The organism is Nocardioides sp. cx-169 (assembly GCF_021083605.1).
GTDB lineage: Bacteria > Actinomycetota > Actinomycetes > Propionibacteriales > Nocardioidaceae > Nocardioides.
Genome location: NZ_JAJNRO010000013.1, coordinates 112773 through 168769, shown reverse-complemented (window position 1 = coordinate 168769; position 55997 = coordinate 112773). Strand labels below are relative to the sequence as shown.

Genomic DNA, 55997 nt, shown 5'->3' with positions numbered 1-55997 from the left:
GGCGCTCGGCGGGCGCAGCACGATCCGCTGCGCCTCGACGACCTCGCGTTCGGCACGCGCCGCCATCACGATCTCGGCCATCGCGAAGGTCAGCTCGCGCATCCCCTCGCCGCTGGCGGCCGAGACCGGGAACACGCGCAGCCCGCGGGCCCGCAGGTCCTCGATGGTGATGTCGGCGATGTCGCGCCCGTCGGGCACGTCGATCTTGTTGAGCGCGACCAGTCGCGGCCGGTCCTCCAGGCCGCCGTAGCGCGCGAGCTCGTTCTCCATGACATCGAGGTCCTCGACGGGGTTGCGGCCCGGCTCCATGGTGGCGGTGTCGATCACGTGCACCAACGCCGCGCAGCGCTCGATGTGGCGCAGGAAGTCGTGGCCGAGGCCGCGGCCCTCGCTGGCGCCCTCGATCAGGCCGGGTACGTCGGCGACGGTGAACGTCGTGTCCCCGGCGGTGACCACGCCGAGGTTGGGCACCAGGGTGGTGAAGGGGTAGTCGGCGATCTTCGGCCGGGCCCGCGAGATCGAGGCGATCAGGCTCGACTTGCCGGCGCTGGGGAAGCCCACCAGGCCGATGTCGGCGACGACCTTGAGCTCCAGTGCGATGTCCAGCTCGTCGCCCGGCTCGCCGAGCAGCGCGAAGCCGGGCGCCTTGCGCTTGGAGCTCGCGAGGGCCGCGTTGCCGAGGCCGCCGCGCCCGCCCTGGGCGATGACCAGCTCGGTGCCGGGGCCGACGAGGTCCGCCAGGACGTTGCCGTCGGCGTCGGTCACGACGGTGCCCTCGGGCACGGGGAGGACGACGTCGGCGCCGTGCGAGCCGTTGCGGTGTCCGCCGGCGCCGTGGCCGCCGTTCTCACCGCGCCGGTGCGGGCTGTGGTGGTAGTCGATCAGCGTCGTCACGTCCGGGTCGACCCGCAGGATGACCGAGCCGCCGGGGCCGCCGTTGCCGCCGTCGGGGCCGCCGAGCGGCTTGAACTTCTCGCGATGGACCGAGGCGACGCCGTCGCCCCCACGCCCGGCACTCACGTGGAGCGTGACCCGGTCGACGAAGGTGGGGACTGCCATGGTGGCCTCTCAGGCGCTCTCAGGGGGTGGTGGTGCTGCGTAAATGGCGATAGGGCGGCCCCGAGACCAGGGACGCCCTATGCGCGCAAGTGGTGCGGGAAAGCGTCAGGTCACTCGCCCGGGACGATGTTGACGACCTTGCGGCCACGCTTGCGGCCGAACTCCACCGCACCCGCGACGAGCGCGAAGAGGGTGTCGTCGCCGCCGCGGCCGACGCCGCTGCCCGGGTGGAAGTGGGTGCCACGCTGGCGGACGATGATCTCGCCGGCGTTGACTTCCTGGCCACCGAACCGCTTGACGCCGAGGCGCTGGGAGTTGGAATCGCGGCCGTTCTTGGTGGACGCGGCGCCCTTCTTGTGAGCCATTTCGTAGTCCTTCGGGTGTGTCTCGAGCGGAGCTCAGAGAGAGATGTCGGTGACCTTGACCTGGGTGTACTTCTGGCGGTGACCCTGGCGCTTCTTGTAGCCGGTCTTGTTCTTGTACTTCTGGATGATGATCTTGGGGCCCTTGGTCGCGCCGAGGACCTCGACCGTCACCGACGCCTTGTCAAGACCGCTCGAGGTGACGGTCTCGCCGTCGACCACCAGCACCACCGGAAGGGTCACCGACTCGCCGACGCCGGTCGTCACCTTGTCGATCTCGATGACGTCGCCGACGGCGACCTTCTGCTGGGTGGCGCCTGCGCGCACGATCGCGTACACCGCGGTCTCCTTCGTAGGTCTCACTGAACAAGCGGGGGCTGCGGCACGCCACGACCACCGGGCTGGTGGAGGGGTTGCCCGCAGGATGGGGCAGTTGGAGCTGAGTGGGCACGCCTAGCGCACCGGGAGTCAATAGTACGGACGCGCCGCCCCCACCGCAAAACGCGGGCTCGGGGCGGCGCCCCCGTCTGCTGCTCAACGCTTGCGGGTGCGCTTCTTGACCGGGACGTGCTCGACCGCGGGACCGCTGTCGGCGTCCTCGCCCTCGTCCACGTCGGACACCACGTCCGTGGGCGCCTCGTCGGCCGGCGTGGCCGCCCGGCTGCGCCCGCGGGAGCGGGTCACGACCTTCGGCGGCTCCGGGGCCGACACGGCCTCGACTGCGGCGGTCTCGGCAGCGGGCACCACGACCGGCATCTCGGCCGGCGTGGTGCTGATCGTCGCCGTCGAGCGCGTGGTCCGGCGGGTCCGGGTGACCACCCGCGGGGCCTCCGGCTGGGCCGGCTCGGGCGCCGGCTCGGGCTCGGGCTCGGGCTCGGGCTGCTGCTCGGGCTCGGGCTCGGGCTCGGGCTGCTGCTCGGGCTCGGCGGACGCGGCCGGGTCGGCCGTCTCCTCGGCCTGCGGCGTCGTCTCGGTCTCGACCCCGGCCTCGACCACGGCCTCGACCTCGACCGCGGTGACGACCTCGGCCACCTCGACCTCGACCGGCGGGGTCTCGGGCTCGTCGGCCGGCGCGTCGACGTCGACGCGCGCGGCGTTCTCCGGCTTGGCCATCGCCGCGATGTCCTTCGGCGAGGGCGCGGCCTTGGGCGCCGGGGTGACCTGCTCGTCGCGGTCGCGGCCGCGGCCGCCGCGAGTACGCCGGCCACCACCACCACCGTTGCCGCCGCCACCGCGCGGGCCGTCGTCCTGACGGCGCGGCTCGACCGGCTGGTCGTGGAGGATCAGCCCGCGGCCCTGGCAGTGCTCGCAGGTCTCGCCGAAGGCCTCGAGCAGCCCGGTGCCGATCCGCTTGCGTGTCATCTGCACCAGGCCCAGCGAGGTGACCTCGGCGACCTGGTGTCGGGTGCGGTCTCGGCCCAGGCACTCGACCATGCGGCGCAGGACCAGGTCCCGGTTGGACTCGAGCACCATGTCGATGAAGTCGACCACGATGATTCCGCCGATGTCGCGCAGGCGGAGCTGGCGCACGATCTCCTCGGCCGCCTCGAGGTTGTTCTTGGTGACGGTCTCCTCCAGGTTGCCCCCGGAGCCGGTGAACTTCCCGGTGTTGACGTCGACGACGGTCATCGCCTCGGTGCGGTCGATGACCAGCGAGCCGCCCGAGGGCAGCCACACCTTGCGGTCCAGCCCCTTGGCGATCTGCTCGTCGACCCGGTAGGCCGCGAACACGTCCGGACGGTCTGCGTCCCCGTCGGCGTCGTAGCGCTCGACGCGGTCGGTCAGGTCGGGGGCGATGTGGGACACGTAGCTCTGGACGCTGCTCCAGGCGTCCTCGCCCTGGATCACCAGCTTGCTGAAGTCCTCGGTGAAGAGGTCGCGGACGACCTTGAGGGTCAGGTCGGGCTCGCCGTAGAGCAGCTGCGGGGCCTGGCCCTTGGACTTGCCCTCGATGTCCTCCCAGCGGGCCTTGAGCCGCTCGACGTCGCGGGTGAGCTCCTCCTCGCTGGCGCCCTCGGCGGCCGTGCGCACGATCACCCCGGCGGTGTCGGGGACGATCTCCTTGAGGAGGGTCTTGAGGCGGTTGCGCTCGGTGTCGGGCAGCTTGCGGGAGATGCCGGAGGTGGTGCCGTCCGGGACGTAGACCAGGAACCGGCCGGCCAGGCTCACCTGGCTCGTGAGCCGGGCGCCCTTGTGACCGATCGGGTCCTTGGTGACCTGCACCAGGATCGACTGGCCGGAGGTGAGCACCGACTCGATCTTGCGGGGCTGGCCGTCCTTGTGGCCCAGTGCGGACCAGTTGACCTCGCCGGCGTACAGGACCGCGTTGCGGCCCTTGCCGATGTCGATGAACGCCGCCTCCATGGAGGGCAGGACGTTCTGGACCCGGCCGAGGTAGACATTGCCGATCAGCGACGTCTGCGACTCGCGGGCGACATAGTGCTCGACGAGGACCTTGTCCTCGAGGACCGCGATCTGGGTCAGCTCCTCGCGCTGGCGGATCACCATCACGCGGTCGACCGCCTCGCGGCGGGCGAGGAACTCCGCCTCGCTGACGATGGGGGCGCGGCGGCGCCCGGCCTCGCGGCCCTCGCGCCGGCGCTGCTTCTTGGCCTCGAGCCTGGTCGATCCGGCGATCGCGGTGATCTCGTCCTCGGCCGAGCGCGCCTTGCGGACGCGGGTGACGGTGTTGCTCGGGTCGTCTCCGCCGTTGCCACCGTCGTCGCCCTCGCGCCGGCGGCGGCGCCGGCGGCGGGTGCCGCCCTCGCCGGCGTCGTCGTCGGACTCCGGGGCGGAGCCGCGACCCGCGCCCTTGCCCTGCTTCGCACCGGCGTCGTCACCGCCGTCCTGGGCGTCTGCGGAGTCTGCGGAGTCGTCACCGTCACCGGCCTTGCGGCGACGGCGCCCGCCGCGGCGGCGGCGGCGGCGGGGACCGCCACCCTCGCCGTCGTCGGCGTCCTCGGCGCTCTCGGGGTCCTCGGCTCCCTCGGCTCCCTCGGGGTCCTCGCTCGGGGTAGCGGCCGCGTCGGCCTCCTCCGCGTCGGGGGTCTCGGGTGCCGCGGGCACCTCGATGACCTCGTCGTCCTGTGGTGCGGCGGCGGCCTTCTTGGCCGCGCGCTTGCGGGGGGTGCGCTTGCGGGCCGGCTCTCCCGCCTCGGCCGGCACCTCGAGCGGCTGCGCCTCCTCAGTGGACTCGGCCTCGGCCGCAGGCGGTGCCTCGACGGTCTTGGCGGCCGCACGGCGGCCGCGGGTGCGGGTGGTGACCTTGGTCGCCGGCGTCTGGAACAGCACCATCGGCGCGGCGGCGGCGTCCGACGACGGCGCCTCGGCGGCGGGCTGCTCGGCGGGCGCCTCGACGCTCTCGACCTCGACCGACGCCGCACTGGTCTTCTTGGCCGCGGCCCGCTTGGCGGGGGCCTTCTTCGCCGTCCGCTTGGCCGCGGTCTTCTTCGCCGGGGCCGCCTGCGTCCCGTCCCCCTCGGGAGCGTCGGTCGGGACGTCGGGCGTCTCGGCGGGCGTCGCGGCGGGCGTCGCGGACGCCACCTTCTTGGTGGTCCGCTTCGCGGCAGCCCGCTTGGCGGGCGCCTTCTTGGCGGCCTTCTTCGCCGGCGCAGCGGCGTCGGGCGCGACCGCGCCCTCCGCGCTGTCGGGGGCGTCGGGAGTGGTGGTTTCGTCAGCCATGGTGTTGCTCTCCTCGACCCGGCGGGAGTGCCCGTCCGGGGGGTGTTGGACGCCGTGGACCCGGCAAACAGGATCGACGGCGCAAAGCCTTCGGGTGGCGGCGACACCCTCCGCAAGGTGCGTCACTGGACGTCGGTTCGCCACCTACCGCGGTCGCAGGGCCACAGGCGGGGGTCGCTGTCACCGACTCCCACTGGCCGCGTCGCGGTCCGGCGACGACCTTCCTCCACTGTGCCGACCCACAGGTGCGGAGCCGGCGAGAACGTCGTCGGGTCGAATCAGGCGGCGGCACCTTTCACGAACCACACGCACGGTCATCGACCACGGCGAGTATCGCACAGGGCGGCGCGGCGGCCTATCTCTTCGGGTGAAGCGGGTCGCCGATTTCGCCGGTCTCGGGGTCCAGGGGGCCCTGAGCGAGCCGCGTGAGCAGCGGCGAGGCCACCGGTGGACGGCCCGAGGTGCGCGCGAGGCCGGCCAGCACGTCGTCGGGCCGGACCGCGGGCGCGCCGTGCCGCAGGACCAGGTCGAGGCGCGAGCCGCGCTCCCCCACCTCGGCGCTCAGGGAGAGCACCGCCGCGCGGCAGTCGAAGGCGCGCAGGCCCTTCTTGGTCATCCGCTCGACGATGACCTCCTCGGCCGCCAGGAACGCCGCGACCGCCGTGGCCGCCTCCGCCGGCGGCAGGTCCAGGTCGATCTGCCAGCGGCTCGCCTCCAGCAGGTCGGCGAGCCCGCCCCCGGGCGACTCGACCACCTCGACGACGTCCAGCCCGTCGGGCAGGGCCTCGGCGAGGGAGGCGTGGACCGCCGCCGGGTCGACGACCTCGGCGAGGCCGATCTCCAGGAACTCCGCCTCGCTGGCCGAGCCGGTCGGCGCGGCGCCGGCGTAGGAGATCCGGGGGTGCGGGTTGAAGCCGGACGAGTAGGCCATGGGGACGCGCGCGCGGAAGATGGCGCGCTCGAAGGCGCGGCTGAAGTCGCGGTGGCTGGTGAAGCGCAGCCGCCCCCGCTTGGCGTAGCGGATCCGCAGCTTCTGCACGGGGGGCGCCTGCTGCTCGGGCTGGTCACGCATGGTCGAACTCCTTGGTCACTGCTAGCACTGGCCGTCTCCGCAGACGTCGAAGACGAAGAGCCCCAGGCCACCCAGGATGAGCAGGCCGACGAGCGCCAGGACCCCGATGACGGTGGCGACGGCACCCAGGGCGAACCCGATCCTGGCCAGGTCCGCGCCTGCCGTCTCCCCCTGGGAGGCGGCGATCTCGCGGCGCGCGATGCGGCTGAGCACGATCGCCGGGATGCCGGTCACGAACGAGCAGCCCATGAGCGAGGTGACGCCCAGGACGAGCGAGGCGATGGCGTGGCCGTTGGTCGGCGGGGGTGGGCGCAGAGCAGGGACCGAGGGCGAGCCCGGCGGGGGCTGCTCGCTCATCGTGGCTCCTTCATGGCCGGGGAGGGGTAGACGGTACTGATCCGTCGCCCCTGCAGCCATTCGGTGAGCCGCTGCGCCTCGACCTCCAGCAGGGCGCGTGCCTGGGCGGGCACCTCCTGGAGGAGCCGCACCTCCACGACACCGTCGGGGTCCTGCACCCAGCAGCCCACGACCCGCCCGTCCCACCATGCGGTGGTCCCCGCGTTGCCGTTGCGGTCGAAGAGCGCCGGTCCATGCCCGGCGAGGTAGAAGCCGCGCGACTTCCACCCCATGACCGTGGGGTCGAGCACCGGCAGCAGCGCCGCCCAGGGCTCGGGGGCCGTCACCTCGTCGACGTCATCGGGAAGCACCCAGCCGGTGGCGCCGCCGTCCAGGGTCACCTCGACCGCGCGAACCTCGGCGAGCGCGCTGCGCAGCGCCCCCTTGGTGCTGCCCAGCCACCACTGCAGGTCCTCGACCGTGCCGGGCCCGAACGTCGCCAGCCAGCGGCCGACCAGGGCGGCGTAGCCCGCGCCCTCGGGCAGGGGCGCCGGCAGGTCGCCCAGCCAGGACCGCATCAGCGTCCACCGCGGGCGCGAGGTCCACCAGCTGCCGGCGTTGCGCCCGCGCACGAGGTGGCCCTCCACGGCGAGCTGGCCCAGGATCCGCGGCGCGAGCGGGAAGCTGCCGCCGTAGGGCTTGCCGAGCGCGGTGTCGAGCCGGCCCGCCAAGGCCGGCACCTGCTCGCGCAGCTCCGCGGCGGTGAGCGCACCGGCGGCGGCGAGGTGGGCGAGCGTTGCGGTCCTGGCCCGCGCGAGCCACGCGGCACCGTCGTCGGTCAGGCCGGCCTGCACCGCCTCCTTGGCCAGCCGGGCCGACAGGGCCGTGGCGACCCGCGCGGAGGCGCTGCCCCAGGCCGCGGGAAGCAGGTCGCGCGGGAAGACGAAGAGGGTGCGGCGCATGGCGAGCTGCTTGACCAGGGTGCGGTCGTCGTACAGCACCCGGTCGACGTCCTCGACCCGCAGCCCGTCGACCCGGGCGTGCAGCGAGAGATAGACCGTCGCCGGCTCCGTGGCGTGCAGCACCGTCATCGCGCGGGTCGCGGCCTCGGGGTCCGACAGGCGCAGGGCCGGGGCGAGCCCGTGCCGCCGGCCGAGTCGGGCCCGCCGCTCGGTGTCAGGGATGTGCCGCATGGCGCCTATCCTGCCCGGGACCAGCCGACAGCCGACGCTCAGGACGGGGGGCCATGAACCGCTGGGTGCACGCCGGGTTCGCCCTGGTCGCGCTGTCGGTGATCCTCGCGCTCCTCTACCTCGCCCCCGAGCCCGATCCGGAGGGGAGACCGCAGCCCGGGGCGACCGGGCCGACCGGGCCGACCGGGGCCCCCACGAGCGCGCCGACCCTCGCCCCGAGCACCCCGGTCCCGCCGACGGTGACGGTGTCCCCGCCCGGCGCACCCACGCCGAGCTGCCCGGGGGAGACGGTGCGGCTGCGCGTCGCGACGTTCAACATCCACGGCGGGATCCGGGGCGACGACCGCTACGACCTCGGGGGCATCGCCGAGGAGATCCGCTCCTGGGACGCCGACGTGGTCCTGCTCCAGGAGGTGCACCGCTTCCGCGCCAGGTCAGGCATGGACGACCAGCCGGCCGTGCTCGGGCGGATGCTGGGCATGCACGCGGTGTTCGGCCGCAACGTCACGTACGGCGCACAGGCGCGGGGGGCACCCCGCCGGGAGTACGGGACGGCGATCCTCAGCAGTCGCCCGATCGTGGACTGGTCGAACCGGCTGCTGCCCAACCGCCCCGGCATGCAGCAGCGCGGCCTGCTGCGCGCGACGATCCGCCTGAGCGGCCATGACGTGGACCTCTACAACACCCACCTCCAGCACGACAGCGCCCCGATGCGCCTGGAGCAGACGGTCGCGATCCGGCAGGTGCTGGCCGAGGCCGGCTCCCCCTTCGTGATCGGCGGCGACTTCAATGCCGTGCCGTGGTCGCCGGCGATGCGGGTCCTGCGCGACGTCGCCCTGGACGCCTGGCCGCTGGCCGGCGCCGACCCGGGGCTGACGGCACCTCAGCGGGTGCCGCGGATCCGGATCGACTACCTGCTGCACGGCGCCGGCGGCTGGATCCCGGAGCAGGCCCAGGTGGTGCGCTCGGGGGTCTCCGACCATCGCGCGGTCCTCGTCGACTACGCCCTGCTGCTGCTCTCCTGCTGACCGACAGGGCGGGCCGCGCCGCGCGGAAGGCGACGGAGCCCTAGGGTGTGCGCGTGAGCACACCGACCGGCGGCCCCGGAGATCAGCCCAACCCCTACGGCCAGCCCAGCCCCTACGGCCAGCCCTCGGGCCAGCCCTCGGGGCAGCCCTCGGGGCAGCCGTCAGGGCCCTACGGCGCCCCGCCGACCCAGACCGGCGGCGGCTACGGCGGCGGCTACGGCGCGTCGTACCCCGGCGGCACGTCCGGCGAGCAGCCGCAGAGCAAAGGCATGGCGATCGCGGCGCTCGTGCTCGCCTTCATCCCCTGCGGCCTGACCAACCTGGTCTCGCTCGTGCTCGCGATCGTCGTGCTCGTCAAGAAGAAGGGCGGCAAGGGCCTCGCCATCGCCGCGATCATCGTCGACATCATCGTGATGGGCGTCGTGGCCGCGCTGGTCGCCGGCGGCTTCTGGCTGTTCGGCAATGTCGTCACCGTCGACAACGCGGAGGTCGGACAGTGCGTCAGCACCGACACCAGCGACTCCGACGAGGTGGCCCTCCTCAAGCAGGACTGCAGCGAGCCGCACGATGCGGAGGTCGTGGTCACCGGGAAGCTCACCGCCGCCGAGATCACCGTCTACTCCACCGACCCGGGCAAGATCTGCAGCGACCGCTACGCCGAGGCGGGCAAGGACGTCAACGACGTGGCCGGTGACACCGTCCAACTCCTGACCATGGACCTCTCCCCCGAGGCCGGCGACGCGTTCCTCTGCCTGGTCGAGAACGCCGATGGCAGCAAGCTGGATGCCAAGTAGCCTCATCCGGCACTGACTGGGTGTGCCCCTATTGCACGGCTCGTGACTTGGCTGGGCATGGCGTCACCGACCGGCTCGAACTGGTTCTGGTGGACCGGGGCGTCACCGCAGCCGCCGCTCGCGCTCTCTGCCGAGACCACGGGTTCGAGGTCCGCCGAGTCGGGTGGGACGACAAGCACCCGGTCTTCCGTCCCATCCGACGCCTGGCGCGTCGAGGCCTGTCGCGTGCGCAGGCACGCCAGCGCGCGCCTCAGCTCGCCTTGTGAGCGGGCTGGGAGACGCCGGGCTATCCCCGCGTCGGAACCGCTGTCGACTCCGACCCGTCATAGTGAGAACCAACAGATCGGAGGCGGTTCCGTGTCAGCGATAGCGCAACATGGAGCAGTGACCTGGCGGCGCATCCTTGCCGCTGTCTCCGTGATCGGAGTCGTCAGCGCGGCTGCGTGGTACTTCTTCGGGCAGTCCCATCCGACGCCTTGGAACAAGCCTGCAAAGGTAGGCGGTGCAGTCGTGCAGTTGACCTACACCGGCAGCGAGTGCAGGGACGGCGCACGTGCGGATGTGGAGGAAGACTCGGAACGAGTCACCATCACCGTCAGGGAGACCGTCCGTGCGATGTCTTGCAGCGACGTGGGAGTCTCCTACGACATCCAGGTACGACTGGACGCGCCCCTGGGCGACAGGGAGCTGGTTGACGGCGCGTGCCAGATGCCGGAGTACGCGCACTACCTCGACTGCGGGCAGAACAAGAGGACCGTCGAGTTCACCTCTCACTGAGCGACTGACCCACGAACGCACCTCGCAACGGCAACCACGCCGCATCAATAGGGACACACCCTGTGAGACTCGACGACGCCCCACCACCGAGACTGCTCTCGAGCTGGATCCGGTCGCCGCCGAGGTCGACACTCAAGCCGCACACGCTGCCGACCGATCGGCTGCTACGAAGCCTCGGTTTCGCGGGCCGCCCTTTACTGCGCCCGCAGGTCAGACCACGGCAAGGGGCAGCAAGCTACGGCCGGTGGGTCCGATCTGGATCTCGGTGTTCATCTCCGGGCACACGCCGCAGTCGTAGCAGGGCGTCCAGCGGCAGTCCTCGACCTCGGTCTCGGACGTGGGGTCGATCGCGTCCTCCCAGTCGGCCCACAGCCAGTCCTTGTCGAGACCGGAGTCGAGGTGGTCCCACGGGAGGACCTCGTCGTAGTCGCGCTCGCGGGTGGTGTACCAGTCCAGGTCGACGCCGGTGCCGGCCAGCGCAGTGGCGCAGGACTCCGCCCAGCGGTCGTAGGAGAAGTGCTCGCTCCAGCCGTCGAAGCGGCCGCCGTCGCGCCAGACCTGCTCGATGACCGCGGCGACGCGGCGGTCGCCGCGGCTGAGCAGTCCCTCGATGGTGCCGGGCTTGCCGTCGTGGTAGCGGAACCCGATGGCGCGCCCGTACCTCTTGTCGTCGCGCACGGCGTCGCGCAGCTTCTTCAGGCGGGCGTCGGTGGTCTCGTGGTCGAGCTGGGCGGCCCACTGGAACGGCGTGTGCGGCTTGGGCACGAACCCGCCGATGGAGACCGTGCACCGGATGTCGTTGCGCCCGGACACCTCGCGGCCCTTGGCGATCACCTTCTTCGCCAGGTCGGCGATCTGGAGCACGTCCGCGTCGGTCTCGGTGGGCAGGCCGCACATGAAGTAGAGCTTCACCTGCCGCCAGCCGTGGGAGTACGCCGCCGCGACGGTGCGGATCAGGTCCTCCTCGGTGACCATCTTGTTGATCACCTTGCGCAGGCGCTCGCTGCCACCCTCCGGGGCGAAGGTGAGCCCGGAGCGCCGGCCGTTGCGGGAGAACTCGTTGGCCAGGTTGATGTTGAAGGCGTCGACGCGGGTGCTCGGCAGCGACAGGGACACGTTGCTGCCCTCGTAGCGGTCAGCGAGGCCCTTGGCCACCTCCGCGATCTCGGTGTGGTCGGCGCTGGAGAGCGAGAGCAGCCCGACCTCCTCGAAGCCGCTCTTGCGGATGCCGTTCTCGACCATCGCCCCGATCGTCTCGATGGAGCGCTCACGGACCGGGCGGGTGATCATCCCGGCCTGGCAGAAGCGGCAGCCGCGGGTGCAGCCGCGGAAGATCTCCACCGAGAACCGCTCGTGCACGGTCTCTGCCAGGGGCACCAGCGGCTTGGCGGGGTAGGGCCAGGCGTCGAGGTCCATCAGGGTGTGCTTGGTGACCCGGTACGGGATGCCCGGGCGGTTGGGCACGACCGCCTCGATGGTGCCGTCGGCGGCGTAGGCGACGTCGTAGAACTTCGGCACGTAGACGTTGCCGGTCACGGCGAGGCGGCGCAGCAGCTCGTCCCTGGTCACGGCGGAGCCGCCCGGCCGCTGGCGCTCCTGCTTCCACTCGCGCACGACCTCGGAGATCGCCAGGACGACCTCCTCGCCGTCGCCGAGCACGGCGGCGTCGAGGAAGGTCGCGATCGGCTCGGGGTTGAACGCCGCGTGGCCGCCGGCCAGCACGATCGGGTCGTCGTCGCCGCGGTCGACCGCGTGCAGCGCGATGCCCGCGAGGTCGAGGGCGTTGAGCATGTTGGTGTAGCCCAGCTCGGTGGAGAAGCTGATCCCGAAGACGTCGAAGTCACGCACCGGGCGGTGGCCGTCGACGGTGAACTGAGGGATGCCGTCCTCGCGCATCACCGCCTCCATGTCCTGCCAGACCGAGTAGGTGCGCTCGGCGAGGATCCAGTCGCGCTCGTTGAGCACCTCGTAGAGGATCTGGACGCCCTGGTTGGGCAGCCCGACCTCGTAGGCGTCGGGGTACATCAGCGCCCAGCGGACGGTCGGCCCCTCGGGCGCGCAGTCCCACTCCTTGACGGTGGAGTTGAGCTCGCCGCCGACGTACTGGATCGGCTTCTGCACCGATGACAGACGGGGCTCGAGACGGGGGAAGACCGAGCCGGAGCTCTCGCGGTCGGGCTCGGGGCGAACGCCGCTCACGGACACAGAGAAACCTCAGAAGCTCAGGGGGAAGGGACCCTCAAGAGTACGTCCGGGTCCCCCCGCGGCGCGAACCGTGCACGCCCGACCCGTCGGCTTCGAGATCCCTCGCGGGGGCACGATGCCTGGAACCGTCACCGACGATCGGTAGCCCGATGACGGCCCAGGCCATCTCCACCATCCTCCTCCTGGGGGCCGGTGCGGGCGGCCTGCGCGTCGTGGAGCACAACGACGCTCGTTCGGTGGCATCTGGTCGGCGCGCCTGGCCGTCCAGGTCGACGCCGACGCCCCGGCCACCCTCGAGGTGAGCCGGGACTACGACGTGATGCTCGACACCGGCAGCGGACCCGCGGACGTCCCGCGCACCGCGACCGTCACCTACACCGCCACCGTCGACCTCCCGCCCGCCGCCGCCTGACCGGCGGTGGCTGCGGGCTCGGCGCGTCGCCTCCGTAGGGTGGAGCCATGACAGCGACGACGATCCGTGGCCGCTTCCAATGGACCGTCGTCGTGCCGATCGTGGCCGTGCTGCTGCTGGCGGCGACCTGGCAGAGCCACGAGGCCTGGCCGGTGCTGGTGCTGATCGGCCTGGCCCTGGTGGCGTCGGTGATCTCCGCGGTCCACCACGCCGAGGTCGTGGCGCACAAGGTCGGAGAGCCGTTCGGGTCGCTGATCCTGGCGGTGGCGGTCACGGTGATCGAGGTCGGCCTGATCGTGATGCTGATGACCAGCGGCGGCGAGGGCGCCAGCACCTACGCGCGCGACACCGTCTTCGCGGCCGTCATGATCACCGTCAACGGCATCCTCGGGATCTCGCTGCTGGTGGGCGCCGCCAAGCACCACCTCGTCAGCTTCAACGCCGCCGGCACCGGCTCGATGCTCTCGACGGTCATCGCGGTCGCCGCGGTCTGCCTGGTGCTGCCGAGCTTCACGACCTCGGGTGCGGGCCGCGAGTACTCGCCCTCCCAGCTGGCGTTCGCGGCGGTCGCGTCGCTCGCGCTCTACGGTGCCTTCGTCTTCACCCAGACGGTGCGCCACCGTGACTTCTTCCTGCCGGTCACCAGCGACAAGTACGGCCGGGCCACCGGCCTGGTCGACGAGGACGAGGACGGTCACGCCGACCCGCCCAGCAGCCGCGAGGCCTGGATCAGCGCGGTCCTCATGGTGCTCTCGCTGGTGGCCGTCGTCGGGCTGGCCAAGCTGCTCTCCCCCACCATCGAGGACGGGGTGAAGGGCCTGGGCTTCCCCTACGCCGTCGTGGGCGTCGTCATCGCGCTGCTGGTGCTGGCCCCCGAGTCGACCGCGGCGATCCGCAACGCCGCGCGGGATCGGGTGCAGATCAGCCTCAACCTCGCGCTCGGGTCGGCGATGGCATCCATCGGCCTGACCATCCCGACGATCGCCGTGGCCATGATCTGGCTCGACGGCCCGCTCGTCCTCGGCCTGGAGCCGACCCAGATGGTGCTGCTCGCGATCACCGTCGCGGTCGCCACCCTGACCGTGGTGCCCGGACGCGCCAAGGCGCTGGCGGGGTTCGTCCACCTGGTGCTGCTCGCGACGTTCCTGTTCTTGTCGATGCAGCCATGAGGGCACGCCGCCTCGGGGCCCTGGTGCTCGCCACGGCCGTCCTCGCCGGGTGCAGCGAGGAGCCGCCTGCCGACGACTCCGACCGGGTCGTGCTCAGCCCCGCCGACGCGGGCGCCGGCCACACCCACTCCGGCCCCGGCGCCGAGACGCCGCCGGTCGGCACCGGCACCGCGCCGGAGGCGGGCGGCTACCGCCTGGAGCTGGTGGGCGCACTGCCCGAGCCCGGCCAGCCCGGCGACGTCTCGTTCCGGATCCTCGACCGCTCCGGCCGCGCCGTCACGACGTACGTCCCCGAGCAGACCAAGGACCTGCACATGTACGTCGTGCGGTCCGACCTGGCGCAGTTTCGCCACCTGCACCCGACGATGGCGCCCGACGGCACCTGGACCGGCCGGGTCGCGCTGCCCACGCCGGGCTCCTACCGGGTGATCGTGGAGTTCCTGCCTGCCGAAGACCCCGATGCCGGCCATGTCGTCCTGGGCGACACCGCCCTGGTGCCCGGCACCTGGACGCCCGAGGAGGTGGCCGACGCCGCCAGCGCCGACGACGGCGTGGTGGCCGTCGAAGCTCCGGAGACCCTGGCGCCCGGGAGCGACGAGCGGATGACGCTCACCGTCTCGGGGGCCGACGGGGACCGCGTGGCGCTGGGCAGCTACCTCGGCACGTTCGCGCACCTCACCGGCTTCCACGTGGGCAGCGGGCGGTTCGTGCACGTCCACCCGTACGGCGCCGCGGAGCCGGCCGGGGAGGGCGACGAGCTGACGTTCCACACCGAGTTCACCGAGCCGGGGCGCTACCGCTTCTTCCTGCAGGTCCGCGTGGACGGCTTCCTGCACCAGGTGCCGTTCACCGCCACCGTCAGCTGACCTCCATCCTCAGCGTCGTGACGGGGTTGATGAACTCGTCCTCGCGCAGGCTCACCTGGATCTGCCACGTGCCGGGGGCCGGGAGCACCAGGTCCGCGGCGTAGGTGCCCGACGCAGTCGGCACGACCGGGACCAGCCCGAGATCCACGCGGTCGGAGCTCACCGAGACCTCCGGGGCGGCGAAGCCCTCGAGCGGCTCCCCGGTGGCGTCCTGGAGCTGGATCGTCAAGGTGTTCTGGCCGCGCGTGCCGGGGTCGAGGGTCGCCAGGACCTTCCTCTCGCCGAGCAAGCCGGTGACGACCCGGCTCGGCGCGGGCGCCGCCGCCTCGGCCTCCTCGCGGGGCGACTGGTTGACGAGGAATCCGGTGACCAGCAGCAGCGTCGCGAGCAGGCCGGCCTCCGCCAGTGTGGTGGTGCGGACCTCGCGGGCCAGGGCGAGGCGGTGCTGGTGGCCGGCCGAGGATCGCACCTGGGGCAGCAGCCGGAACCGGTTGTAGGCGGCGAGGAGGACAACGAGTGCGGCGATGGCGATCTTGACCAGGAGCAGCTGCCCGTAGCGGGTGTCGACCAGCCCGCTCCACGAGCCGAGGATCCGCCAGGCCAGCAGCGTCCCCGTGGCGACGAGCAGCACGAGGACGGCGGCGCCCAGCGTGGAGAAGGCGGCGACGAGCTCGGCCACCCGGCGCGGGCGTGCGGCCACCGCCGGGAGCGCGATCGCCAGGCCGGCGAGGCCGCCGAGCCAGATCGCCCCCGCGGTGAGGTGCACCAGGTCGGTGACGATCAGGAGCGGGACCGGCTCGAAGGCGCGCGTGTGGCCCACCAGGGCCGGCGACCACACCGCCAGCGCCGCACCGGCCGTCGCCGCGACCCGCTCCCGCCGTCCGGGCCGGCTCGCCAGGAGCAGGGCGATCCCCAGGCCGATCGCCTGGAGCAGCAGGACCCCGACGTCGTCGAGCACCAGGTCGAGGTCCACGGCCTGGCCGCTGAGCGTCTCCTCGAACGGCAGCCCCTGCTGGTAGGCGCCCGCCAGTGGCACACACAGGGCGGACGAGACCAGCGCCAGGGCGGCGGCCGTCCGCAGCAGGATGCCGGCGGCGCGCTGCGCGCGGTCCGGGAGCCCCGGGCCGGCCAGCCAGCAGAGGAAGACCACGAGCCCCCCGGCCAGCAGCAGACCGACGTACTGCAGCGCCTGGGCGATGCCGAGGTCGCTCTTGCCGCCGGCCTGGGACTCGGCCACCCGCGGCGGCACGACGGTCTCGCTCGGCGAGCCGACGGAGAAGCTCAGCGAGCCGGTGATCGGGTGGCCGTCGGAGGAGACGACCCGCCAGGTGACGACGTAGGTGCCGTCGGCGAGCTCGCCGGGAAGGTCCGTGGTCACGACCTCGTCGCGGGCGCTCGACTCCGAGTCGACGTCCTCCCCCTCGGCGTCGAAGACCTGGACGCCGTCGGCGGTCAGCGAGACCGGCTCGTCGAAGGTGAAGGTGACCACGGCGGGCGCGGTGGCGAGCACCTCGCCCTCGGCGGGGTCGCTGCCGACCAGCGTCGCGTGCGCGGAGGCCGGCGCCGCCCCCGCCAGGAGCGCGAGCGCGACCAGGAGCGCCACGAGGAGCCCGGCGGCCCCCCGACGGGCCCCCGGGCGCACCCGGTGCGTCACGAGCTGCGGCGCCCGCGGGCCAGCGCGATCCCGCCGAGCACGATGCCCAGCAGAGCGGCGGCGAAGGCGGCGTAGCCCACCACGTCGCGGTCCACGTCATCGTCCTCCGCGCCGGCCTCCTCGACGGAGGTCTCCTCGGCCGCCGCTTCGGAGCCGTCCGCGTCGTCGGCCTCGGTGAGCGTCACCGTGGGCGCGGGCCGCTCGAGCTCGTCGGGGTCCTGACCCTCGGCCGGCACCTCTACCCAGGCGCTCTCGCCTTCCTCGCAGGTCTGGATCACCGGGAAGGCCAGGGTCACCCCCGGCGTGTCCGGCAGCTGCACGGAGAGCTCGAAGGTGTCGCGGTAGCCGTCGGGCAGCGGGGTCTTGGCGGTGTAGACGACCGTGGCGACCCGCTCGGTGATCTCGTTGCCGTGCGCGTCGGTGACCGGCTCGGGCAGCTTCTCCATCGTCTTGGTCACGTCGTAGAGCGGGTTGCGGGTGGGGGTGACCGCGTTGATCTGCTCGGGCATCTGGATGGTGACCCCGGTGGTGGGCGAGCCCTCGCAGCCGTGGCCGTTGCTGACGGTGAGCACGGTGGACGCACCGGCCTCCGTCTCGCTCGGGGTGATGGTGACGTGGGCGGAGGCGGGTGCCGCGAGCCCCAGGGTGAGCAGGGCGGCGGCGCCGAGCGGCGCACCGAGGCGCGCGGCGGTTCGGGTGTTCATGGGATGTCCTTCGGTTCGTGTCGGTGGTCGGGGGGGTGCGTGCGCCCCGACCTCCGGTACGGCGGTCAGGCGGGCGCGGGCAGCGCCGGCGGACCGCGCCGAGGGGCCGCGAGGAGAAGACCGTGGACGAGGGGGGTGAGGGCGGGGCCGGTGGCGGCGGTGGCGCGTCGGGCGGGAATCGGCAGCGGCGCGAGGTCGGACCAGGCCAGCAGCACCTCGAGCGCCCGGCCGCGTCCGTGCCAGACCCCGGCGGTGAGCAGGGCGGCGGCCACGTGGGCGGCCAGCATCGGCGCGCTGAGCTCGAGCGGCGGACCCACGGCCGCGGCGTGCGGTCCCGCGGCGACGTGCCCGGCCATGTCATGGGCCGGGCTGAGCGCGACCAGCCAGCAGTGCACCAGCAGCTGGGCAGCCGCGAGCGCCGGGACCGCGATCCCGAGCGGCACCGTGCCGCGCAGCACGAGGAGGCTGCCGCCGAGCACCAGCGCGGCGGCCAGGCCGATCCACGCCGCTGACGGCAGTGAGCCCCCGGCCGCGGTGTGGGCGGCCACGGTGCCGAGCATGACCTCAAGCGTGGCCAGTGCCGCGCGCAGCACGAGTCCCCGGCGGGGCACCACGCGCGCGGTCGGCATGGGGCCCATCATCCGCGCTCAGGACCGGACGAGCACGCGCGGGGTAGGCGCGAGCCGCGCGGCCGGCGACGACAGGGTGCGCAGATGGACGTTCTGCAGCAGGCCGATCGCGAGCATCCCGGCGAACATCGAGCTGCCGCCGTAGGAGACGAACGGCAGTGGGACCCCGGTCACCGGCATGATGCCCAGGCACATGCCGATGTTCTGGAAGGCCTGGAAGCCGAACCAGCACGCGATGCCGGCCGCGGCCATCCGGCCGAACACGTCGTCGGTGCGGGTGGCGATGCGCAGCGCCCGCCACAGGACGATGCCCAGCAGCGCGATCACGAGCCCGGCACCCACGAGCCCGAGCTCCTCGCCGGCGACGGTGAAGACGAAGTCGGTGTGCTGCTCGGGCACGAAGCCGGCGCGGGTCTGCGAGCCGTCGAAGAGTCCCTGGCCGAACAGGCCCCCGTTGCCGACGGCGATCCGCGCCTGCTCGACGTTGTAGCCGGCCCCGCGCGGATCGAGGTCGGGGTTGGTGAACGCCATGAAGCGGTCGACCTGGTAGTCCTTGAGGAACCCGCCCGCGACCGCGGCCGCACCGGCCACGACGCCGCCGCCTGCGAGCAGGGCCAGCCAACGACGGCGGGCGCCGGAGGCGGCCAGCACGCCGAAGACCGTGGCGGAGAGCACGAGCATCGTGCCGAGGTCGGGCTGCAGCATGATCAGCGTCGCGGGGAGGGCGGCCACGGCCAGCATGGCGAGCACGTCGGTGGTCCCGACCCGAGCGCGCCAGCGGCCCTCGGAGCGCTCGGCGACCACGAGCGCCATCCCGACGACCACGGCGAGCTTGGCGAACTCCGACGGCTGGATCGACAGTCCCCCCACCATCAGCCAGGAGCGCGAGCCGTTGACGGTCGTGCCCATCGTGAGCACCAGCACCAGCCCGGCGACCGAGGCGACGTAGACGAGGGGCGCCAGGATCCGCACCCAGCGGTGGTCGGTGGCCGTCACCACCACCATCAGCACCAGGCCGATCGCGATGTTGACGACCTGCTTGGCGAGGTACGCCGAGGAGTCGCCGCCGGTGAGGTCCTCGCGGTTGCTCGTGGCCGACCAGACCAGCAGCGTGCCGAGCACGGTGAGGGCCAGCACGGCCGTCAGCAGCAGCCAGTCGACGCCCGGGATGCGGGTGGAGCGGCCCGCCTGGGGGGCGCGGGTGGCGCGTGGCGTGGTGGTCACTGGTCCTCCCGGGCCGGGGGCAGGATCGATCCGTCGCGGCGGAAGTTGGGCAGGCGGCTCGGCGGCGTGGTGCCGGGGACGGCGGCGTCGGCGGGCCGGACCTCGGTGCCGCTCACGCCGTACAGCGACTCCCAGATCGCGCGGATGCCCTCCCCGGACGCACCGGAGCCGGTGCCGCCCTGGCTGATCATCATCACGACCACGTAGTCGTCGGAGTAGGACGCCACCCAGGACGTGGTCTGCTTGCCGTAGACCTCCGCGGAGCCGGTCTTGGAGCGGATCGGGACCTCGTCGAGCGGGAACCCCACCATGCGCCAGCTCATCGTGCCCTGACGGGTGACGCCCTTGAGGGCCTCGTCGATGTAGCCGTAGGTGCCCCGCGGAAGCTCGACCGAGCCCACCTTCTTCGGCTTGATCCGGCGGATCACGTGGCCGTCGGAGCCCACGATCGCCTTGCCGATGCGCGGCGCGTAGAGGGTGCCGCCATTGGCGATGGCGGCGTAGCCGCGGGCGAGCTGCAGCGGCGTCACGATGGTGTCGCCCTGGCCGATGGAGAAGTTGACGGCGTCACCGGCGCGGTAGGCGTACCCCTCCGCGCAGAACTCCCGGGCGAAGAGGTAGACGAAGTCGCTGGTCTCGGCGTCCTGCGGCTTGCCGGCGATCTTGCAGTAGTAGTCCTTCTGCGACTCGAAGTAGGCGCGCTTCCACTTGCGGTCGGCGATCCGGCCGGAGGCCTCCCCCGGCAGGTCGACCCCGGTCTCACGACCGAAGCCGAAGCGCTTGGCGGCCACGACGAGCGGGTCGCGGGCGTCGATGTCGGCGACGTCGGAGCCGTAGCGCTGCCAGAAGTCCAGGCCGATCCGGTAGAAGAAGGTGTTGCAGGAGACCTCGAGGGCCTTGGCGAAGCTGATGTAGCCGTGGGCGCCGGACTCGTAGTTCTTGAAGTCGCGGTTGCCGACCCGCAGCGACGAGGAGCAGTTGAGCGAGGTGTCGGTGCCGTAGCCGGCGTCGAGCGCGCCGGCCGTCATGAAGGGCTTCCACGTCGACCCGGGCGCGAACTGGCCCTGGGTGGCGCGGCCCAGCAGCGGGGTGCCGGCCTCCTCGGAGTACAGCCTGGCCAGCTGCTTCTTGGTGATCCCGCCGACCCAGAGGCCGGGGTCGTACGTCGGCTGGCTGGCCATCGCGACGACCCGGCCGGTGTCGGCCTCGAGCACCACGGCGGCGCCGGAGTCGGCCTCGTACGTGCGGCCGGTCACCGGGTCCATCTCCCCGCGCGCGCGCTCCATCGAGTCGAGGAGCTGCTGCTCCACGACGCCCTGGACCTTGGCGTCGATCGACGTGACCAGCGTGTCTCCGGGTTGGCTCTCGACCTCGCCGTCGTCGCCCAGCACGCGGCCCATCGAGTCGACGGCCACGCTGCGGTAGCCCGGCATCCCCCGGAGCCACCGGTCGTACTGCTTCTCGACCCCGGCACGACCGACGGCCGAGGCACCGTTGACCGAGCGGTCACCACCCTCCTGGGCGTCGTCGTACTCGTCCTTGGTGATCGGGCTGAGGTAGCCGAGCACGTGGGCGGCGTTGACGCCGAAGGGCTGCGGGTAGGAGCGCACGGTCTCCTGGTCGACGAGCACCGCCGGGAAGTCCTCCGGCTGCTCGAGGATCCGCAGCGCGACGCTCTGCTTCACGTCACGGGCCACGGGCACCGGCTGGAACGGCGAGCCGTTCCAGCAGACGCCGACCTCGCTGTCCTCGTCGCCGCAGGCGACCAGCCGGCGCTCGATGCGCTGCGACCGCTCACCGACGGTGCGGCCGAGCCGCTCGATCAGCTTGGTGCGGACCTGCTCGGTCATCTTGTCGAGCACCGAGCGGTCCAGCGAGACCACCCACGACGTGCGGTTCGTGACGAGGGGACGGCCCTGGGCATCGACGATCAGGCCGCGCTCGGGCTGCACCACGATCTCGCGCACCGACTGGGCCGCGGCCTGGGCGTGGTACTCGTCGCCGCTGACGACCTGAAGGTAGTAGAGCCGGACCAGCAGGGTCGCGAACAGCGAGAGCACCAGGGCCTGCAGCACGATCATCCGCAGGCGGCTCTTCTGGGCCGGCGGCTGCGCCGGCTGAGTGGGTCGTGCGGCCACTACGTCGCCCGCTCCGGCTCGATGCGATGGAACATCGCCATCACCAGCGGCAGCACGAACGGCGTGAGGACCAGGTCCCAGGCGACCGAGAGCACGACGACCTGCAGCAGGTCGGGGACCGCCAAGGCGGGGTCGCGCAGCACCAGGCCGCTGAGCGCGAACAGCGAGGTGCCGAGGAACGACGACGCCGCGACCGTGCCGAGCACCGTCGTCGGCGTCGGCTTCAGGTCCGCCGCGACCCTCCCGGCGACGTACCCGACGACGACGAAGGCGAGCGCCCAGCGGCCCGCGACGTGGTCGGCCGGTGGCGCGAGGTCGAGCAGGACGCCGGCCGCGAAGCCGAGGACCATCGCGAACTGCGCTCCGCGGACCAGGGCCGCGCCCACGACGACGAGCAGCACCAGGTTGGGCACGACGCCCTGCCAGGCGACGTACGGGAAGACCGAGACCTGCAGCGCGAGCGCCACGGAGACCGCCACGAAGGCGAGGACGACGCGAGCCGTGCTCACTGGATCCTCCCGTCCGCCTCGATCACCGCGCGGTCGCTGGAGGTGCCCGACGGCACCACCACCCCGACCAGGTCCAGGGCGCCGAAGTCGACGAACGGCTCGATCACCGCGCGCTGGGAGCCGTCACGGACGTTGGCGAAGACCTTCGAGATGCTGCCGACCGGCACGCCGGCGACGTACGGCGCACCGCTCTGGCTGCCCCACGTCACAACCGTGTCTCCCTTGGCCGGGACCTCGGACTGGTCGATCAGCTCGAGGTCGAGCCGCCCCCCGTCGCCGAGGACGCCGCGTCCGTGGAGCATCCCGATCTCCATGCTCGAGCCGACGCGGCCGCCCACCACGGAGTCGGCGTCGATGACCAGCAGCACGGTGGCGGTGGTGCGGCTGACTCGCAGGACCCGGCCGACGAGGCCGTCGTTGTTGACCACGGTCATGTCGGGGCTCAGGCCCGACGAGGAGCCGGCGTCGATGGTCACGGTGCTGGAGAAGGACTGCGACGGGCCCATGCCGACGACCCGCGCGGGCACCAGCGCGTAGCCGAGATTCTCGGCCGAGGCGGTGAGACCGTCGTACTCCGCGAGCTTGTTGCGGTCGTAGCCGGAGGTGTTGACCTCGCTGCGCAGCGCGGCGTTCTCGGCCTCGAGCTCGTCGATCTCCTCGCGCATGTCGGCGTGCGTGCGGAACCAGTCGGGGACGGCGAAGAAGGGCCGGACCGCGACGGCGGTGCTCACCTCGACCGGGCCGTAGACCTCGCCCATCGCGCGGCGTGCGGCATCGACCGGCGAGTCGTCTCCGCTCTGGTGGTCCAGGGTCATCAGCGTCGCGCAGGAGAGGACGAGGGCGACGACCAGCGACCGCGGGGGCTGGCCCTTGCCGCCGCCGCCGACGGGGCGCCAGCGGCGCTCGCGTCCGAGGTCCATCAGAACCGCCTCTTGTCCGAGACGAGGACCTGGCGCAGCGCCTCGAACTCCTCCACGCAGCGCCCGGCGCCCAGCGCCACCGACGACAGCGGGTCGTCGGCGACGTGGACCGGCATGCCGGTCTCGTGCCGCAGCCGCTCGTCCAGGCCGCGGAGCAGGGCGCCACCGCCGGTGAGCACGATGCCGCGGTCCATGATGTCGCCGGCGAGCTCGGGCGGGGTCTGGTCGAGCGTGGCGCGGACGGCGTCGACGATGGCGTGCAGCGGCTCCTCCATGGCCTGGCGGATCTCGGAGGCCGGCACCGTCACGGTGCGGGGCAGCCCGGAGACCAGATCGCGCCCGCGGATCTCGGCCTCGGGCTCCGTGGCGGACGGGAACGCCGAACCGAGGGTCATCTTGACCTCCTCGGCCGTGCGCTCCCCCAACATCAGGGAGTGCTCCTTCTTCATCCAGGTCACGATCGCCTGGTCGAGCTCGTCGCCGGCGGTGCGGATGCTCAGCGAGGTGACGATGCCGCCCAGCGAGATGACCGCGACCTCGGTGGTGCCGCCGCCGACGTCGACGACCATGTTGCCGGTGGGCTGGTGCACGGGCAGGCCGGCGCCGATGGCGGCGGCCATGGGCTCCTCCACGATGTAGACCCGGCGCGCGCCGGCCTGGTAGCCGGCCTCCTTGACCGCGCGCTGCTCCACCGCGGTGATCCCGCTCGGGACGCAGATGACCATCCGGGGCTTGGCGAAGTAGCGGCGGCGGTGGACGCGCTGGATGAAGTAGCGCAGCATCTGCTCGGTCGCCTCGAAGTCGGCGATCACGCCGTCCTTGAGGGGGCGGATGGCGGTGATGTCGTCGGGGGTCCGCCCGATCATGCGCTTGGCCTCGTGGCCGACGGCCAGGATCTCGCCCGTGGTCTCGTTGATGGCCACGACGCTGGGCTCGTCGAGCAGCACGCCCTTGCGGCGCACGTACACGAGCGTGTTCGCCGTGCCGAGGTCGACCGCCATGTCTCGGCCGATGAAGCTGTTCGCCATGCCCAACGCCTCGCAGCTCGAAGTTGCGTGCGCCCGGGGAAGAGGGTGCAGCGCGCGCACGCCTCGCCGTACCCTCCTCGAGCGTAGGTTTGGACCGGCGTCGATCCGCGCAGGCACGCCGAGGCTGGTGTGTCGGGTGTGGCGGGTGTGACCCGGGCCGCTCAGCCGCCGGTCAGACGAACGGGCTGGGGTCGCGGTAGTTCAGCCACTTGTCGCGGTCGTCCTTGGGCACCTCGACGCACGGGCCCCGCAGGTTGACCAGGACGTAGTCCCCGTGCTCCGGGAGCTCGGAGAACGCGGCGACGATGTCGCCCTTCTCGGCCACCAGGCTGTGCCCGCCGGAGCGCTCGCGCAGGACGGGCTCCTCGAAGCCGGCGGCGGTGAGCACCGGACCCAGGGCGTCGAGGAAGGGTCGGGCCGCTCCCGGCCCCACGTCGACGCGGCCGGCGGCGTTGTACCGGTAGGAGCCGAACTCGTCCGGGAACGCCGACTCGCAGCCGTCGAAGCCACCGGTGGTGTTGGACGGGGTGCCGCCCAGGGCCTCGACCGCGCCCTTCACCAGGTCCGCCGCGGCCTGCCGCACGTCCTCGCGCTGGGTCTCGAGCTCACGCGTCGACTCGTCACCGCTCACGTCGTCTCCTCCACTCCCGCAGCCGGTGAGGACGGCCGCCACCAGGACCAACCCTGCCAGCCGCCTCATGGCGTCATGCCCGTGGTCGTCGGGCTGGTCGGGTCGCGGTCGTACTCGGGGTCCTGCGGGCCGTCGTGCCAGGGGTCGTGGACGTGGCCGGCGTGCTGGACGGCGTCGTAGTTGCCGTTGACGATCTGACTGATGTTGTGCAGCGACTCGGTGTCGTGGTCGAAGTACTTGGAGTGGTCGTCGAAGGAGAACGCACCGCCGCGCGTCGTCGACTCCGCCTGGAAGCGGTGGGCCCCGAAGTCGTCCTCGGCGGGGTCGTCGCCCAGCCCGGCGCCCCCCACGGTCTCGCCGTGCACCCAGCCGTGGTTGCCCAGGTCGGCGACCGGGTCGCGGCTGTTGGCGCCGGCCCAGACGTGCTCGGGGTCGATGCCGAGGTCACGGGCGTGGTCGGTGTCGCCGCCGAGGCCGGGACTGCCGACCACGACGATGTCGTCGACGGCGAGGCCGTGGTCGTGGGCCGCGTGGCCGGTGGTGGTCGAGCCGTAGCTGTGCCCCACCGCGGTCATGTGGGCGGGCTCGCCGTCGCGGCCGGCCCGGAGCCCGTCGACGGTGTCAGCCAGGCGCTCCCCGCCGTTCGTGGCCATCGACTCCCCGGCGACGCCGGCCCAGTCGAAGCCCTCGTCCCACGGCAGGTTGTCGGGCGCGTCGTAGCCGATCCAGAACATCGAGGCGTTGCTCGCGCCGGCGTCCAGGTGGCGGGCCGCCTCGTACATCGTCGCGGCCCGGTCGGCCTGGTAGCCCGCGCTCTCGCCGTCGGTGCCCAGCCCGGGGACGACCACGGCGACGTTGTCGGCCGTGTCGAGGTCGCCGGCAGAGATCGCGATGGCGCCGTCCCCGCCGAACGCCGCCGGGTCGTAGATGTAGACCTGAGCCCGGATGGGCTCGCCGGTGACCGGGTCGGTGCGGTCCTCGATGTTGTGCCGGGCCTCGTCGGCGGCGCGGACGTTCTCCAGCCAGACACGCTCGTCGGGGGTGATGACCCCCTCGTCCTCGGCGTGCGTCCAGTCCGCGAGGTCGCGGGTCATCGCCACCGTGTTGGCGGCGTCGCGCGCCCCGGCGGGGATGCCGTCGAGGTTGCCGATGGCGCCCGGCGCCGCGGCGATGATCGCCTGCTGCTGCTCACGCGTGAGCGAGTCCCACCAGTCGTTGACCTCCTGGGGGCTCGCCCCGCCGCCGGGCTTGGCAGCGAGGGCGCCGTCGGCGGGGTCGGCCACGCCGCCGTAGATGCGCTCCACGTCGTCGGCGCCGAGCACCCGCTGGAAGGCCTGCACCATCTCCGCCTCCTCCGCGGAGAGGTCGCCCGCCCAGGTGGTGACGTCGGTCTCGTAGGTCTGGACCTGCGTCGCCACGCGGTCGCAGTCGGCCTGCAGGGCCGCCACGTCGGCCTCGGTGGCGCTCGCCGCCTCGGCGCGCAGGTGGGCGACCTGCTGGGCGAGGTGCGTCTTGCGCTCCACCAGGTCGGTCCGGCGCTCCAGCAACGACTGCATCTCCTCGGCGTGCGCCTGCACCCGCTGGGCGACCCCGCGCAGGGCCAGCGACATGGCATCGGCGCGGTGGCCCAGCGGGGTCACGCCCTGGTGGTAGGCCGTGGAGCCGAGCCCCACCCAGTCGCCGATCCGGGCGCCGGAGGCGGCGAAGGTCCCGAGGTCGTCGACCTGGGCCGAGGCGGAGAGCAGGTCGCCGCCGCAGGAGCGGATCGCGGCGGGGTCGCAGGTGAGCGGCGGGACCTCGGAGGGCAGCGGTGGGAGCTGGATGACGGTCATCGCGTCTCCCCCAGGTAGCTCATCAGCAGCGTCACGTCGGCGCCGACCGCCTCGTCGCTGCCGACGTAGTCGCTGATCGTGACGCGCAGCCCGTCTGCCTGGGCCTCCGCGGCGTCCCCCAGGGAGCCCGCGTGGCGCTCCCACGAGGTGAGGAAGCGCGAGGCCGCGCCAGACACCGCAGAGGTGAAGCCGGAGGTGTCGGCGTCAGAGACGAGGGTGGCGGCGGAGGCGAGGTCGAGGCTCTGCTCGTCCCAGGCCTGGGACGCCGCGCCGACCGAGAGGGGCACGACCTCCATCACCGACCACCTCCCCGGACCAGACGCCGCGCCGCGTCCGGTCCGACCTCGAGCGACTCCGAGGAGACCTCACACAGCAGCGCCCCGGCCTCCTCGGCGTACGACGCCGTGACCGTCAGGTCGTCGAGGTGGGCCACGAGCCGCTCCACCGCGCCCGGTGGCCGGGTGAGCGCCCCACCCTCGGACTCGAGCGCGTGACGCAGGGCGACGAGCACGTGGAAGCCGTCGCCGCGCCGGGTGGCGACCCCGGCGACCGCGCGCACCGCACCGGGGCCCGCGCCGTAGCGGTAGCGCGACCGCGGCGACTCCTCACTGTCGCCGGCCGCGCCGGACCACAGCCGCCCGGCGAGGTCCTGGACCCTCGCCAGCACGGCGTTCGCGGCCGCCTCGTCGACAGTCGCGCCCGGGGGCGCCGGGGGTGACTCGGGAGGCAGCAGGACGACGTCGACGTCGGGGTGCCGACGCCGGAGCGCGTCGAAGAACGGGTCGCCGGTGGGTTCCGAGATCTGGTGCAGCTCCATGACGTGAGGTTGCCCACGTCAGGAGGCCGGAAACCGGAGGACTCCCGGCCTGTGGATAGCTCCGGTCAGAGCCCCGGGAACCAGATCGCGATCTCGCGCGCCGCGGACTCGTCGGAGTCGGAGCCGTGGACGAGGTTCTCGCGGTTGGACAGCGACAGGTCGCCGCGGATCGTGCCGGGGGCGGCCGCCCGCCCGTCGGTGGCGCCGTTGAGCACGCGGACCACCTCGACCGCGGAGTCGCCCTCGAGCACCAGGGCCACCAGTGGGCCGCTCGTGATGAACTCGCGCAGGTCCGGGTAGAACGCCCTCTCGACGTGCTCGGCGTAGTGCTCGTCGGCCGTGGAGGCGTCGATGTGACGGTGCTCCATCGCCACGATCCGCAGCCCCTTGGCCTCGAACCGCGAGAGCACCTGACCCACGAGGCCTCGACGGACGGTGTCGGGCTTGAGCAGCACGAGGGTGCGAGTGGTCTCGGTCATACCTACGACCTTAGCCACCTACCCGAGCCGCCCGGCACGCCGGACCACGTCGTTGGGCAGCGGCACCGTCGCGCACTCGGGGGCGGGCACCGGAGCACCGATCGCCTGACGCACCGGGATCACGCCTCCCCAGACACCCGCCTCGACGTCCTCCGGGTCGTCCACCGGGCCGCCGGCGCGCACCTTCATCGACGCCTCGTGCAGGGGCACCGCGAGCACCGCGGTCGCCGCGAGCTCCTTGCGGGTGTGGGGGCGCAGGGTCGCCGCCCGTCCCGGGACCATGTGGTCGACCGTGAGGCTCAGCGCGTGCGCCTTCTCCTCGGGGTCCTGCACCACGCGGGCGACCCCGATGACGACCGCCGAGCGGTAGTTCATCGAGTGGTGGAAGGCCGAGCGCGCCGCCACGAGCCCGTCGAGCTCGGTCACTGTCACGCACACCGTCGCCCCCTCCGACCGGGTCAGCCACCGGGCCGCGACCGAGCCGTGGATGTAGAGGGTGCCGTCCTCGTCCGGGCCGTGCGGGTCCACCGCGAAGGCCACCGGCAGCACCACGGGGTGGTCACCCACGTCGATCCCGACGTGCGCGACGAGCGCGTCCTCGAGCAGGGCGAGCAGCGCGGCGCGGTCCGTCACCGCGCGGTCCCGGCCGCGCGCGACCGTCGTACGTGGGGTGGGCGAGAGGATCGTCATGGTCCTAGTGTGGGCCGCAAATGGCCCGCTGTCAGGAGCCACTTCCCCACGATCTCGACAGGACACTATGGACGCCCTCGCCGTCGACCTGGACCGCTCCAGCGGCGTGCCCTTGGGCTCCCAGCTGAGCGCACACCTGCGCGCGCTGGTCACCGGCGGCCGGCTGCCGCCCGGCGCGCGGCTGCCGAGCAGCCGCGCGCTCGCGCTCGACCTGGGGGTGGCCCGGTCGGTCACCGAGCACGCCTACGCCCAGCTCGTCGCCGAGGGCTGGCTCGAGGGCCGACCCGGCTCCGGCACCTACGTCGCGGCCGTCGGCCCCGCCGCCGGTCCCCCGCGACCGCACCGGCCGGCGGTGCCGGCGGCCCGCCCGCTGGTGCGGCTCGGCACGGGCACACCCTGGATCGACCCGCGCCAGCGCCCGGCGTGGCGACGCGCGTGGCGCGAGGTGGGCGCGGCCACGATGCCGCGCGGGTACGACGACCCGCGCGGCCTGCCGGAGCTGCGCGCGGCCCTCGCGGCCCGGCTCGGCCGCCTGCGCGGCCTCGACGTGGACCCCGACGACGTGCTCGTCACCGCCGGCACCGCTGACGGCCTGCGACACCTGCTCGCGGCGCTGCCGCCAGGCGACGTCGCGGTCGAGGACCCCGGCTACCGCGCCGCGGTGGCGACCGTGCGGGCCGCGGGCCGCGACGTCGTCGACCTCCCGGCCCTGGCACCCGTCACCGACCTGAGCTCGGTGGTCGCCGCCTACGTCACCCCGGCGCACCAGCACCCGCTCGGGCCGCCCATGTCCGGGCGCGACCGGCTCACCCTCCTCGGCGCGGCCTGGGACGCCGGAGCGATCGTGGTCGAGGACGACTACGACTCCGAGTTCCGCTACGACGTGGCGCCCATCCCCGCCCTCGCCAGCCTCGACCGGGACCGCGTCGCCTACCTCGGCACCGCCAGCAAGTCGGTCGCCCCCAGCCTGCGGCTGGGCTGGCTGGTGGCGCCGCCCGCACTCCGCGAGCAGGTCGAGCGCCACCGCGACCTCACCCACGACGCCGTCTCCTGGCCGGTGCAGCGGGCGTTCCTGGCCCTGCTGCGCGACGGCTACGTCGACCGGGTCGTCCGCTCCGCGCGACGCACCTACGCGGCACGAGCCGAGCGCGTCGCCGCCGCCCTGGCGCCGTACGTCGAGGGGTCGGTGGCCGGCATGTACGCCACCGTGGTCCTGCCCCAGGACCTCGCCGAGCGCGCCCACGCCGCGGCCCGCCGCGCCGGCTTCGACGTCCCGCTGCTGAGCGACTACTGCCGCTCGGCCTCCCTGCACGGGCTCATCGTCGGCTTCGGCGGCTGCACCGACGCCGAGCTCGACGCCGCCCTCGCCGTGATCGCCCCCCTCCTCTCCGGCTCCTCGACCCGTGTAGTGGGCGACGGATGAGTCAGGCGTCGTCCTCGCCCTCGGCGGCGATCTGGGCGTCGAGCGCGGCGTACGCCGCCGCCCGCTCGCGCTCGATCTTGCGCCCGAGGAGGTACGCCGTGCCCCACAGCAGCGCGAAGATCCCCCCGAGGACGAACATCATCGGGACCACGAAGCCGAGGCCGACCGCGGCGACCTGGATCGCCCAGCCCAGGCCGTAGGCCCACTCCCCGCGGAGCATGCCGGCCACCAGCAGGCAGGCCAGCATCAGGCCGAGGCCGACGGCCAGGGCGGTGGCGACGTCGACGTCGGCGATCGTGATCATCACCGGCGTGGTGAGGCCGAGGGTGATCGCCTCGAGGCTCAGCACCGCCGCGCACATGCCGCGGCGCGGCGACCGGCCGCGCTCGCTCACGAGCGCCGCCTCACCAGGGACCGGGCCTCGCCGACCGTCACGACGGAGCCGGTGACGAGGACCGCGCCGGAGCCGATGGAGTCACCCGCGGACTCGCCGTTCTCCGCGAGGCCCGCAGCGAGGTCGATCGCGTCGGCCAGCCGCGGCTCCACCGAGACCCGGTCCTCGCCGAAGATCTCGATCGCGACCTGCGCCAGCTTGTCGGCCGGCAGGGAACGGGAGGCGGAGTTCTGGGTGCAGACGATGTGGGCGAAGTGCGGCTCGAAGGCCGACAACAGCCCGGTGTGGTCCTTGTCCGCCATGACTCCCACGACGCCGATCAGGGGCGAGAACGCGAACGAGTCGTCCAGCGCGTCGGCCACGGCCTCGGCGCCGGCCGGGTTGTGCGCAGCGTCCAGCACGATCGTCGGGCTGCGGCGCACGATCTCGAGCCGTCCCGGCGAGGTCACCTCGGCGAAGGCCGCGGCCACGAGCTCGGCGTCGAGCGGCTGGTCGCCCGCGAACGCCTCGACGGCGGCCAGGGCGACCGCGGCGTTCTGCGCCTGGTGCGCGCCGTACAACGGCAGGAACACCTCGTCGTAGCGACCGCGCAGGCCCTGGAAGGACACCACCTGGCCGCCGACCGCGGGCACCCGCGAGATCACCCCGAACTCCATCCCCTCGCGGACGACGGTCGCGCCGACCTCGACCGCGCGGGCGAGCAGCACCTGGGCGACCTCGGGGGTCTGCTGGGCGAGCACGGCGAGCGAGCCCGGCTTGATGATCCCGGCTTTCTCGCCGGCGATGGCGACCGGCGAGTCCCCGAGGTACTGCGCGTGGTCGACCGCGATCGGCAGCACCACCGCGACCGTCGCGTCCGCGACGTTCGTCGCGTCCCACGAGCCGCCCATGCCGACCTCGACCACGGCCACGTCGACCGGGGCATCGGCGAACGCCGCGAAGGCCATGCCGACCACGGTCTCGAAGAAGGACAGCGGGTGCGCCTCGGACTCGTCGACCAGGTGGGTGAACGGCGCGACGTCGTTGAACGCGCGCACGAACGCCTCGTCGTCGAGAGGCTCGCCGTCGACGCTGATCCGCTCGCTCATCCGCTCGACGTGCGGGGAGGTGAAGCGCCCGGTGCGCAGGTCGAGGGCGCGCAGCAGGGTGTCGATCATCCGCGCGGTGCTGGTCTTGCCGTTGGTGCCGGTCAGGTGGATGACCGGGTACGACGCCTGGGGGTCGCCGAGCAGCTCGGCGAAGGCGCGGATCCGGTCCAGCGACGGCTCCAGCCGGGTCTCGGGCCAGCGCGACAGCAGCGCGTCCTCCACCTCGGCGAACGTCTCGGCCAGGCGCGGTGAGTCGGGGGTCTCGTGCGGGGTGTCAGTCATCTCGTGTCGAGTCTAGGGATCGCGCTTCCTCGACCCCGGACTGGAACAGGTTCTAGTGTGTTCGCCATGAGAACCACGGTCGCCGTCGTCCACGCGCCAGGGCAGGACTTCGCCTTCGAGGAGGTCGACCTCGACGGCCCGCGCGCCGACGAGGTGCTGGTGCGCATCGTGGCCACCGGCCTGTGCCACACCGACATCACGATGCGCACGATGCTGCCGGCCGAGATGTTCCCCAACGTGTTCGGCCACGAGGGCGCCGGCGTCGTCGAGGAGGTCGGCGCGGACGTCGACGGCGTCGAGGTCGGCGACCACGTGGTGCTGAGCCTGCGCTCGTGCCGCGCCTGTCCGCGCTGCGAGGCCGGGATGGTCGGCTACTGCGACTCCACCCTCTTCCTGAACTACCTGGGCATGCGCATGGACGGCTCGACGACGATGTCGCGCGACGGCTCGCCGGTCTTCGGCTCGTTCTTCGGCCAGTCCAGCTTCGCCCAGCACGCGCTGGCGTACGCCGACAACTGCGTGGTCGTCGACAAGAGCCTCAACCTGACCAGGATCGCCCCCTACGGCTGCGGCTTCCAGACCGGCGCCGGGGCGGTGCTCAACGTCCTCAAGCCCGGGCCCGAGGACAGCCTGGTCGTCTACGGCGTCGGTGCGGTCGGCCTGGCGGCGATCGCGGCGGCGAAGGCCGAGGGCGTCGCCACGATCGTCGCGGTCGACCTGATGCCCAGCCGGCTCGAGGTCGCAGCCCGCTACGGCGCCGTCGGGGTCGACCCCTCCGAGCTCGAGCCGAACGACTTCGGCACGCAGGTGGTCGACCGGGTCAAGGAGCTCACCGGCGGCGGGGCCACCGGGGCGGTCGACACGACCGCCGTACCCGAGGTGCTCAGGCAGGCCGCCCAGTCGCTCGCCGCGCGTGGGCAGCTGGTGGTGCTCGGGCTCGGGGCGCCGGAGTTCCCCGTCGACGCGATCGACCTCATGCAGAACGGCAAGGTGATCCGCGGCAGCGTCGAGGGCGACTCCGACCCGCTCGAGATGGTGCCCCGGCTGATCGAGCTCAACCGCACCGGGCGCTTCGACGTGGACGACCTCGTGGTGAGCTACCCGTTCGCCGAGATCGGCGCCGCCATCGAGGACGTGACCGCCGGGAGGGTCGTCAAGCCCGTCCTGGTCTGGTGACGACCCACGGCGCGACTAGTCGATGCGCAGGTTGACCATGTCGACGACCGGCCGGTAGCCGACCGCCTCGTAGATCTTGTTCGACGTCGAGTTGTCCAGGTCGGTGAACAGGCAGGCCTGCGCGCCCGTGTCGAGCAGCCGCTGCGTGACGGCGGCGACCGCGGCGCTGGCGTAACCGTGACCCCGTGCGTCACGGGGCGTGTAGACCGGGCCGACACGCGCGACGCCGTAGGTCGGGGGGTTGTGGGCGGTGAGGTGGACGACCCGACCGGACTCGTCCTCCCAGAGCCAGACCAGGCCCTCCTCGACCCGGCGGGCCATCTCGCGCGCCTCGAGGTACTCCCCCGTCGCCGACTCGGCGGATCGCCCGGCCTGCTCCGCGGCGTCCGTGGCGAACGCGTTCCACCAGCGGGTCGCCAGGTCCGTGTCCTCGGCGCGGGCCGCGCGGAGCCGGCCCGCCGGCTGCGGGGGCGTGACCACCTCGGTCGCCTCCCACAGCCGCATCCGCTCGTGGACCTGTGCCGTGCCGCCGACCAGCCTGGCCGTCTCCTCGGCGACCTGCTGGGCAGCGGGCAGCGCGCCGTTGACGGCGAGCACCTGCTCGCCGCGGGCATGCAGCACCCGGGCGAGCTCGCGGGCCGCCTCCTGCGGCATCGGCAGCACGTACAGCGGATACGGCTCGAAGGGCGCCGTGCGCATGGCGACGCCCACGACGTCTCCGCACTCGCGGACGGCCAGCCACCAGTGCGGGTAGTCGCCGCGCGGCTCCCCGCGACGGTCCGCGTCGGCGATCCGGTGGCTCACGGTCGACGCCACGGTCGCCACCACCGGGTCGGCCGCGAGCAGCGCGCCGGCATCCCGGAGGAACGCGGCGGGGTCGACGTAGAGCTCCAGGTCGGGCACGCCTCAACCCTTGCATCCCCCTGGCCCGCCGACCACCGGAGGGCCGAGTGACGACCGGCACTAGGATTTGCACCATGACCGAGATCATCGACACCCAGGCCCCGGACACGACGCGCAGCGACAGCGGCGCGGTCGTCGTACCGGAGAAGCCGGCGCTCGAGGGTCTCGAGGAGAGGTGGGCCGCACGCTGGAAGGCCGACCAGACCTACGCCTTCGACCGCACCCAGGCCCGCGACAACGTCTTCTCGATCGACACCCCGCCGCCCACGGTGAGCGGGAGCCTGCACGTCGGCCACGTCTTCTCCTACACCCACACCGACCTCATCGCCCGCTACCAGCGGATGCGCGGCAAGTCGGTCTTCTACCCGATGGGCTGGGACGACAACGGCCTGCCCACCGAGCGCCGCGTTCAGAACTACTTCGGTGTGCGCTGCGACCCCTCCCTGCCCTACGACGCCGACTTCACGCCGCCGGAGAAGCCGGACCCCAAGCGCCAGGTCGCGATCAGCCGACCCAACTTCGTCGAGCTGTGCGAGCAGCTGGTCGAGAAGGACGAGCAGGTCTTCGAGTCGCTGTGGCGCACGCTCGGCCTCTCCGTCGACTGGAGCCAGACCTACACGACCATCGGCCCGCGCGCCCAGAAGGTCAGCCAGACCGCGTTCCTGCGCAACTTCGCGCGCGGCGAGGCCTACCTGCAGGAGGCGCCGACCCTCTGGGACGTCACCTTCCAGACCGCCGTGGCCCAGGCCGAGCTGGAGGCCCGCGACTACGCCGGCGCCTACCACCGCGTGACCTACCACCGGCCCGACGGCGAGACGGTCGCGATCGAGACCACCCGCCCCGAGCTGATCCCCAGCGTCGTGGCCCTCATCGCCCACCCCGACGACGAGCGCTACCAGTCGCTGTTCGGCACGACGGTCACCTCGCCGGTCTTCGGCGTGGAGGTCCCCGTCGTCGCCCACCCGGCCGCCGAGATGGACAAGGGCGCCGGCATCGCGATGTGCTGCACCTTCGGTGACCTGACCGACGTCACCTGGTGGCGCGAGCTCAACCTGCCGGTCCGCACCGTCATCGGTCGTGACGGCCGCCTCCTGCGTGAGACGCCCGAGTGGCTCGCGCACGAGCCGGCCATGACCGCCTACGCCGAGCTGGCCGGCAAGACCGTGTTCTCCGCGCGGGAGGCGATGGTCGGGCTGCTGCGCGAGAGCGGCGACCTGGTCGGCGACCCGGTGCCCACCCAGCGCATGGCCAACTTCTACGAGCGAGGCGACAAGCCGCTCGAGATCGTGGCCACCCGCCAGTGGTACATCCGCAACGGCGGCCGCGACGCCGCCCTGCGCGCCGAGATGATCGAGCGGGGCGCGGAGATCCAGTGGCTGCCTCCCCACATGCGCCACCGCTACGACAACTGGGTGAACGGGCTCAACGGCGACTGGCTGATCTCCCGACAGCGGTTCTTCGGGATCCCCTTCCCGGTCTGGTACCCCCTCTCCGACGACGGCGAGCCCGACTACGCCCACCCGCTGATGCCGAGCGAGGCCGAGCTCCCGGTCGACCCCTCGACGCAGGCGCCCCGCGGCTACACCGAGGAGCAGCGCGGCAAGCCGGGCGGCTTCGTCGGCGACCCGGACGTGATGGACACCTGGGCGACGTCCTCACTCACTCCGCACATCGCCGGCGGCTGGGGGTCCGACGACGACCTGTGGCAGCGCGTCTTCCCGATGGACCTGGCCACCCAGGCCCACGACATCATCCGCACCTGGCTGTTCGCGCGCGTCGTCCGCGCCCACTTCGAGAACGGCGTCGCGCCGTGGAGCCACGCGCTGATCTCGGGCTTCATCGTCGACCCGGACCGCAAGAAGATGTCGAAGTCCAAGGGCAACGTCGTCGTTCCCGACCAGATCCTCGACAAGTACGGCGCGGACGCCGTCCGCTGGCGCGCCGCCATCGCGCGCCCCGGCCTGGACTCGCCGTTCGACGAGACGCAGATGAAGGTCGGCCGACGGCTGGCCATGAAGCTGCTCAACGTCTCGAAGTTCGTGCTGTCCAGCATCGGTGCGAGCTCGGTCAACCCGGTCGAGGTCACCGAGCCGATCGACTGCGCGCTGCTCGCCCGGCTCGCCACGGTGGTCACCAAGGCGACCGACGCCTTCGACGCGTTCGACTACACGACCGCGCTCGAGGTGAGCGAGAAGTTCTTCTGGGAGTTCTGCGACGACTACGTCGAGCTGGTCAAGGAGCGCGCCTACCGCGAGGAGGGCGGCGCCCCCACTGAGTCGGCCCGCGCCACCCTTGCGCTGGCCCTCCAGGTCCAGCTGCGCCTGCTCGCGCCGTTCCTGCCTTACGTCACCGAGGAGGTCTGGTCCTGGTGGCAGCCCGGCTCGGTGCACCGCAGCACCTGGCCGGCCGTCTCCGAGCTCGGCTCGGCCGCCGCCTTCGATCCGGCCGCCGTCGACGCCGTCGCCTCGGCGCTGATCGGCATCCGCGGCGCCAAGTCGCAGGCCAAGGTCTCGATGCGCGCCGAGCTCTCCCGCGTGATGATTTCGGGTCCCGAGGCCCTGGTGCGCGCCGCCGAGCTCGCCGCTCCCGACCTGCGCGCGGCCGGCAAGATCACCGGCGACCTGGTCTTCAGCACCACCGAGGGCACCGAGCTCAAGGTCGACGCCGAGCTGGCTCCGACGCAGTAGGCCCCGGGGGCGGAGCCTGTGGCGGCGGGTCTCGAGGCTCGTCGCCGGCGCTCCTCGCACCTCGACCACCGAGCTCAGCCACCTCGGTGGTCGACCCGCCGAGCGCAGCTACCTCGGTGTGGTCGAGAGCCGACGAGCGCAGCTACCTCGGTGGTCGAGCCGGCGAGCGCCAGCGAGCCGTGTCGAGACCCCTGGGCCTCTTCGCCCACCTCACCATGTCCCGACATCGCCGTCGCGACCTCGTTCCTCGGTCGCGGGCGCTGCTCGACCTCCCCCTTCGACCCGCGGCGGCGCAGCCGCCACGGGTCAGGCGGACTTCTTCTTCTTCTCGGGCTCGCGGGGGACCAGGGTCGGCGCGACGTCGTCGTTGACGACCTCGGCGGTGACGATCACCTTGGCGATGTCACCGCGGGACGGGACGTCGTACATGACGTGGAGGAGGACCTCCTCGATGATCGCGCGCAGGCCGCGGGCGCCGGTGCCGCGCTCCATGGCGTGGTCGGCGATGGCGGCGACGGCGTCCTCGGTGAACTCCAGGTCGACGCCGTCGAGCTCGAAGAGCTTCTGGTACTGCTTGATCAGCGCGTTGCGCGGCTCGGTGAGGATCTGCACCAGCGCCGCCTGGTCGAGCTTGGTCACGCTGGCGATCAGGGGCAGCCGCCCGATGAACTCGGGGATCAGCCCGAACTTCGTGAGGTCCTCGGGGCGCACCATCGAGAGGAGATCCTCGGCGTCGCGCTCGGCGGCGGTGCGGACCTCGGCGGTGAAGCCGAGGTTCTTCTTGCCGACGCGCTGCTCGATGATGTGCTCCAGCCCGGCGAAGGCACCGCCGACCACGAACAGGATGTTGGTGGTGTCGATCTGGATGAACTCCTGGTGCGGGTGCTTGCGCCCGCCCTGCGGCGGCACCGAGGCGGTGGTGCCCTCGATGATCTTCAGCAGTGCCTGCTGCACGCCCTCACCGGAGACGTCGCGGGTGATCGAGGGGTTCTCCGCCTTGCGGGCCACCTTGTCGATCTCGTCGATGTAGATGATGCCCGTCTCGGCCTTCTTGACGTCGTAGTCGGCCGCCTGGATCAGCTTGAGCAGGATGTTCTCGACGTCCTCACCGACGTAGCCGGCCTCGGTGAGGGCGGTGGCGTCGGCGATCGCGAACGGCACGTTGAGCATCCGGGCCAGGGTCTGGGCGAGGTAGGTCTTGCCGCAGCCGGTGGGCCCGATCACCAGGATGTTGCTCTTGGCGACCTCGACGATCTCGTCCTTGCTGTGCTTGCCCGCGACCGGCTGGAGGCCCGCCCCGACCCGCTTGTAGTGGTTGTAGACCGCCACCGCGAGCGACTTCTTCGCCTGCTCCTGCCCGATGACGTAGGAGTTGAGGAAGTCGAAGATCTCCTTCGGCTTGGGCAGCTCGTCGAGGCTGACCTCGGTGCCCTCACTCAGCTCCTCCTCGATGATCTCGTTGCACAGGTCGATGCACTCGTCGCAGATGTAGACCCCGGGGCCTGCGATCAGCTTCTTGACCTGCTTCTGGCTCTTTCCACAGAAAGAGCACTTCAGCAGGTCGCCTCCGTCACCGATGCGAGCCACGGGGTCATCTCCTTCGACGCGGGTTGTGCAGTGCCACGATGCAAACCATCAGAAGGTACCTCGTGCCGCCCCCCGTGGGGGGGCCGGACACGAGATGCCTCACGACGAGTTGGACCGCCGGTCAGGTCGGGTGATCGGTTCAGGGGTCAGGTCAGGGCAAGGGTCGAGGCCTTGCGCGAGTCGAGCACGGTGTCGATCAAGCCGTACTCGATGGCCTGCTCGGCGGTGAGGATCTTGTCGCGCTCGATGTCGCGACTGACCTCCTCGATCGAGCGGCCGGAGTGCTCGCTGATCATCTTCTCCAGCAGCTCGCGCATCCGCAGGATCTCGTTGGCCTGGATCTCGATGTCGGAGGTCTGGCCGAACGTGCCCTCGGTATAGGGCTGGTGGATCAGGATCCGGCTGTTGGGCAGCGCCATGCGCTTGCCGGGGGCGCCGGCCGCGAGCAGGATCGCGGCGGCCGAGGCCGCCTGCCCCAGGCACACCGTCTGCACGTCGGGGGTGATGAAGCGCATCGTGTCGTAGATGGCCGTCAGCGCGGTGAAGGAGCCACCGGGGCTGTTGATGTAGATCTGGATGTCCTGGTCGGGGTTCATCGACTCCAGGCACATCAGCTGGGCCATGACGGCGTTGGCGATGTCGTCGGAGATCGGCGTGCCGAGGAAGATGATCCGCTCCTCGAACAGCTTGGCATAGGGGTCGATCCGCCGGAAGCCGTAGGACGTGCGCTCTTCCCACTGGGGGATGTAGTAGTTCATGGGTCAGTCCTTCTGCCGCGCCGGGCGGCCGTCGTCGGCGGCTTCACGGGCGCTCTTGATGACCTGGTCGACCAGGCCGTACTCGAGCGCCTGCTCGGCGGTGAACCAGCGGTCGCGGTCGGCGTCGTTCTCGATCTGCTCGACCGTCTGGCCGGTGTGCTCGGCGATGAGCTCGAGCAGCACCTTCTTGATGTGCAGCGACTGCTGCGCCTGGATCTTGATGTCGGAGGCGGAGCCGCCCATGCCCGAGGAGGGCTGGTGCATCATGATCCGCGCGTGCGGGAGCGCGTAACGCTTGCCCTTGGCGCCGGCGCACAGCAGGAACTGCCCCATCGAGGCGGCCAGGCCCATGCCCACCGTCGCCACGTCGTTGGGGATGTAGTTCATCGTGTCGTAGATCGCCATGCCGGCGTCGACCGAGCCGCCGGGGCTGTTGATGTGGAGGAAGATGTCCGTCTCCGGGTCCTCCGCCGAGAGCAGCAGCAGCTGGGCGCAGATCGCGTTGGCGTTCTGGTCGCGCACCTCGGAGCCGAGGAACACGATGCGCTCGCGCAGCAGCCGTTGGTAGATGTGGTCGTCGAGGACGTTGAGCCCCCCGCCGCCGCCCATCAAGGGGCCGGACGGCTCGGAGGCGAGACTGGGGTTCTGGTTCACGTCGCCGACACTAGCCCGAAGCACGGACAGTTCCACGGGCATTGGCCCCCTGTTCGCCGACAGCGGATTCTCGGGTTCGCTCAGGAGGACTCGGCCGCCGCCTTGAGCCACGCCACCGTTCGGCCATCGCCTGCTGGAGCTCGTCGGCATGCCCGGGCTCACGCCAGCCAGCGCTCGAGCGCCGCGTGCACCTCGGGGTGGTTGAGCAGCCCGAAGTGGTCGGTGCGGCCCAGGTGCAGGACCTCGGCGCCGGGGAACAGCTCGCCGCCACGCTTGTCGCGCCCGTAGGCCGAGCGCGGCCGCACCAGCAGGTCCCCCACGACGTGGCCCACCGGGTGGCGCTGCGACTCGGTGAGGGTCGCGGCGACCAGCCGGTAGCGCGCGTGCGGCAGCGGCGGCACGTCCTCGGCGAGGCCGGCGACGAGGTCGTGGACGCCCACGGAGCGCCAGTCCAGGATCCGCCCGAAGGCCGCGGTCTCGGGTAGGCGGGACAGCCCCCGGCTGCCGTGACCGATGCCCCAGGCGATCGGCGCGCCCAAGTGGGGCGTGCCGAGCGTGACCACGTCGCTGATCCGCTGCGTCCACGGCTCCCCCGACCCCGGCGCCTCGGCCGCGACCGCACCCGACGCGCGGATCACCAGGCCGCCGAGAGAGTGCCCGACCAGGGCCACCCGGGTGACGGGCACCGGCCACGCGTCGACGAGCCGCTGCATCAGGGCCGAGAGCGCCACGCCGTTCTCGCGCAGCGACAGCCCGGTGTTGGCCCGCAGCAGCACCGGGCTCCAGCCGAGCGCCGCCACCGACTCCGGGTACGTCGTGCCGGTGCGCTCGCGGTGGAGGTCCCAGTAGGACTCGTTCTCGCACAGGCCGTGCAGGAAGACGACCAGGCGGCCGGAGGGCTCCGGGTAGGCCGTGCCCAAACCCTCCGGGGTCGCCTCGACGTCCCGACCGCCCGCACGCACCGCCATGGAGATCGCCAGGTGCGGGCGCTCCCGGACGAGTCGGTCGCCGATCAGGCCGTTGACCGAGGAGCTGACGAACCGCCCACGCGGCCCGTCCTCGAGTCGGGGGCCGGCACCGGTGGCGCCCAGTCGGTCCAGGCCGAGCGACGTCGCCCGCAGGCCCGCCGCCAGAGCGCCGTACACGGCTCCGGCGATGCCGCGGTGCACGAGGTCGGGCACGGTGGAGGCCCCACCGGTGCCCCGGTGGGCGACCCGACCGACCCGGTCCGCCATGGCGAAGTGGGTGTCGCGCGCGCTCTTGACGACCAGCTCCTCGGCCACCTCGGAGAGCAGCGAGAGCGCGTCGAGCACCCCGGGACCCGGGGGCGCGCCGGGGCGGGACAGGTCCGTCATGGCCCGATCATAGGCGTCTGGTGAACAGTTGTGCACTCACGTGGCAGGGTGTCGCAAGCAGACACGCACCCTGTCCGCCGGCGGACCGGACGGAGCAGGGTGCGTGCTGCTGCGGATCGGCATCGCGCGCGGGCAGCCGCCCGGCGCGCACCGCTCACTCCTCGGTCTCGGCCTCGGAGGGGGCCTCGGTCGCAGCCTCGGGCTCGCCGATGGTCCCGTCGGGACGCAGGTTCTTCAGCTCGACCACGTTGCCGGAGGCGTCCTTGACCACCGCGGTCTCGACGATGGCCGCGAGGGCCTTGCCGCGCAGGATCTCCTGGACGAGCTCGGGGATGTGGTTGTGCTCGAACATGTGGTTCGCGAACTCCTGCGGGTCCTGGCCCGACTGCTGGGCCCGGCGCACCAGGTGGCTGGAGAGCTCCTGCTGCTCGATGCTGAGCTCCTCCTTCTTCGCCACCTCGTCGAGCAGGAACTGCGCGGCGACGGCGTCGCGGACCCGGCGCTCGAGGTCGGCCTCGAACTCCTCGATGGTCTGCCCCTCGTCCTCGAGGTACTTCTCCATCGTGATGCCGGCGTAGCCGAGCTGCTGCTCGATGTTCTGGCGGCGAGCATTGAGCTCGTCGGTCACCATGCTCTCGGGCAGCGGCACGTCGACGCGGTCCAGGAGGACCTCGAGGACGGCGTCGCGCGCGGCGGCGGCCTGCTCGAGGCGCTTGCCTCGGCCGAGGCGCTCGCGCACGTCGGCGGTGAGCTCGTCGATGGTGTCGAACTCGGAGGCCAGCTGGGCGAAGTCGTCGTCCAGCTCGGGCAGCTCCTGCTCCTGAACCTGGCTGATGCTGACCTGGACCTCGACGGGCTCGCCGACGAGGTCGCCGCCCACGAGCTCGGAGGAGAAGGTCTTCTCGTCTCCGGCCGACATGCCGACCAGGGCCTCGTCGAGGCCCTCGATCATGCCGCCACGGCCGACCTGGTAGGACATCGCGGACACCTCGGCGCCGTCGAGCACCTCGCCGTCCTTGAGCGCCTTGAGGTCGAGCACGACGAAGTCGCCCTCGGCGGCGGGCCGCTCGACGTCGCTCAGGGTGGCGAACCGCTCACGCAGGGCCTGCACCTGCTCCTCGACGTCGCTGTCGGCGACGACCAGGTCCTCGACCTCGGCCTCGAGCCCCTCGTACGACGGCAGCGCGATCTCGGGGCGCACGTCGACCTCGGCGGTGAACTCCAGGGTCTCGTTGTCCTCGAACTTCGTCACCTCGATCTCCGGCTGGGCCAGGGGCTGGAGGTCGTTGGCCTCGAGCGCCTCGATGTACTTGGCCGGCAGCACCTCGTTGATCGCCTCGTCGAGCACGGCGCCACGGCCGACCTGACGGTCGATGACCATGGGGGGCACCTTGCCGCGGCGGAAGCCGGGGACGTTGATCTGCTGGGCGATCTTCTTGTAGGCCGCGTCGAGGCTCGGCTTGAGCTCCTCGAAGGGCACCTCGACGGTCAGCTTGGCCCTGGTCGGGCTCAAGGTCTCGACGGCGCTCTTCACAGGTGTTCTCCTCAGTCTGGGTGAAAGGTGTTTCGTCGGGGCGACAGGACTCGAACCTGCGGTCTCCTGCTCCCAAAGCAGGCGCGCTAGCCACTACGCTACGCCCCGTCAAAGCATGGTCTTGTCCGGGTCAAGACGCCCCCAGCCGTGCTGGTGAGGGCTCCTTGGAGCGGATGACGGGAATCGAACCCGCGTAGTCAGTTTGGAAGACTGAAGCTCTACCATTGAGCTACATCCGCGTGCAGGTCTCGCGCCGCTCGGCAGCGCGAAATATGCCTCGCCATGGTGCCACACCGAGGGTCCCGGGCCCCAAACGGCCCCGCTGGGCGGACAGCACTCACGTGCGGTGGACGATGACCAGTGCGCGATCGTCGTCGGGCGACCCGAGGGCCTCGGTGAGCCGGGCCGCGGCCCTGTCGTAGCTGCCGCGCATCAGCGACTCGGCCTGGCCGAGCATCTGGTCGATGCCGAGGTCGATGTCGCGGCGCGGCTCCTCGACCATGCCGTCGGTGTAGAGGAGCAGCGCATCGCCGCGAGCGAGCCGGCCGCCGGCGCTGGTGAACGTCGCGTGGTCGAGCAGGCCGAGGACCGGGCCGTCCGTGCGCAGGACCGACCAGCGGCCGGAGGCCGCCGTGCGGTGGGCGGCGGGCGGGTGACCCGCGGTCCGGATCTCGTAGTCCCCGGTCGTCAGGTCCAGGGAGAGGTGGACGGCGGTGGCGAACCCCTCGTCCCAGGCCTGGCGCAGCAGGTAGCCGTTGGCGGCGGGCAGGAAGTCGCGAGCCGGCATCGCGCCGAGCAGGCCACCGAAGGCTCCGGAGAGGAGCAGCGCACGGGTGCCGGCGTCGGTGCCCTTGCCGGAGACGTCGACGACCACGACCTCGAGGTGGTCGAGGTCGTGACCGCGCATCGTCACCACGAAGTCGCCGGCGAACGGCGTGCCGCCTGCGGGCTTGAGCGCCGACTCCACATGCCAGCCGGGCGGCAGGTCGGGGACCCCGCCCTGGGTGAGGATCCGGTCGCGCAGGTCGACCAGCATCGCCTCCCCGCGCAGGCCGGCCACGCCCAGGCTCGAGCGGCGGAAGCTGGTCGCGATCACCACCAGGCCCATCAGGAACTGCACCAGGGTGGCCCCGATGATCCGCGGGGTGACCTCGGTCTGCGCGGCCAGCCCCACGGCGAGCAGCACCATCAGGAACACCACGAACGCCGGCAGCGTGCGCGGCCCCAGCCACAGGCTCGCGATGACCAGGGGCAGCATCAGCCCGGTCAGGGGCGCCCGGTCGGGCAGGACGAACACCACGACGGTGATCAGGACCGCCACGACCGCCAGTGCGAGCGCGATCCGGGCCTCCGGAGTGAGCCCGCGGCGCCGGAACAGCTCCCAGCTCCTGCGCGCGGACCTGCGCGCAGGCTGCACGTCGTAGGTGGCGGTCATGGAGGTCCAGACGATGTGAGCGAGAGGCGGGTGTCAGCAGGGTACGGCGCGCGAGCGGAACGTGGGCTGACAACGGGGACACCAGAACACGTTTCTCGCCTGGAGCACCGCCGTACGGACCGACGCGCCGCACACCAGGCAGGGCTGGCCGGTCCGGCGGTAGACGTAGACCTCTCCCCCGTGGTCGTCCTTGCGGGGCGGGCGGCCCATCGCCTCAGGGGTGTGCTCGGGCCGGACCGTGTCGATCCGCCCGGTCCGTACTCCTTCGCCCATCAGCTCGACGAGGTCGTCCCACATCGCCCGCCACTGCCCCACGCGCAGGGTGCTGCCCGGCCGCAGCGGGTGGATCCGGTGGCGGAACAGCAGCTCGGCGCGGTAGACGTTGCCGACGCCGGCCAGCACCGACTGGTCCATCAGCAGCCCACCGACCGGGCCCTTGCTCCGGCGGATCCGCTCCCAGGCGCGGGCCGGATCCTGGTCGAGCCGCAGCGGGTCCGGGCCGATGCGCGCCAGCACGGCGTCGCGCTGCTCGCGCGTCACCAGCTCGCAGGTCGTGGCGCCGCGCAGGTCGGCGTACGCGGTCGGACCGGCGTCGGCGGTCACCAGGCGGAGCCGGACCTGACCCACCGGCGCGGGCACCTCTCCGGTGTCGCCGAGGTCGTGGTGCACGTCGAAGGCGCCGTACAGGCCGAGGTGGACGTGGACGTAGCGCTCGCCGGGGAAGGCGATGAAGAGGTGCTTGCCCCAGGACTCGGCACTCTCCAGGGACTGGCCGTCGAGCAGCCTGGCGGCGTCCTCGAAGCGTCCCTGCGGGCTGCCGACCCGCACCAGCCGGCCGGCGAAGGCCCGGTCGAGGTCGTGGGCGAGGCGGTGGAGGGTATGGCCCTCAGGCATCGCGCGCCGAGTCGGGCAGGGGCGGCAGCTGGCCCGTGCTCTCGTACGCCGCCAGCTGGGCGATCCGCCGGACGTGGCGCTCGTCGCCGGAGAAGTCGGTGGTCAAGAAGACCTCCACGAAGCGGGTCATGTCCTCGAGCGAGTGCATGCGCCCGCCCACGGACACGACCGTGGCGTCGTTGTGCTCGCGCGCCAGGGCGGCGGTCTCCTCGGACCAGACCAGTGCGGAGCGCACGCCGCGGACCTTGTTGGCCGCCATCTGCTCTCCGTTGCCCGAGCCGCCGACGACCACCCCGAGGCTGTCCTGGCCCGCCGCGCGCTCCGCGGCCACGCCCTCGGCGGCCCGCAGGCAGAACACCGGATAGTCGTCCAGGGCGTCGTAGACGAACGGGCCGTGGTCGACGGGCTCGTAGCCGTGATCGCGGAGCCACCCGACGAGGTGGTCCTTGAGCTCGAGGCCGGCATGGTCGGATCCGACGTGGACGCGCATGCCCCGATCCTCCCAGAGTGCGTCACAGACCCGGCGGACGGCTCCGGCGGAGCCCCTCGAGGAACGCGGCGACCTGCCCCATGAGCGGCTCCGCGGCGGGGAACACCTGCTCGTGGCGCCAGAAGCCGTGCACCTGCCCGAGGTAACGGGTGCCGACCACCGTCACGCCCGCGTCGGCCAGCAGCGAGACCAGGTGCTCGCCCTCGTCGCGCAGCGGGTCGTGCTCGGCGGTCACCACGAGCGTCGGGGGCAGCGTGGCGAGCCGGTCCGAGCGCAGCGGGGCGAGGTCGGGGTCGTCCAGGTCGGCCGGCCTTGCGGCGTACTGCTCCCAGTACCAGGCGGCCTCGCGCGGGTCGAAGCCCTCCGCCGCCGCATAGGAGGCGAAGCCCGCGCGTGGGTCGAGGAAGGGGTAGATGAGCACGACGCCGTCGACCCGACCGGGGTTGCGCAGCGCCGCCACGAGCGCGAGGTTGCCGCCCGCACTGTCGCCGTGGACGAAGACCGGACCGTCCTCGTCCCACCACGCCAGCGCGGCGTCGACGTCGTCGGGCGCTGCTGGGAAGCGGTGCTCGGGTGGGCGCCGGTAGTCGACGCTGAGCACGGCGGTCCGGGTGCGGTTGGCCAAGCGCCGCGCGGCGCCGTCATGGACGTCGACGTCATGGAAGACGAACCCGCCGCCGTGCAGGTGCACCACGACGCCCGGGCGAGCGTCCTCGGGGCGGTAGAGCCGGCACGGCACTCCCCCGGCGTCGACGTCGCGGACCTCCGCCACGTCCTCGCGCGGCTCGGCCGCGGCCGCCGACCGGGCCGCGGCCCGGTCGGCCTCGATGTCGAAGGCGGCTTCGTAGACCTTCGGCGTCGCGGCGTACTCCTCAACCGCGCGCCTCGCCGCTGGGTGCAGCACGCTCAGCCGACCTTCGCCGGTCTCAACGCTGCATGAGGGCGTCGAGCCCGACCGCCACCGCCGCCGCGACCCGGAAGTCGATGCGCTGGTCGGGGACGTGGACGGTGTACTTGTCGCGCACGGAGCTTTGGCGCTCGACGCCGAGCAGCGGCTGACCCTCCGAGCTCACGAAGTCGAAGTGGATCGGCAGGAACGGGATGTCGGTGAAGCGACGGATGAGCGCCACCGCCTGGCTGCGCTCCTGACCGGTGCCGGCGTAGCCCGGGCCCTCGATGTGGAAGGTCGAGCGCATCAGGCTCGCGCCGAAGTCCTTGCGGAAGAAGCCGATCTGGTTGCGCGCCTCGTCGAAGATGTCGTAACCGGCGTTGAGGTCGATCTTCTTGCGGGCCTTGAAGCTGAAGACCGGGCGGGTCTTGGTGTCGTCGGCGTAGAACGTCACCTCCTCCTTGAACGCGAGGCGCTTCTGCTCCGCCAGCCCCATCGACTGCCCGAAGCTCCCGTCGGGGTTGGCCGCGAAGAGCTCGTAGCGGTTGGTGGTCATCGCGAACTTCTGCTTGACGTAGAACGTCGGCAGGTACATGTCGGCAGTCATGCGCAGAGCCTAGGGCAGCCCGTTCGCCCCGGTGCGAGGTCTGCAGCCTCGCGACCGTGTCGGTCCTGCTCCCCGGCCAGCGACCGCTGAGCAGCAGCAGACCCAGGCCGCGAGACTCTCCCGGATCGCCTCGATCGGCCGGGGCGGTCGAGCATCCGGCCGCCCCGCGGCCACCACCCGCCGTACGCCGGCGGCCCGGCCACTTCCGCCGAAGATGCCCAGCCGTCCCACTGGTCACCCTGCCAGTGCGAAACTCACGCTTCCCCGCCGAAGTTTCGCACCGGAGGCGTGAGTTTCACCGGGTCCCCGGTGAAACTCACCCAGCGAGGCTCACACCCGTGCCAGCTCCTCGTCCACCACGGACGGGTCAAGCTTGGTGAAGATCGGGGTGGGCTTGTCCACCTTCACCCCGACGGCGATCGGGCGCGACTCCCAGCGTGGCGTCGCGGCGTAGTCGCCGGTGATCACCGGGTAGGAGCCCAGCCCCGCGCCGTGACCCGGGTCGAGATCCTCGACGGTCTCGATGCGCGGCATCGGCATGAACTCGCCCCGACCGCCGTAGGCCGCCCACACCTGGTTGGAGGAGTGCGGCAGGAACGGCGCGAGCAGTGTGTTGCAGTCGAGCACGCACTGGGCGGCGACGTGCAGCACGGTCGCGAGGCGCTCGCGCTGCGACTCGTCCTTCATCTTGTAGGGCTCGGTGACGGTGAGGTACTTGTTCACCTCGCCGACGACCCGCATCGCCTCGGCGATCGCGGCGCGCTGGCGGTGCCGGCCGATCAGGTCGCCCACGGTGCCGAACGCAGCGCGCACGGCGGAGAGGACCGCCTCGTCGACCTCCTCGAGCGCGCCCGCGACCGGGATCTCGCCGAAGCTCTTGGCGATCATCGTGGCCGTGCGGTTGACCAGGTTGCCCCAGCCGGCCACCAGCTCGGAGTTGGTGCGCTGCACGAACTCCGCCCAGGTGAAGTCGGAGTCGGAGGTCTCGGGCCCGGCGGCGCAGATGAAGTAGCGCAGCGCGTCGGGCTGGTAGCGCGAGAGCATGTCGCCCACCAGGATCACGTGGCCGCGGCTGGTGGAGAACTGCTTGGACTCCATGGTCATGAACTCCGAGGACACCACCTCGGTGGGCAGCTGCAGCTCGCCGTAGGCGCCGGGCTCTCCGCCGCGTGCGCCGCGACCGTCGTACGCCAGCAGCTCGGCCGGCCAGATCTGGCTGTGGAAGACGATGTTGTCCTTGCCCATGAAGTAGTAGGACAGCGACTCCGGGTCGTTCCACCAGCGACGCCACGCGTCGGCGTCGCCGGAGCGGCGCGCCCACTCGATGGAGGCCGACAGGTAGCCGATCACCGCGTCGAACCAGACGTAGAGCCGCTTGGTCGGCTGCTCGCGCCAGCCGTCGAGCGGGACCGGGATCCCCCAGTCGATGTCGCGCGTCATCGCGCGCGGGCGGATCTCGGAGAGGATGTTCTGGCTGAAGCGGATGACGTTGGGGCGCCACAGGCCCGTCTCCTCGCGCCCGTCGAGCCACTCCTGCAGCGCCTCGGCCAGCGCCGGCAGATCGAGGAAGAAGTGCTGGGTCTCCACGAACTCCGGCGTCTCGCCGTTGATCTTCGAGCGCGGGTTCTTCAGGTCGGTCGGGTCCAGCTGGTTGCCGCAGTTGTCGCACTGGTCGCCGCGCGCGTCGGCGTAGCCGCAGATCGGGCAGGTGCCCTCGATGTAGCGGTCCGGGAGGGTGCGGCCGGTCGAGGGGCTGATGGCGCCGTACGTCGTCTGCTCGATCATGTAGCCGTTGCGGTGCACGGTCTCGAACATCTCCTGCACCACCAGGTAGTGATTGCCGGTGGTGGTGCGGGTGAACAGGTCGTAGGAGAGACCGAGGTCGACCAGGTCCTGCACGATCACGGCGTTGTTCTTGTCGGCGAGCTCGCGGGCGGTGACGCCCTGCTGGTCGGCCGCCACCAGGATCGGGGTGCCGTGCTCGTCGGTGCCGGACACCATGAGCACGTCGTGGCCGGCCATCCGCATGTACCTGCTGAAGACGTCGGAGGGCACGCCGAAACCGGCCACGTGGCCGATGTGGCGCGGGCCGTTGGCGTACGGCCAGGCGACGGCGGACAGGACATGGGTCATGTCGCTGATCCTAGGGTCGCGGCGCCACCCGTTTCCCGGCGGGCCGGTCCCCCGCCCCGGCCGGTCAACGCGGGTCGAAGCGGTCGACCCGCTTCTGCGCGCGGTGCCGGATGCCGGGGAGTCGGTCGTAGAGGTGCGCGCCGGGGCACGCGGTCTCGTTGGTGTCGCGGTGGCCGTCGATCACGGGCAGCCGGACCTGGGCACCGGAGGCGTACCGGTCACTCCCCTCGGACGTGACGGCCACCGTGCCGCCTGCGTCGCGGCGGTGCCGGTCCAGCTTCCACGCGGCCAGCCGTACGACGGCCGTCACGGCCTTCGTGGTCGGCCGCGTCGCCTCGAAGTTGCCGAGGACGGCGATGCCGACCGAGTTGTGGTTGAAACCCAGCGTGTGCGCGCCGCGCACCGGCCGATCCGGCCCACCGGACCGGCCCACCCAGGCCCGACCGAACCGGTCGACGACGAAGTTGTAGCCGAGGTCGAACCAACCCAGCGACGCGGTGTGGTAGCGGTACATGCCCCGCAGGATGGCCGGCACCTGCGCGCGGGTGTAGCTGTTGCTCGACGCGGTGTGGTGGACGTGGACCTGCCGCAGGCCGCGGTTGTAGGTGGGGCTCCCGTTGCGCCAAGACGGGTCGGCACCCCACGCCTTGCGGAAGAGCAGCGGGGGGCGCGGTGCGGCGGTCGGCTTCGCCGCCGCGCGCGTCGAGCCCCGACCGGAGGCCGTCACTGAGCCCGCCCTCGCGCTCGCGTCCGAGGGCAGGACGCCCGGGTCGATGAGCACCAGCCGGAGGTCACGGTGCCCGGAGCCGCGCACGTCCACCTGCACGCCGTCCGACGGCCCGACCCACATCGGCTCGGTGCCCCGGCGGCCCCGGGACTCGGTGCCCGCGGTCGGGCCGTCCCGCAGGATCTCGGCCGTGCGCCAGCTGCTCCAGCCGCTCGCACCGCGCGAGCGGAAGCGCAGCGAGGACGGGTCGGCGCCGCGCCAGGTGAGGCCGAGCATCGAGTACGGCGAGGTCCGCTGCGGGCGCCGCGTCTCCGCCGTCACCGGCACCTCCGCGGAGCGCACCGGCGACCCTGCGTCGGCCCGCAGGCGGATCGTCGAAGCCTCGCTCCGCGGCCCCGATCCGGGGTCGGCGTAGGCCGCCGGAAGGGCCAGGAGACCCGTGGCCAATGTGACTGCTGTGACTAGTGATGCAGTTCCCGAGAAGCGCATGGGGATCAATTGTGCGCGCTGAGGGCCGCTAAGTCGACCTGGCCGGGTGCCGGCAGGGCGCTACGGCGCCTCGTACCTCGCGGTGACGACGGCCGTCACGGCCGCCACCACCACGACGACGATCAGCTGAAGTCGAGGTCCCCGGTGCGCGAGCGCTTGAGCTCGTAGAAGTACGGGAACTTCGCGACCGCGACCGCGCCGTCCCACAGCTCCCCGGCCTGCTCGCCGCGCGGGATCTTGGACAGGACCGGCCCGAAGAAGGCCGCTCCCTCGATCGCGATGGTCGGCGTCCCGACGTCGTCGCCGACCTGGTCCATGCCCTCGTGGTGCGACTTCGCGACGGCCTCGTCGAACGACGGGTCGTCCATCGCCTCGACGAGCTCGGCCTCGAGCCCGGCGTCGGCGAGCGCGCCGGCGATCAGCTCGCGCGAGATGGGCTCCTTGTTCAGGTGGATGCGGTTGCCCATCGCGGTGTAGAGCGGCAGCAGGACCTCACGGCCGTGCTTCTGCTCCGCCGCGATGCAGACGCGCACCGGGCCCCAGGCGGGCCTGAGCATCTCGCGGTACTCCTCGGAGATGTCCTTGTCCTTGTTGAGGTAGGCCAGGCTCATCACGTGCCAGGTCACCTCGATGTCGCGCACCTCCTCCACCTCGAGGATCCACCGCGAGGTGATCCAGGCGAACGGGCAGAGCGGGTCGAACCAGAAGTCGGCTTGAGTCATGCCTGACCCAATCACCTCGCCCCCGAATTCCTTCCGGCGGGTCCCTCCCCGCCTCCGCATTTCCTGAGGTGCGAGCGCAGCGAGCCTCGAAGGGACGAGCCGCCCCTTTCGGTGGTCGAGGTGCGAGGAGCGCCAGCGAGGTGCCGCCCCTTTCGGTGGTCGAGGTGTGAGGAGCGTCAGCGACGAGCCTCGAGACCCGGTGAGCCGGGAAGCGACCAGGGGTACGCCGGTCAGGTCGCCAGTCACGTCACCGGGTCTCGAGGCTCAGGCGTTGCACGCCTTCGCACCTCGACCACCGAAAGGCCTCGACCACCGGGGAGCCGAATTCTCGAATACCCTGTGGACAAAGGGGATTCTCGACCCTGCCACTGTCGGTGGCGGGTGCTTGAGTAGACCCATGAGCAGCCCCGCCACCCCTACCGCGAGCCACCTCGTGGCCGCCGGAGTGGCACGCCTGCGCACCCAGGTCGCCGACCTCAACCAGACCCCGGTGTGGTCGATGACCCCCACCGAGACCGCCCAGGCGCTGGGCGACGCGACCCGGCTGCGCGCGCAGGCCGACGAGCTGACGCTGCGCCTGGCCGCACACGCCGACGCCACCCAGGTCGGCCTCGACACCGGCGCCACCACGACCGCGGTCCACTGGGCCAACACCACCCGCCAGACCCAACGCGAGACCGCGAGCAAGATGAAGCTCGCCAAGGCGTTGGAGCACCATGAGACCGTCGCCGAGGCGCTGGCGAAGGGCGTGATCCTCACCGACCAGGCCCAGGTGATCGTGGAGGCTGTCGACGCGCTGCCCGAGGGCCTGCAGCCTCAGGTGCGCCTCGAGGCCCGCGACCACCTGCTGGCCCAGGCCGCGCACCACGACGCCAAAGCCTTGCGGGTCCTGGGCAGACGGATCCTCGACGTCGTCGCCCCCGAGGTCGGTGAGGCCCAGGAGGCCAAGCAGCTCAAGGCCGAGGAGCGCAGAGCCGAGCAGCGGGCCCGGCTCACGCTGCACGACGACGGCCACGGCACCACCTACGGACGGTTCCAGATCCCCACCCACGTGGCCGACCGGTCCGCAAACAGCTCGGCGCACTGGCCAACCCCCAGGCCGGCGGCCAGGGCAATACCCCGCACGGAAGGGGGTTGGCGTTCATCGCCTACCTCGAGCGCTACCCCACCGACCGGCTCCCACAGTCCGGCGGCCTCGACGCCACCGTGGTGGTGACGATGACCCTGGACACCTTGATGGGTGGGTTGAAGGCCGCGCAGCTCGACACCGGGACCCGGATCAGCCCCGCCCTGGCCCGCACGCTGGCCTGCCAGGCCGGGGTCATCCCGGTGGTCCTCGGCACCAGGTCCCAGGTCCTCGACCTCGGACGGCGACGACGCTTCCACACCAAGGCCCAACGCATCGCGCTCGCGGTCCAGCACGGAGGCTGCTACACCGAAGGCTGCGAACGCCCCTCCGCCTGGTGCGAGGCCCACCACCTGACCCCCTGGTCCCAAGGCGGCGACACCTCCGTCAACGACGGCGCCCTGCTCTGCCGACGCCACCACACCCTCGCCCACCACCCCCACTACGACATGACCCACCTCCCCGGCGGGAAGGTCGCCTTCACCAAGCGCGAGTGAGCCACGGCAAGCGCTGATGTGACGGCTCACGCAGTACAACTGAGGCATGCCGCAACGCATCGCCGTCCTCTCCGACGTCCACGGGGTGCTGCCCGCCCTGGAGGCCGTCCTCGCCGAGCCCGAGGTCGCGGAAGCCGACCTCGTGGTCGTGACCGGGGACCTCGCCGCGGGACCGCAGCCAGCGCAGGTGCTGGACCGCCTGGCCGCGCTCGGCGATCGCGGCCTGCTCGTGCGCGGCAACGCCGACCGGGACCTGGTCACCATCGCCGGTGGCGGCGAGCCGCCCGAGGGGACCCCGCCCGTCGACCTCTGGGCTGCAGCGCAGCTCAGCGACTCGCACGTGGCGACGCTCGCCGCGCTCCCCCACCCCATCGTGCTCACGCTGGACGGCGGTGGCGACGTGCTGTTCTGCCACGGCACTCCACGCGACGACAACGAGGTCGTCCTCGTCGACACCCGGCTGTCGCGCTGGCACGAGGTCCTCGCCGACGTAGCCGACTCGGTGCGAACGGTCGTGTGCGGCCACACGCACGTGCCGTTCGCCCGGCTCGTCGACCGGCGCTGGGTCGTCAACAGCGGGAGTGTCGGCATGCCCTACGGCAGCACGGGGCTGCCCTGGGCGCTGCTCAGCGCCGCCGGCGTCCAGCTGCGCACCACTCCGGTCGACGCCGGCGCCCTCGCTGACGAGGTGATCGCGGCGTCGGCGTTCCCTGAGGTGGCGGAGTGGGCCGAGACCTACGTTCGCCGGCCTCTCAGTGACACCGTCGCCGTCACGGCGTTCGCGCCGCGTGATGGGCGCGACGCCGGTTGGGACGACTAGGCCCCCAACGCACAACGAGCCCCGACCGCAGCGCGGTCGGGGCTCGTCATGATGAGGTCAGGAGACGCGAACGTTCTCAGCCTGGGGACCCTTGGGGCCCTGGGCGAGGTCGAACTCGACCTTCTGGTTCTCGTCAAGCGACTTGTAGCCGCTGGACTGGATCGCGGAGAAGTGGACGAACACGTCCTCGCCGCCGCCATCCTGCGCGATGAAGCCGAAACCCTTTTCGGCGTTGAACCACTTGACGGTTCCCTGAGCCATGATGTTTTCCCTTGTTACGTGCCGAGGACCTTGTGCCCTCGTGCCGCTGAAGACATCCACCTGTACTGATGTCCAGCGAACCGAAAACCAGGAGTACGAGATACAAGCCGCGACATGGTGTGCGGCCAGGACGACTAGTTCAGCCGTCCCTTCAACAAGCACCACGATAGTGCATCCGCGCCGCAATGGGGATTCGCGGCGCTCCTTCGGCGCGGGAGGGGGCGAATCAGGCGCAGATCCTCGTCCTGCGACGGGCTCAGTCCTCGGGAAGTGCTGCGAAGGCCGCCTTGGTGTCGCGGTACCAGCCGAGCGACTTCTTCGGGTGCCGCCAGCGGCCCTTCATGGCGTCGCGCGCCTCCTGGTGGCTGGCGTCGCCGGCCTTCTCGGCCGCCTTGAGGTGCTGGTCCTGGGCGTTGATGACGTCGTCGGCGGTCTCGCCGTGGTGGGCCAGGTCGCAGGGGCCGCCGAGGTCGCGGCAGGTCATGGTCTTCATGTCGTTCTCCTTCGATGGGTGGGGGCGGCGTGTGACATCAGGTGCGCGGCTCGCCGCCGTCACGCCGTATGACGGTCGCGAGCAGGTCGGGCGCGGCGCGGAAGGTGATGGCGCGGACCAGCCCGTCGGCGACGGTGAAGTCGAAGACGACCTTGGCCTCGCCGAGGTGGAACCACGCGGTGCCGGGCCGGTCCTCGACGAAGACCGGGAATGCGGCCTGGGCGCTGCCGTTGAAGAAGGTGGCGACCTCGTCGCGGCCCTCGATCCGGCTGGGCGTTCCGGCGAGCACCGCGGCCTCGTCGGCGCCGACAGTGGCGTCGGGGGCGAGCAGGCGCAGCAGCCGCTCGAAATCGCCGTTCTTGGCGGCGGCCATGAAGGCGTCGACCACCTCCCAGTCGGCGAGCCGGTCCTCGGGCCGGGGTTGGGAGACCTTGGCCCGGGCGCGGGAGGCGAGCTTGCGGGCGGCGACGGGGGTGGTGTCGAGGACCGCCGCGATCGTCGGGAACTCGAAGCCGAAGCTGTCGTGCAGCACGAAGGCGACCCGCTCGCGCGGCGACAGCCGGTCGAGCACGACGTGCAGGGCCAGGCCGACGCTGTCGGCGAGCGCCACGTCGTCGGCCGGGTCGGCGCTCGTCTCTGGAGGGTCCACCTCCGCGACGGGCACGGGAGTGCGAGAGCGCAGCCGGTCCAGGCACAGCCTGGTGGTCACGGTCGTGAGCCAGCCCGGCAGGTTCTCGATCTCGGCGTCGGTCCCGTGCAGCCGCAGCCACGCCTGCTGCACGATGTCCTCGGCCTCGGCGTGGTCGCCGAGCACCCGGCTCGCGATCGTGACGAGGCGCGGTCGCTCCGCCTCGAAGCTCTGCGTCTGGTCCACTGTGTCCACCTTCCATCTGTGCCGGTCACCTCCCTGACGCTCGAGCCGAGCCGGGTGTGACCGATTCCCTGACGCGGCCTCGGCGCTGCCCTACCCTCCCGCACATGACGAGCGAGGGGGCCGCCACGGCCCGGACCCTGCTGGACCGGATGGAGGCCGCCATCGCGGCCCGCGACACCGCGGCCCTGGACGCGCTGTGCGTCGAGGACACCGTGCTGTTCGGGACCTCGGCGGCCAACTTCGGCGGCGAGGAGTCCCGCGCCTATGTCCGGCTGGTCGCGGAGAGCAACGCGGTCCGCTGGCTCCTCGACCGGTGGGCGGTCGTCCACGAGGACGACGGTCACCTGCTGGCCACGGCGACCGGTGTGGTCGAGGGCGACGACGGCAACGAGATCGAGCGCTCCGACTTCCGGCTCAGCCTCTGGCTGGTGCGCCAGGGCGAGCAGTGGCGGATCGGACACTTCCACGGCTCGGTCCCCCAGGCCTGAGGGCACTCACGCCGGCGCCACCGCACCCGGTTTGCCCGCGTCGGCGTAGGAGCGCACGACGGACACGTTGAGCGGGAAGTCGATCGCGAGGTCGCGAAACAGCAGCGACGAGGCGGTCGCGGCCGCCTCGGCCGCCGCCGCCGTGACCGCGTCGGCGAGGGCCCGCGGGGTGTGGACGACGATCTCGTCGTGCAGGAAGAAGACGAGGTGCGGTCGGGAGGTGAGCTCGCCCGCGCCGCCCAGGCGCCAGAGCCGGTTGCGCAGGTCGGCGACCCAGCACAGCGCCCACTCGGCGCCGGTGCCCTGCACGACGAAGTTGCGGGTGAAGCGGCCGAAGGCCCGGCGCCGTCGGGCCTGGCCGTCGGGGTCGGGCGGCGGGTCGTCGGGGTCGCGCTCCCACGCGTCCCCGAGGCCCGGTGAGCCTCGACCGAGCAGGGTGCGGACCACCTGGCCCCGCTCACCGGCGCGGGCGGCCTCCTCGACCAGCCCGAAGGCCTCGGGGTAGCGACGGGTGAGTCCGGCGACCATGCGGCCGCTCTCGCCGCTGGTGGCGCCGTACATCGCCCCGAGCAGGCCGAGCTTGGCGTGCTGCCGGGTCGCGACCGCGCCGTCGTCGACCATGCCCTGGTAGAGGTCGGCCCCGCGGGCCGACCGGGCGAGCGCCCGGTCGCCGCTCATGCCCGCGAGCACGCGCGGCTCGAGCTGGGCGACGTCGGCGACCACGAGCACCCAGCCGTCGTCGGCGATCGCGGCAGGGCGCACCTGCAGCGGGATGGAGAGGGCGCCGCCGCCGTTGGACGACCAGCGCCCCGTGGCCGAGCCGGCCGGCTGGTACGACGGCCGGAACCTGCCCTCCCTCACCCACTGGTCGATCCAGCTCCATCCGTTGGCCGAGAACAGGTGGGCGAGCTGCTTGTAGCGCAGCAGGGGCGCGACGCCCGGGTGCTCGAGCGCGCGCAGGGACGAGGCCCGGGTGTCGTCGGCCTCCAGCCCAGCTCGGCG

At 72.2% G+C, this 55997-nt stretch carries 54 protein-coding genes and 2 tRNA genes (2 of these 56 cut by a window edge); 12 read left to right on the top strand and 44 right to left on the bottom strand.

The features are described from left to right. From obgE to LRP67_RS17555, 7 genes are all read right to left on the bottom strand, one after another. Window positions 1-1059, bottom strand: the 5' portion of a protein-coding gene (obgE, locus tag LRP67_RS17585) for a GTPase ObgE (protein ID WP_231271458.1). The gene continues 477 nt to the left of window position 1, outside the view; 1059 of the gene's 1536 nt are visible here — the first part of the coding sequence; it begins with the start codon at window positions 1057-1059; its stop codon lies off the left edge, out of view. A gap of 110 nt (window positions 1060-1169) precedes the next feature. Continuing rightward, window positions 1170-1424, bottom strand: a complete 255-nt coding sequence (gene rpmA, locus LRP67_RS17580; RefSeq protein WP_091027082.1) for a 50S ribosomal protein L27 — start codon at window positions 1422-1424, stop codon at window positions 1170-1172. Between the two features lie 33 nt (window positions 1425-1457). Then, complete coding sequence (gene rplU, locus LRP67_RS17575; RefSeq protein WP_231241971.1) at window positions 1458-1760, bottom strand: 50S ribosomal protein L21; 303 nt, start codon at window positions 1758-1760, stop codon at window positions 1458-1460. A gap of 195 nt (window positions 1761-1955) precedes the next feature. Next, the gene (locus LRP67_RS17570) at window positions 1956-5102 is read right to left on the bottom strand and encodes an Rne/Rng family ribonuclease (protein ID WP_231271457.1); all 3147 of its coding nucleotides are present in this window, start codon (window positions 5100-5102) and stop codon (window positions 1956-1958) included. A gap of 355 nt (window positions 5103-5457) precedes the next feature. Then, window positions 5458-6174 carry a TIGR03936 family radical SAM-associated protein gene (locus LRP67_RS17565; protein WP_231271456.1) on the bottom strand — a complete coding sequence of 239 codons (717 nt, stop codon included), beginning with the start codon at window positions 6172-6174 and terminating at the stop codon, window positions 5458-5460. 21 nt (window positions 6175-6195) lie between these two features. Beyond that, window positions 6196-6531 (bottom strand): DUF4190 domain-containing protein, encoded by a 336-nt coding sequence (locus tag LRP67_RS17560; RefSeq protein ID WP_231271455.1) that lies wholly within the window; start codon window positions 6529-6531, stop codon window positions 6196-6198. Further along, window positions 6528-7703 (bottom strand): winged helix DNA-binding domain-containing protein, encoded by a 1176-nt coding sequence (locus LRP67_RS17555; protein ID WP_231271454.1) that lies wholly within the window; start codon window positions 7701-7703, stop codon window positions 6528-6530. The genes LRP67_RS17560 and LRP67_RS17555 overlap by 4 nt, the downstream gene beginning before the upstream one ends. 53 nt (window positions 7704-7756) lie before the next feature. On the opposite strand from LRP67_RS17555, the gene LRP67_RS17550 reads away from it, so the two are divergent. The 3 genes from LRP67_RS17550 to LRP67_RS17540 all read left to right on the top strand — a co-directional run bounded on the left by LRP67_RS17550 (window position 7757) and on the right by LRP67_RS17540 (window position 10302). Next, the gene (locus tag LRP67_RS17550; RefSeq protein WP_269211729.1) at window positions 7757-8731 is read left to right on the top strand and encodes an endonuclease/exonuclease/phosphatase family protein; all 975 of its coding nucleotides are present in this window, start codon (window positions 7757-7759) and stop codon (window positions 8729-8731) included. A gap of 53 nt (window positions 8732-8784) precedes the next feature. Continuing rightward, complete coding sequence (locus tag LRP67_RS17545) at window positions 8785-9525, top strand: PT domain-containing protein (RefSeq protein WP_231271453.1); 741 nt, start codon at window positions 8785-8787, stop codon at window positions 9523-9525. A 384-nt stretch (window positions 9526-9909) separates the two neighbouring features. Beyond that, window positions 9910-10302, top strand: a complete 393-nt coding sequence (locus LRP67_RS17540) for a hypothetical protein (protein ID WP_231271452.1) — start codon at window positions 9910-9912, stop codon at window positions 10300-10302. Window positions 10303-10512: 210 nt separating this feature from the next. On the opposite strand, the gene LRP67_RS17535 is transcribed toward LRP67_RS17540, so the two are convergent. Continuing rightward, window positions 10513-12501, bottom strand: a complete 1989-nt coding sequence (locus tag LRP67_RS17535) for a TIGR03960 family B12-binding radical SAM protein (RefSeq protein WP_231271451.1) — start codon at window positions 12499-12501, stop codon at window positions 10513-10515. Window positions 12502-12966: 465 nt separating this feature from the next. On the opposite strand from LRP67_RS17535, the gene LRP67_RS17530 reads away from it, so the two are divergent. Beyond that, window positions 12967-14088: a calcium:proton antiporter gene (locus LRP67_RS17530; RefSeq protein ID WP_231271450.1), complete on the top strand. Its 1122-nt coding sequence runs from the start codon at window positions 12967-12969 to the stop codon at window positions 14086-14088. Next, complete coding sequence (locus tag LRP67_RS17525; protein WP_231271449.1) at window positions 14085-14954, top strand: hypothetical protein; 870 nt, start codon at window positions 14085-14087, stop codon at window positions 14952-14954. Before LRP67_RS17530 ends, LRP67_RS17525 begins: the two co-directional genes overlap by 4 nt. On the opposite strand, the gene LRP67_RS17520 is transcribed toward LRP67_RS17525, so the two are convergent. From LRP67_RS17520 to LRP67_RS17455, 14 genes are all read right to left on the bottom strand, one after another. Then, the gene (locus tag LRP67_RS17520; protein WP_231271448.1) at window positions 14947-16608 is read right to left on the bottom strand and encodes a copper resistance protein CopC; all 1662 of its coding nucleotides are present in this window, start codon (window positions 16606-16608) and stop codon (window positions 14947-14949) included. The genes LRP67_RS17525 and LRP67_RS17520 overlap by 8 nt on opposite strands. After that, a complete protein-coding gene (locus LRP67_RS17515) occupies window positions 16605-17312 on the bottom strand; it encodes a YcnI family protein (RefSeq protein ID WP_231271447.1) in 708 nt (235 codons plus the stop codon). Before LRP67_RS17515 ends, LRP67_RS17520 begins: the two co-directional genes overlap by 4 nt. 65 nt (window positions 17313-17377) lie before the next feature. Then, the gene (locus LRP67_RS17510; protein ID WP_231271446.1) at window positions 17378-17941 is read right to left on the bottom strand and encodes a hypothetical protein; all 564 of its coding nucleotides are present in this window, start codon (window positions 17939-17941) and stop codon (window positions 17378-17380) included. A gap of 18 nt (window positions 17942-17959) precedes the next feature. Next, the gene (rodA, locus tag LRP67_RS17505) at window positions 17960-19165 is read right to left on the bottom strand and encodes a rod shape-determining protein RodA (RefSeq protein WP_231271445.1); all 1206 of its coding nucleotides are present in this window, start codon (window positions 19163-19165) and stop codon (window positions 17960-17962) included. Next, window positions 19162-21303, bottom strand: a complete 2142-nt coding sequence (gene mrdA, locus LRP67_RS17500) for a penicillin-binding protein 2 (RefSeq protein WP_231271444.1) — start codon at window positions 21301-21303, stop codon at window positions 19162-19164. The genes rodA and mrdA overlap by 4 nt, the downstream gene beginning before the upstream one ends. After that, window positions 21303-21812: a rod shape-determining protein MreD gene (mreD, locus tag LRP67_RS17495; RefSeq protein WP_231271443.1), complete on the bottom strand. Its 510-nt coding sequence runs from the start codon at window positions 21810-21812 to the stop codon at window positions 21303-21305. Before mreD ends, mrdA begins: the two co-directional genes overlap by 1 nt. After that, window positions 21809-22732 carry a rod shape-determining protein MreC gene (gene mreC, locus LRP67_RS17490; RefSeq protein ID WP_231271442.1) on the bottom strand — a complete coding sequence of 308 codons (924 nt, stop codon included), beginning with the start codon at window positions 22730-22732 and terminating at the stop codon, window positions 21809-21811. Before mreC ends, mreD begins: the two co-directional genes overlap by 4 nt. Next, on the bottom strand, window positions 22732-23760 hold the full coding sequence (locus tag LRP67_RS17485; protein WP_231271441.1) for a rod shape-determining protein: 1029 nt from the start codon (window positions 23758-23760) through the stop codon (window positions 22732-22734). Before LRP67_RS17485 ends, mreC begins: the two co-directional genes overlap by 1 nt. 172 nt (window positions 23761-23932) lie before the next feature. Further along, complete coding sequence (locus LRP67_RS17480; RefSeq protein WP_231271440.1) at window positions 23933-24391, bottom strand: hypothetical protein; 459 nt, start codon at window positions 24389-24391, stop codon at window positions 23933-23935. Window positions 24392-24456: 65 nt separating this feature from the next. Beyond that, window positions 24457-26223, bottom strand: a complete 1767-nt coding sequence (locus LRP67_RS17475; RefSeq protein WP_231271439.1) for an alpha/beta hydrolase — start codon at window positions 26221-26223, stop codon at window positions 24457-24459. Further along, window positions 26220-26519, bottom strand: a complete 300-nt coding sequence (locus tag LRP67_RS17470; RefSeq protein ID WP_231271438.1) for a hypothetical protein — start codon at window positions 26517-26519, stop codon at window positions 26220-26222. Before LRP67_RS17470 ends, LRP67_RS17475 begins: the two co-directional genes overlap by 4 nt. Next, window positions 26519-27040, bottom strand: coding sequence for a hypothetical protein (locus LRP67_RS17465; RefSeq protein ID WP_231271437.1), 522 nt, complete (start codon window positions 27038-27040; stop codon window positions 26519-26521). Before LRP67_RS17465 ends, LRP67_RS17470 begins: the two co-directional genes overlap by 1 nt. Before the next feature lie 65 nt (window positions 27041-27105). Then, window positions 27106-27519, bottom strand: a complete 414-nt coding sequence (gene ndk, locus LRP67_RS17460) for a nucleoside-diphosphate kinase (RefSeq protein ID WP_231271436.1) — start codon at window positions 27517-27519, stop codon at window positions 27106-27108. 18 nt (window positions 27520-27537) lie between these two features. Further along, on the bottom strand, window positions 27538-28209 hold the full coding sequence (locus tag LRP67_RS17455; RefSeq protein ID WP_231271435.1) for a pyridoxamine 5'-phosphate oxidase family protein: 672 nt from the start codon (window positions 28207-28209) through the stop codon (window positions 27538-27540). A gap of 67 nt (window positions 28210-28276) precedes the next feature. Here LRP67_RS17455 and LRP67_RS17450 point away from each other — a divergent pair, with 67 nt between their 5' ends. Further along, entirely contained in the window at window positions 28277-29632 is a 1356-nt protein-coding gene (locus LRP67_RS17450; protein ID WP_231271434.1) for a PLP-dependent aminotransferase family protein, read from the top strand. 1 nt (window position 29633) lies between these two features. Here LRP67_RS17450 and LRP67_RS17445 read toward each other — a convergent pair whose 3' ends face one another. Both LRP67_RS17445 and LRP67_RS17440 read right to left on the bottom strand, forming a co-directional pair. After that, window positions 29634-30026 carry a DUF4233 domain-containing protein gene (locus tag LRP67_RS17445; RefSeq protein ID WP_231271433.1) on the bottom strand — a complete coding sequence of 131 codons (393 nt, stop codon included), beginning with the start codon at window positions 30024-30026 and terminating at the stop codon, window positions 29634-29636. After that, entirely contained in the window at window positions 30023-31396 is a 1374-nt protein-coding gene (locus LRP67_RS17440) for a folylpolyglutamate synthase/dihydrofolate synthase family protein (RefSeq protein ID WP_231271432.1), read from the bottom strand. Before LRP67_RS17440 ends, LRP67_RS17445 begins: the two co-directional genes overlap by 4 nt. A gap of 66 nt (window positions 31397-31462) precedes the next feature. Between LRP67_RS17440 and LRP67_RS17435 the strand changes: the two genes are divergently transcribed. After that, the gene (locus tag LRP67_RS17435; RefSeq protein WP_231271431.1) at window positions 31463-32572 is read left to right on the top strand and encodes an NAD(P)-dependent alcohol dehydrogenase; all 1110 of its coding nucleotides are present in this window, start codon (window positions 31463-31465) and stop codon (window positions 32570-32572) included. 15 nt (window positions 32573-32587) lie between these two features. On the opposite strand, the gene LRP67_RS17430 is transcribed toward LRP67_RS17435, so the two are convergent. After that, a complete protein-coding gene (locus tag LRP67_RS17430; protein ID WP_231271430.1) occupies window positions 32588-33475 on the bottom strand; it encodes a GNAT family N-acetyltransferase in 888 nt (295 codons plus the stop codon). 74 nt (window positions 33476-33549) lie between these two features. On the opposite strand from LRP67_RS17430, the gene valS reads away from it, so the two are divergent. Then, window positions 33550-36162 (top strand): valine--tRNA ligase, encoded by a 2613-nt coding sequence (valS, locus tag LRP67_RS17425; RefSeq protein ID WP_231271429.1) that lies wholly within the window; start codon window positions 33550-33552, stop codon window positions 36160-36162. Window positions 36163-36468: 306 nt separating this feature from the next. On the opposite strand, the gene clpX is transcribed toward valS, so the two are convergent. From clpX to LRP67_RS17350, 15 genes are all read right to left on the bottom strand, one after another. Further along, window positions 36469-37749, bottom strand: coding sequence for an ATP-dependent Clp protease ATP-binding subunit ClpX (clpX, locus tag LRP67_RS17420; protein ID WP_231271428.1), 1281 nt, complete (start codon window positions 37747-37749; stop codon window positions 36469-36471). 146 nt (window positions 37750-37895) lie between these two features. Further along, window positions 37896-38507 carry an ATP-dependent Clp protease proteolytic subunit gene (locus LRP67_RS17415; RefSeq protein WP_231242005.1) on the bottom strand — a complete coding sequence of 204 codons (612 nt, stop codon included), beginning with the start codon at window positions 38505-38507 and terminating at the stop codon, window positions 37896-37898. Between the two features lie 3 nt (window positions 38508-38510). Continuing rightward, window positions 38511-39116 (bottom strand): ATP-dependent Clp protease proteolytic subunit, encoded by a 606-nt coding sequence (locus LRP67_RS17410; protein WP_091027005.1) that lies wholly within the window; start codon window positions 39114-39116, stop codon window positions 38511-38513. 203 nt (window positions 39117-39319) lie between these two features. Beyond that, the gene (locus LRP67_RS17405; RefSeq protein ID WP_231271427.1) at window positions 39320-40516 is read right to left on the bottom strand and encodes a GPI inositol-deacylase; all 1197 of its coding nucleotides are present in this window, start codon (window positions 40514-40516) and stop codon (window positions 39320-39322) included. A gap of 154 nt (window positions 40517-40670) precedes the next feature. Beyond that, window positions 40671-42050: a trigger factor gene (tig, locus tag LRP67_RS17400; RefSeq protein WP_231271426.1), complete on the bottom strand. Its 1380-nt coding sequence runs from the start codon at window positions 42048-42050 to the stop codon at window positions 40671-40673. A 35-nt stretch (window positions 42051-42085) separates the two neighbouring features. Continuing rightward, window positions 42086-42158: transfer RNA gene (locus LRP67_RS17395), tRNA-Pro, on the bottom strand. A gap of 57 nt (window positions 42159-42215) precedes the next feature. Next, window positions 42216-42289, bottom strand: a tRNA-Gly gene (locus LRP67_RS17390). Window positions 42290-42387: 98 nt separating this feature from the next. Continuing rightward, on the bottom strand, window positions 42388-43485 hold the full coding sequence (locus LRP67_RS17385; protein WP_231271425.1) for a PP2C family protein-serine/threonine phosphatase: 1098 nt from the start codon (window positions 43483-43485) through the stop codon (window positions 42388-42390). A 33-nt stretch (window positions 43486-43518) separates the two neighbouring features. Beyond that, complete coding sequence (locus LRP67_RS17380; RefSeq protein WP_231271424.1) at window positions 43519-44379, bottom strand: Fpg/Nei family DNA glycosylase; 861 nt, start codon at window positions 44377-44379, stop codon at window positions 43519-43521. Beyond that, window positions 44372-44869, bottom strand: a complete 498-nt coding sequence (locus tag LRP67_RS17375; protein WP_231271423.1) for a ribose-5-phosphate isomerase — start codon at window positions 44867-44869, stop codon at window positions 44372-44374. The genes LRP67_RS17380 and LRP67_RS17375 overlap by 8 nt, the downstream gene beginning before the upstream one ends. A gap of 22 nt (window positions 44870-44891) precedes the next feature. Beyond that, window positions 44892-45773 carry an alpha/beta hydrolase gene (locus LRP67_RS17370; protein WP_231271422.1) on the bottom strand — a complete coding sequence of 294 codons (882 nt, stop codon included), beginning with the start codon at window positions 45771-45773 and terminating at the stop codon, window positions 44892-44894. A 22-nt stretch (window positions 45774-45795) separates the two neighbouring features. Then, the gene (locus LRP67_RS17365; protein ID WP_231271421.1) at window positions 45796-46365 is read right to left on the bottom strand and encodes a hypothetical protein; all 570 of its coding nucleotides are present in this window, start codon (window positions 46363-46365) and stop codon (window positions 45796-45798) included. A 330-nt stretch (window positions 46366-46695) separates the two neighbouring features. Further along, a complete protein-coding gene (metG, locus tag LRP67_RS17360) occupies window positions 46696-48498 on the bottom strand; it encodes a methionine--tRNA ligase (RefSeq protein ID WP_231271420.1) in 1803 nt (600 codons plus the stop codon). 64 nt (window positions 48499-48562) lie between these two features. After that, complete coding sequence (locus LRP67_RS17355) at window positions 48563-49567, bottom strand: peptidoglycan recognition protein (RefSeq protein ID WP_231271419.1); 1005 nt, start codon at window positions 49565-49567, stop codon at window positions 48563-48565. A gap of 269 nt (window positions 49568-49836) precedes the next feature. Continuing rightward, on the bottom strand, window positions 49837-50436 hold the full coding sequence (locus tag LRP67_RS17350) for a DsbA family protein (protein ID WP_231271418.1): 600 nt from the start codon (window positions 50434-50436) through the stop codon (window positions 49837-49839). A gap of 397 nt (window positions 50437-50833) precedes the next feature. Between LRP67_RS17350 and LRP67_RS21615 the strand changes: the two genes are divergently transcribed. The 3 genes from LRP67_RS21615 to LRP67_RS17340 are packed head-to-tail and all read left to right on the top strand — an operon-like array spanning window position 50834 to window position 52879. Continuing rightward, entirely contained in the window at window positions 50834-51652 is an 819-nt protein-coding gene (locus LRP67_RS21615) for a DUF222 domain-containing protein (protein ID WP_269211728.1), read from the top strand. Next, window positions 51571-52059, top strand: coding sequence for an HNH endonuclease signature motif containing protein (locus tag LRP67_RS21610; protein ID WP_269211727.1), 489 nt, complete (start codon window positions 51571-51573; stop codon window positions 52057-52059). Before LRP67_RS21615 ends, LRP67_RS21610 begins: the two co-directional genes overlap by 82 nt. 46 nt (window positions 52060-52105) lie before the next feature. Beyond that, on the top strand, window positions 52106-52879 hold the full coding sequence (locus LRP67_RS17340) for a metallophosphoesterase (RefSeq protein WP_231271417.1): 774 nt from the start codon (window positions 52106-52108) through the stop codon (window positions 52877-52879). Window positions 52880-52936: 57 nt separating this feature from the next. On the opposite strand, the gene LRP67_RS17335 is transcribed toward LRP67_RS17340, so the two are convergent. The 3 genes from LRP67_RS17335 to LRP67_RS17325 all read right to left on the bottom strand — a co-directional run bounded on the left by LRP67_RS17335 (window position 52937) and on the right by LRP67_RS17325 (window position 54507). Then, window positions 52937-53140 carry a cold-shock protein gene (locus LRP67_RS17335; RefSeq protein WP_231242017.1) on the bottom strand — a complete coding sequence of 68 codons (204 nt, stop codon included), beginning with the start codon at window positions 53138-53140 and terminating at the stop codon, window positions 52937-52939. Window positions 53141-53396: 256 nt separating this feature from the next. Then, window positions 53397-53633 carry a DUF1059 domain-containing protein gene (locus LRP67_RS17330; RefSeq protein ID WP_231271416.1) on the bottom strand — a complete coding sequence of 79 codons (237 nt, stop codon included), beginning with the start codon at window positions 53631-53633 and terminating at the stop codon, window positions 53397-53399. Window positions 53634-53670: 37 nt separating this feature from the next. Next, window positions 53671-54507: a sigma-70 family RNA polymerase sigma factor gene (locus LRP67_RS17325; RefSeq protein ID WP_231271415.1), complete on the bottom strand. Its 837-nt coding sequence runs from the start codon at window positions 54505-54507 to the stop codon at window positions 53671-53673. Window positions 54508-54611: 104 nt separating this feature from the next. Here LRP67_RS17325 and LRP67_RS17320 point away from each other — a divergent pair, with 104 nt between their 5' ends. Then, window positions 54612-54995 (top strand): nuclear transport factor 2 family protein, encoded by a 384-nt coding sequence (locus LRP67_RS17320; RefSeq protein ID WP_231271414.1) that lies wholly within the window; start codon window positions 54612-54614, stop codon window positions 54993-54995. 6 nt (window positions 54996-55001) lie between these two features. On the opposite strand, the gene LRP67_RS17315 is transcribed toward LRP67_RS17320, so the two are convergent. After that, window positions 55002-55997: the 3' portion of a bifunctional 3'-5' exonuclease/DNA polymerase gene (locus tag LRP67_RS17315; protein ID WP_231271413.1), read on the bottom strand. 654 nt of this gene lie beyond the right edge of the window; the window shows 996 of its 1650 coding nt (coding positions 655-1650); the start codon falls outside the window, past its right edge — the gene reads right to left on this strand; its stop codon occupies window positions 55002-55004.

What these genes read in the sequence shown, in the direction of transcription:
- rpmA (WP_091027082.1), bottom strand. Translation starts at nt 1,424, where the DNA reads ATGGCTCACAAGAAGGGCGCCGCGTCCACCAAGAACGGCCGCGATTCC.
- LRP67_RS17570 (WP_231271457.1), bottom strand. Translation starts at nt 5,102, where the DNA reads ATGGCTGACGAAACCACCACTCCCGACGCCCCCGACAGCGCGGAGGGC.
- LRP67_RS17565 (WP_231271456.1), bottom strand. Translation starts at nt 6,174, where the DNA reads ATGCGTGACCAGCCCGAGCAGCAGGCGCCCCCCGTGCAGAAGCTGCGG.
- LRP67_RS17560 (WP_231271455.1), bottom strand. Translation starts at nt 6,531, where the DNA reads ATGAGCGAGCAGCCCCCGCCGGGCTCGCCCTCGGTCCCTGCTCTGCGC.
- LRP67_RS17555 (WP_231271454.1), bottom strand. Translation starts at nt 7,703, where the DNA reads ATGCGGCACATCCCTGACACCGAGCGGCGGGCCCGACTCGGCCGGCGG.
- LRP67_RS17550 (WP_269211729.1), top strand. Translation starts at nt 7,757, where the DNA reads ATGAACCGCTGGGTGCACGCCGGGTTCGCCCTGGTCGCGCTGTCGGTG.
- LRP67_RS17530 (WP_231271450.1), top strand. Translation starts at nt 12,967, where the DNA reads ATGACAGCGACGACGATCCGTGGCCGCTTCCAATGGACCGTCGTCGTG.
- LRP67_RS17525 (WP_231271449.1), top strand. Translation starts at nt 14,085, where the DNA reads ATGAGGGCACGCCGCCTCGGGGCCCTGGTGCTCGCCACGGCCGTCCTC.
- LRP67_RS17515 (WP_231271447.1), bottom strand. Translation starts at nt 17,312, where the DNA reads ATGAACACCCGAACCGCCGCGCGCCTCGGTGCGCCGCTCGGCGCCGCC.
- LRP67_RS17510 (WP_231271446.1), bottom strand. Translation starts at nt 17,941, where the DNA reads ATGCCGACCGCGCGCGTGGTGCCCCGCCGGGGACTCGTGCTGCGCGCG.
- mreC (WP_231271442.1), bottom strand. Translation starts at nt 22,732, where the DNA reads ATGGACCTCGGACGCGAGCGCCGCTGGCGCCCCGTCGGCGGCGGCGGC.
- LRP67_RS17485 (WP_231271441.1), bottom strand. Translation starts at nt 23,760, where the DNA reads ATGGCGAACAGCTTCATCGGCCGAGACATGGCGGTCGACCTCGGCACG.
- LRP67_RS17475 (WP_231271439.1), bottom strand. Translation starts at nt 26,223, where the DNA reads ATGACCGTCATCCAGCTCCCACCGCTGCCCTCCGAGGTCCCGCCGCTC.
- LRP67_RS17470 (WP_231271438.1), bottom strand. Translation starts at nt 26,519, where the DNA reads ATGGAGGTCGTGCCCCTCTCGGTCGGCGCGGCGTCCCAGGCCTGGGAC.
- LRP67_RS17465 (WP_231271437.1), bottom strand. Translation starts at nt 27,040, where the DNA reads ATGGAGCTGCACCAGATCTCGGAACCCACCGGCGACCCGTTCTTCGAC.
- ndk (WP_231271436.1), bottom strand. Translation starts at nt 27,519, where the DNA reads ATGACCGAGACCACTCGCACCCTCGTGCTGCTCAAGCCCGACACCGTC.
- LRP67_RS17455 (WP_231271435.1), bottom strand. Translation starts at nt 28,209, where the DNA reads ATGACGATCCTCTCGCCCACCCCACGTACGACGGTCGCGCGCGGCCGG.
- LRP67_RS17450 (WP_231271434.1), top strand. Translation starts at nt 28,277, where the DNA reads ATGGACGCCCTCGCCGTCGACCTGGACCGCTCCAGCGGCGTGCCCTTG.
- LRP67_RS17440 (WP_231271432.1), bottom strand. Translation starts at nt 31,396, where the DNA reads ATGACTGACACCCCGCACGAGACCCCCGACTCACCGCGCCTGGCCGAG.
- LRP67_RS17435 (WP_231271431.1), top strand. Translation starts at nt 31,463, where the DNA reads ATGAGAACCACGGTCGCCGTCGTCCACGCGCCAGGGCAGGACTTCGCC.
- valS (WP_231271429.1), top strand. Translation starts at nt 33,550, where the DNA reads ATGACCGAGATCATCGACACCCAGGCCCCGGACACGACGCGCAGCGAC.
- LRP67_RS17415 (WP_231242005.1), bottom strand. Translation starts at nt 38,507, where the DNA reads ATGAACTACTACATCCCCCAGTGGGAAGAGCGCACGTCCTACGGCTTC.
- LRP67_RS17410 (WP_091027005.1), bottom strand. Translation starts at nt 39,116, where the DNA reads ATGGGCGGCGGCGGGGGGCTCAACGTCCTCGACGACCACATCTACCAA.
- LRP67_RS17405 (WP_231271427.1), bottom strand. Translation starts at nt 40,516, where the DNA reads ATGACGGACCTGTCCCGCCCCGGCGCGCCCCCGGGTCCCGGGGTGCTC.
- LRP67_RS17385 (WP_231271425.1), bottom strand. Translation starts at nt 43,485, where the DNA reads ATGACCGCCACCTACGACGTGCAGCCTGCGCGCAGGTCCGCGCGCAGG.
- LRP67_RS17380 (WP_231271424.1), bottom strand. Translation starts at nt 44,379, where the DNA reads ATGCCTGAGGGCCATACCCTCCACCGCCTCGCCCACGACCTCGACCGG.
- LRP67_RS17375 (WP_231271423.1), bottom strand. Translation starts at nt 44,869, where the DNA reads ATGCGCGTCCACGTCGGATCCGACCATGCCGGCCTCGAGCTCAAGGAC.
- LRP67_RS17365 (WP_231271421.1), bottom strand. Translation starts at nt 46,365, where the DNA reads ATGACTGCCGACATGTACCTGCCGACGTTCTACGTCAAGCAGAAGTTC.
- metG (WP_231271420.1), bottom strand. Translation starts at nt 48,498, where the DNA reads ATGACCCATGTCCTGTCCGCCGTCGCCTGGCCGTACGCCAACGGCCCG.
- LRP67_RS17350 (WP_231271418.1), bottom strand. Translation starts at nt 50,436, where the DNA reads ATGACTCAAGCCGACTTCTGGTTCGACCCGCTCTGCCCGTTCGCCTGG.
- LRP67_RS21615 (WP_269211728.1), top strand. Translation starts at nt 50,834, where the DNA reads ATGAGCAGCCCCGCCACCCCTACCGCGAGCCACCTCGTGGCCGCCGGA.
- LRP67_RS17340 (WP_231271417.1), top strand. Translation starts at nt 52,106, where the DNA reads ATGCCGCAACGCATCGCCGTCCTCTCCGACGTCCACGGGGTGCTGCCC.
- LRP67_RS17335 (WP_231242017.1), bottom strand. Translation starts at nt 53,140, where the DNA reads ATGGCTCAGGGAACCGTCAAGTGGTTCAACGCCGAAAAGGGTTTCGGC.
- LRP67_RS17330 (WP_231271416.1), bottom strand. Translation starts at nt 53,633, where the DNA reads ATGAAGACCATGACCTGCCGCGACCTCGGCGGCCCCTGCGACCTGGCC.
- LRP67_RS17320 (WP_231271414.1), top strand. Translation starts at nt 54,612, where the DNA reads ATGACGAGCGAGGGGGCCGCCACGGCCCGGACCCTGCTGGACCGGATG.